This is a genomic window from Curvibacter fontanus, from assembly GCF_054780335.1.
Map to the genome: position 1 here is coordinate 1 of NZ_BAAGWN010000043.1, position 55,589 is coordinate 55,589.

Genomic DNA, 55,589 nt, shown 5'->3' on the forward strand with positions numbered 1-55,589 from the left:
ACTCGACGTGGGCGGTGTTGATGGTGATGCCGCGGGCCTTCTCTTCAGGCGCCGCATCGATCTGGTCGTAGGCCTTGGCCTGGCCGCCGAACTTGGCCGCCAGCACGGTGGTGATGGCCGCCGTCAGCGTGGTCTTGCCGTGGTCCACGTGACCGATCGTGCCCACGTTGACGTGCGGCTTGGTCCGCTCAAATTTCTCTTTTGCCATTTTTCAAATCTCCAGAAAGGATGCGAAAAGCAATTACGAATCAAACACCAAGACACGCCGGCACAAACCGCGCACCTGAAAGTGGTGCCCATGGCGGGAATCGGACCCGCGACCTCTCCCTTACCAAGGGAGTGCTCTACCACTGAGCCACATGGGCGATATTCTTGTCACCACCTAGGCGCAAAAGACACATGGAGCGGGAGACGGGAATCGAACCCGCGTCATCAGCTTGGAAGGCTGGGGTTCTACCATTGAACTACTCCCGCATCGCCCAAAACGCTCGCTCTACGCATCTTTCACTGGTGGAGAGGGCTGGATTCGAACCAGCGTACTCGTAAGAGGGCAGATTTACAGTCTGCTGCCATTAACCACTCGGCCACCTCTCCATAGGTGAACCACGGATTATGCCATGAAATTTTGACGCTGCCGGGGTCCGAACAGCTCCGGACTCACCAGACCAGCTCGCCCAGCCCCCGCTCTCGCAAGAATGCCTGCGCCCGGCCGAAGTGCCCGCAGCCCAGGAAGGGCACCGGAGGGCGCCGCGCCGAGAGCGGCGAAGGGTGGTTGGCCGACAGTACCAGATGATGCGAGCCCTGTGCCGCCAAGCCGGCGGCTGCCGCCACTTTCTGGGCGTGCGCGCCCCAGAGCATGAAAACTGCCGGCTCGGCCCGCTGGACCACGGCGCGGACAATTTTGTCAGTGAGCACTTCCCACCCGCATCCAGAGTGACTGGCGGGCTCCCCGTCTTCCACGGTCAGGCAGGTGTTGAGCAGCAGCACCCCCTGGCGGGCCCAGGCCAGCAGGGAGCCATCAGCCGGCGGCGTCCAGGGCGCCAGGTCACGGGTCAGTTCCTGATAGATGTTGCGCAGCGAAGGTGGCAACTTCACCCCGGGCGCCACGGAAAAGGCCAGGCCTTCGGCCTGTCCGGGCCCGTGGTACGGGTCCTGCCCCAGGATCACGACCCGCACCTGCGCCAGCGGCGTGAGTTCCAGGGCACGCAAAGGCTGCGGCGGGTAGACCACCGCGCCGGCTGCCAGCCGCTGCGTCAGGTGCAGGCCCAAGGCCTGCCCCTCAGGGCTGCCGAAAAACCCCGACACCAAGACCTGCCAGTCTGGTGCCACCGGCCACTGCGCCGGCGCCCAGGCCGTCAGACGATCGGCCGCGGTCGGCACGTCGAAAAGACCGGCCTGAGTCATCCGGCGAACAGCTCGGCCAGGGCCAGGCCTGGATCGGGTGCGCGCATGAAAGCCTCGCCCACCAGAAAAGAGTTGACACCTGCCGCGCGCATGCGCTGCACGTCGGCGCGATCCAGGATGCCCGATTCCGTCACCAGCAGGCGATCCGCCGGCACGCGCTCGCGCAGGGCCAGCGTGGTGTCCAGCGTGACCTCGAAGGTGCGCAGGTTGCGGTTGTTGATACCGACCAGCGGGGTCTTGAGCTTGAGCGCGCGGTCCAGCTCGGCGCCGTCGTGGACCTCGACCAGCACGGCCATGTCCAGGCCCAGGGCGATGGCCTCCAGATCGCGCATCAACGCGTCGTCCAGGCAGGCGGCGATCAGCAGGATGCAGTCCGCCCCCATGACGCGCGATTCGTAGATCTGGTAGGGGTCGACCATGAAGTCCTTGCGCAGCACGGGCAGCTCGCAGGAGGCGCGCGCCTGCTTCAGGTAGTCGGGCTGGCCCTGGAAGAACTGGCGGTCGGTCAGCACCGAGAGGCAGGCCGCACTCACCTGGCCGTCGCCCTCGGCATAACTCTGGGCGATGTCGGCCGGGATGAAGTCCTCGCGCAGCACACCCTTGCTCGGGCTGGCCTTCTTGATCTCGGCGATCACCGCGGCCTGACCGGCCGCGATCTTGGCGCGCAGGGCGCCGACGAAGTCCCGCGTGAGCACGCGGGACTCGGCGTCGGCGCGCATGGCCACCAGCGACTTCCTCTTGATCGCCGCAGCGATTTCCTCGCGCTTGACGGCGATGATCTTGTTCAGGATGTCGCTCATGCCGTCTGCCCCAGACGGTGCGCCACCGAGACCAGTTGTTCCAGCTTGGCCTTGGCGGCGCCGGAATCGATGGCCTCGCGCGCCCGCGCGATGCCCGCCGCCATGCTGTCCACCACATTGGCCGCATACAGCGCCGCGCCGGCGTTGAGCAGGACGATGTCACGCGCGGCGCCGGGCTGCTGGTCCAGCACCCCCATGAGCATGGCGCGCGAAGCCTCGGGCGTGTCCACCTTGATGGCACGCGTGCTGGCCATGGTCAGGCCGAAATCCTCGGGATGGATTTCATACTCCCTGATCTCGCCGTTCTTGAGTTCGCCCACCAGGGTGGCGGCCCCCAGGCTGATCTCGTCCATGCCGTCCCTGCCGTAGACCACCACAGCATGCTCGGCGCCCAGGCGCTGCAGCGCGCGCACCTGGATACCCACGAGGTCCGCATGGAACACGCCCATGAGGATGTTGGGCGCGCCGGCCGGATTGGTCAGCGGGCCCAGGATGTTGAAGAGGGTCTTGATGCCGAGTTCGCGGCGTACGGGCGCCACGTTTTTCATGGCCGGGTGGTGATTGGGCGCGAACATGAAACCCACGCCGGTCTCGGCCACGCACTGCGCGATGGCCTCGGGCTTGAGGTTGATGTTGATGCCCAGCGACTCCATCACGTCGGCGCTGCCGCTCTTGCTGCTCACACTGCGCCCGCCATGCTTGCTGACCTTGGCGCCGGCCGCCGCGGTCACGAACATGGCGCAGGTGGAGATGTTGAAGGTGTGGGCGCCGTCACCACCGGTGCCCACGATGTCGACCAGGTGTTTCATGTCAGCAATAGCCACCTTGGTCGAGAACTCGCGCATCACCTGGGCGGCGGCCGTGATCTCGCCGATGGTTTCCTTCTTCACACGCAGGCCGGTGATGAAAGCCGCCATGAGCACGGGCGACATCTCGCCGCTCATGATGAGCCGCATGATGTGCAGCATCTCGTCGTGGAAGATCTCGCGGTGCTCGATGACGCGCTGCAGCGCCTCCTGCGGGGTGATCTGATGAGCTTGAGGCATGTCTGGGTCCTTAGGCTTGCTGCAGGAAATTCTTCAGCATGGCGTGGCCATGCTCGGTCAGGATGGATTCGGGGTGGAACTGCACACCCTCGACGGCCAGGGTCTTGTGTTTCACGCCCATGATCTCGCCGTCCTCGGTCCAGGCCGTGACTTTCAGCTCCGGCGGGCAAGAGGTACGCTCGATGGCCAGCGAGTGGTAGCGGTTCACCGTGAACTGTTTAGGCAGGCCGGCGAACGCACCCTCCTGCGTGGTGGTGATGACGCTGGTCTTGCCGTGCATGAGCTGCTGCGCGCGGATGATCTTGCCGCCGAAGGCCGCACCGATGCTCTGGTGGCCCAGGCAGACACCCAGGATGGGCAGCTTGCCGGCAAAGTGGCGGATGGCCGCCACCGAAATACCGGCCTCGGCCGGCGAGCAGGGTCCGGGCGAGATGACCAGGCGGTCCAGTTGCCCGGCCCTCAGCTTAGTCTCGATCTCGGCGACCGTGATTTCGTCGTTGCGGTGCACCTCGACCTCGGCGCCGAGTTCGCCAAAGTACTGCACCAGGTTGTAGGTGAACGAGTCGTAGTTGTCCACCATGAGCAATTTGATGTTTTTCATGGCGTTCACTCCAGGCCCTGTTCCACGAGTTCGCTGGCCCGGACCAGGGCGCGCGCCTTGTGCTCGGTCTCGCGCCATTCCATCTCGGGCACCGAATCGGCCACCACGCCGGCCGCCGCCTGCACGTAGAGCGTGTCGTTCTTGATGATGCCGGTGCGGATGGCGATGGCCACGTCCATGTCGCCCGCATAACTCAGGTAGCCGCAGGCGCCGCCGTAGAGGCCGCGCTTGCTGGGTTCGAGCTGGTCGATCAGCTCCATGGCGTGCACCTTGGGGGCGCCGGTCAGCGTGCCGGCCGGGAAGGTAGCCTTGAGCACATCCATGGAGCTCATGCCGTCCTTCAGCAGCCCTTCGACGTTGCTCACGATGTGCATCACATGGCTGTAACGTTCGACCACAAAGGCTTCCGTCACCTGGACGCTGCCGGTCTTGGCGATGCGGCCGATGTCGTTGCGCGCCAGGTCAATCAGCATCACGTGCTCGGCGCGTTCCTTGGGGTCGCCCACCAGTTCCGTCTCGGCGGCCTTGTCCAGCTCCGGCGTGGCGCCGCGCGGGCGCGTGCCGGCCAGCGGGCGGATCGTCACCTTCTGTCCTTCGGGGGTCTGCTCCTGCCGCACCAGGATCTCCGGCGAAGCACCCACCACGTGGAAGTCGCCGAAGTGGTAGTAGTACATATAGGGCGAGGGGTTGAGCGAACGCAGCGCGCGGTAGAGCGAGAGCGGCGACTCGGTGTAGCGCTTGTGCAGACGCTGGCCCACCTGGACCTGCATGAAGTCGCCTGCGGCGATCAGCTCCTTGGCCCGCTCCACCGCGGCGATGTAGTCGGCCTTGTCGAACTCACGCCCGATCTCATGCGATGGGCTGGGCTTGATGGGTGGCGCCTGCACCGAGGTGTTCAGGCGCGCGCGCAGCTCGGCCAGCCGCGCCCGGGCCTTCGCATAAGCCTGGGGCTGGCCGGGGTCGGCATAGACGATCAGGTAGAGCTTGCCCGAGAGGTTGTCGATGACGGCCAGCTCCTCGCACTGCAGCAGCAGGATGTCGGGGCAGCCCAGGGTGTCGGGCGGGCAGCTGTGCACCAGCTTTTTCTCGATATGGCGCACGGTGTCGTAGCCGAAATAACCGGCCAGTCCGCCGCAGAAACGCGGCAGGCCGGGCTGCAAGGCCACTTTGAAGCGCTGGTGGTACCGGGCCACGAAATCCAGCGGGTTCAGGCGCGAGGTCTCGACCACCACGTCGTCGGTCACGACCTCGGTCACGGCCTGCTCGCCAAAACCTCGCGAGCGCACCAGGGTGCGCGCCGGCAGGCCGATGAAGCTGTAGCGGCCGAAACGTTCGCCGCCCACCACGGACTCCAGCAGGAAGGTGTTCTTGCCGCCGTCTTGCGCGTGGGCCAGCTTGAGGTAGAGCGAGAGCGGCGTTTCCAGATCGGCAAAGGCCTGGGCCAGCAGAGGGATGCGGTTGTAGCCCTGGCGGGCCAGTTCATTGAATTCGGATTCGGTCATCACGGGAAACTCCGGTTCGACGCCAGGGCGGTTGGCCCTGGCGCCAGGCACTTTGTGCCCTGTTCATTCATTCAGTTCGGGTAAACCCCAGGGATCGGGGCGGTGCAGGACCGGGCTGCAGGTCAGCCGGTCTCAGTCGCGCGACCGGGCGCGGGCGTCGTGGCAGGTACGCCAGGGCCAGGCTCCCCGGTCGCTGCAACCTGTGCTGATGAGGCGGTGAATGAACATGGGGCCAGTTTAGCAAAGGCGCCCACCCCCAGAAAAACCCTAAACCCCGGGAAAGGCCGGCCTGGGATAATTAGAACGAACGGTCGTACTATTTTGGAGGTCATCGATCATGTGGTTCCCCTTACGTCCCGCTCTGCTCATCCTGCTGCTCGCCCTGGGTCAGCAGGCATCCGCTTTGGAAGTGGGCGGTGTCAATTTCGCGCCGCAAATCGAAGTCAACGGCAGCAAGCTGGAGCTCAATGGCGCCGGCGTGCGTTACAAGGCCATCTTCAAGGTCTATGCCGCCGGCCTTTACGTGGGCCGCAAGGCCGGCTCGCTGGAGGAGATCCTCAAGGCACCCGGCCCCAAGCGCATGAGCATCACCATGCTGCGCGACATCGATGCCGCCGAACTGGGCAAGCTGTTCTCGCGCGGCATGGAAGACAATATGGACCGCGCCGCCTTCGTCCAGCTGATCCCCGGCATCATGCGCATGAGCCAGATCTTTTCCGATCACAAGAGACTCGTGGCCGGTGACAGTTTCAGCCTGGACTGGATCCCCGGTCAGGGCCTGTCCATCGCGGTCAAGGGCAAGGTCCAGGGCGCCCCCTTCAAGGAGCCCGAGTTCTTTGCAGCCCTGCTGGGCATCTGGCTGGGCAAGGCCCCGGCCGACTGGCAGCTCAAGAACGCCCTGCTGGACATCAAGTCCTGAGTGTGGGGGCGGGCAGGGCCAGCGCCCAGTGCTCCAGGTCCTGGGCGCCCAGCGGCCGGCTGTACAGATAACCCTGACCCTTGCCGCAGCCCAGCTCGGCCATGAGGGCGGCCTGCTCGGCCGTCTCGATCCCTTCGGCCACGGTCTGCAGGCCCAGCGTGCGCGCCATGCTGATGGTGGCGGCTATCATCACGCGGTGGTAGTCGCTGGTGAGCGCCTGACTCACGAAGGATCGGTCGATCTTGACCTGGTTCACCGGCAGTTCGTGCAGGCAGGAGAGCGAGGAATAACCGGTGCCGAAATCGTCCAGCGAAAGCGCGACGCCGAGCGTGCGGATCTCGCGCAGGATGGCCTGCATGGCCTCGTCCTGGGCCGCCAGGCTCTCGGTCACTTCCAGCATCAGCGCGTCCGGCGTCAGCCCGGCGCTGCAGAGCAGTTCCGACAGCTTGGCGGCAAAAGCAGCCTGGCGCAGCTGGGCGCGCGAGAGGTTGACCGACACGGTTTCCGGCGCGCGTTCGCCCAGCAGGGTGCGCAGGCGCACCAGCTCATGGCAGGCCGTCTTCAGGACGAATTCACCCAGGCGGCCGATCATGCCCGTGGCCTCGGCCACCGGGATGAAGGTCAGCGGCGACACCGGGCCGCGCTGCGGATGCAACCAGCGCGCCAAGGCTTCCATGCCGACCAGACGACCGCTGGCCAGGTCGATCATGGGCTGGTAGACCACATAGATCTCGTCCGTGCCGATGGCCTGGCGCAGGTCGTTCTCCAGCTCCGCGTCGTCATGCACGCGCTTGCGCATGGAAGGCTCGAACATCTCGTAACGCCCGCGGCCCTGGCGCTTGGCCTCGTACATCGCGATGTCAGCGTCGCGCAGCACGCTGTCGGGATCCTCGGTCATGTGGGCCGTGGTGACGATGCCGATGCTGGCCGTGGAACTGACGCGGTGCTGGCCGATCTGGTAGGGCTCGGCCAGCACCTCAAGCAGGCGCGCGGCCACCACCTGGGCGTCCAGGTCACCGCGGATGTTGTCCAGCAGCACCACGAACTCGTCGCCACCGATGCGCGCGGCCATCTGGCTGAAATCACTGGTCTGCACGAAGGCGTCGCCCGGGCGCAGGCTGTCTTCCAGGCGCTTGGCGATCTGGCGCAGCAGCTCGTCACCGACCGAATGGCCCAGCGTATCGTTGACCTGCTTGAAGCGGTCAAAGTCCATGAAGAGCACCGCGAAGCAGTAACTCGGCTGCTGCCGGGCGTGCTGGATCGAGGAATGGATGCGGCTGAGCAGTTCGACCCGGTTGGGCAGGCGCGTCAGGCTGTCGGTGCGGGCCGACTGACGCAGCTGCTCCTCGAGCTCCTTCTGGGCGTTGATGTCGTAACAGATGCCTGCCATGCGCAGGGCCCGGCCGCTGGCGTCACGCGCCACCACCGTGCCACTGAACAGCGTCCACATCCAGCGTCCGCTGCCGTGGTGGATGCGCACCTCCCAGTGCAGGGGCTGGTGCGAATCACGCAGATTGGTACGGATGGCCCAGCTCCAGCCTTCGCTGTCATCGGGATGGATCAGCTGGTAGAAGCCCTCTGACGTCAGATCCATCTCCCCCTGCCGATAACCGAACAGCGCCAGCAGGCGATCGTTGACGTCCATGCGGCCGCTCGGTATGTCCCACAGCCAGACGCCCAGCGATGCGCTTTCGATGGCCAGCGTGAGCAGTTGCTGCTGCTCGCGCTGCTGCGTCACATCGACCAGGCAGGAGATCACGCCGGTCAGGTGTCCCGCCGCATCGTGCATGGGCTCGGTGTTGACCATGTGCCAGCGCAACTCACCCGCCGTGCGCATGTGGCCGACCAGTTCGCCGCGCAGCCCCTGGCCGCTGCGCAGGGTGCGCACGCTGGGGCGATCCGCCATCGCATAAGGCGTGAGGTCGGAGCGCACCACCATGTTGTCCTCGGCCAGCCGGTCACGGCCCAGCAGCTTCTGCTCCGGCAGCGCGAGCATCTCCTGCGCCTGGCGGTTGCACTCGATCACCACCCCTTGAGCCGACTGCAGCACCACACCGGCTGGCAGGGTGTCCAGCAGCGTCTGCATGCGCACGCGCTCGTTCACCGTGTCGGTGATGTCGCGGGCCACCAGCGTGAAGCCGGTGTGCAGGCCCTGCGCGTCATGGATGGGCTGGTAGTCGACATCGAGCCAGACCTCCGCGCCATGGCGCCCCCGGTGCATGACATCCACCCTGACCGCCAGCCCCATGTCCAGTTCGGCCAGCAGGCGCGTCATTTCCTCGGCGTCGTTGCAGGCATTGGTGGCCAGCAGGGCCGCATGCTGGCCCAGCACCTCGTCCAGCGTGCCGCCCTTGCCGCGCAGGAAAGCCTCGTTGCACCAGAGCACACGGCGTTCGCGGTCCACCACGGCCACCCAGTTCGAGGTGCGCTGCGCCACCAGGGCCAGGCGCTGGAGATCCGTCGATTGCTGCTGCAGATCCTCGCCCTGCCTGCGCACGAACAGCACCAGCGGCTCGGCCACCGCCAGGATCAGCAGCAAGAGCACGCCGAGCATGACGTTGCCAGAAAGTTCGATCCGCTCCAGGCTGGCGCGTGAGCGGCGCTGGGCGGCCAGTTGCAATTCGTCCACCAGGCTTTGTGTCGTCAGCCAGAAGGATTCCAGTTCGGTCAGCAGGAACTGGGCGGCGACCGGGCGCTTCCGCTGATTGTCCTGGTCAATCAGCCACAGCAGGGACTGGGCCCGGTACCAGACGCGTTCGCGCCGGTTCTGCCATTCGGAGATGGCGCTGCGCAGCTGGGAGCGGTCGTTCAGCTGCCAGACCCCCTGGCGCGTCAGCAGCTCGTCCAGCAGCGTGGCCTGGGTCTGCGCCTGGCTCAGGGTCTCGGCCAGTGCGTTGACGTGCTCCTCTTCGCTGCCCTCGTGGTACTGCAGCTGGGTCAGCAGCATGATCATGCGCTGGATCTGCGTGCTCTGGGCGGCGGCCACACGAATGATCTCCGCATCGGCTTGCCGGATTTCTTCGGCATGCTGCTGCTGGCGCATCTGCCACCAGGCCAGCGCGCCCACCACCACCAGCACCGTGTACAGGGCCAGCCGCACCCGGCGGTGCACATGGGTGCCGCCTTTGGGCCGGCTGCGCCCGGGCAGCCAGTCCAGCACGCGCCGCCATCCGGACCGGCGCTTGCTCTGCGGCTTGGATGCGATAGGCGTGGTGTCGCTGCTTTTCATGAACTGGCGTCGATGCTAGCCTTATAGCGTACACCCAGACCTCATGGCCGACACGCGGGGCGCGCCCGCCTGCCCCGCTCAGGCCAGCGCCTGGCGCATGGCGTGGATCACGGCACGGTAGTCCGGTTTGCCGAAGATGGCGCTGCCGGCCACGAAGGTGTCGGCCCCGGCATCGGCCACGCGGCGGATGTTGTCGGCCTTGATGCCGCCGTCGACCTCCAGGCGGATGTCCTTGCCCGAGGCCGTGATGCGCTGGCGCGCAGCTTCCACTTTGCGCAGGGCGGAGTCGATGAAGCTTTGCCCACCGAAACCCGGGTTCACGCTCATGATGAGGATGAGGTCGATGTCCTCGATCACCCAGTCCAGCACATCCAGCGGCTGCGCCGGGTTGAACACCAGACCGGCCTGGCAGCCCTTGCTCTTGATGGCCTGCACGCTGCGGTGCACATGGCCCGAGGCGTCGGGGTGGAAGCTGATCAGGTCGGCGCCCGCATCGGCAAAGGCCGCGGCCAGCGCGTCCACCGGCTGCACCATGAGGTGCACGTCGATCGGCACGGCCTTGCCCTCGGGGGTCTTCGCATGCGGCTTGAGGGCCTGGCACACCATGGGGCCGAAGGTCAGGTTGGGCACGTAATGGTTGTCCATCACGTCGAAATGGATCCAGTCGGCGCCGGCGGCGACCACGTTGCGCACCTCCTCGCCCAGACGGGCGAAATCGGCCGAGAGGATGGAGGGGGCGATGCGGTAAGTTTTACTCATACGGGTATTTTCGCAGGTACGATGCCGAACTATATATGGCCAAGTACCAGATTCTTGTCGAAGTCCAGCCCCGCCATCTGCCCGAGCAGTCGGCGCCGACGCAGGGGCTCTACGTTTTCGCCTACACCATCACCATCACCAACACCGGCGAGATCCCGGCGCAGTTGATCGCGCGCAGCTGGAACGTCAATGACGCCAGCGGCCACACCGAGAAGGTGCGCGGCCTGGGCGTGGTCGGCCAGCAACCCCTGCTGCAACCCGGCGCCACCTTCGAATACACCAGCGGCACCCGCCTGCGCACAGCCACCGGCACCATGCACGGCAGCTACTTCTTCGTGGCCGAGGATGGCGAGCGCTTCGACGTGGACATCCCCATGTTCGTGCTGGACGCGCTGAGCGCCGGCGGCGGCGCGCGTACTTTGCACTAGGGCCTGTTCATGGCGTCACCGCGCGATCTCGACACCCTGCTGGACGCACTGGACCCCGAAGCCACGCTGGTCGAACGCCACCTCTGGCTGGTCCGCCTGCTGGACTGGATGCGCGGCGACCGCAGTTCGGTCGGCACCACCCTGGAACGCCTGCAACTGCTGATCGAGCGGCTGGAGACCGGCGCGGAGCTGCGCACCCGCGCCCAGGCCTGGTGGCTGGCCCTGCTGGACGGCGTGGACGGCACCACCCTGCTGGCCGACCACGGCTTTGCTCAGCGCCCGGTTTTCCTGAGCGAATTCATCAATCGCCTGTTGCGCCACGTGCTGCCGGCCACACCGCAGACGCGCGACGCTTCCGAACTCCATACCCTGCTCTTCCCTCACGACTTCGACGCCGCCTGGCTGGGCCGCCTGGACGGGGAAACCGAAAAACGCCTGGCTGCGGTGCTGGGCCTGCCGGCTGCGGGCTCCCGGGCCTGGCTTGCGGCCCTGGAGGAATCCATCGCCTGCTGCGTGAGCCAGATCTGCGCCGTCGGCTACGCCCCCGAACTGCGCCTGCGCATGGACAACAGCGCGCAGCAGCAGTCCTACCGTGAGCTGCTGGTCGACTTCGAAACCCTGCGCCGCGCCCTGCAGCAGCGCCCCATCGACGCGGCCGCCCTGGACCAGGCCGTTCAGGCCTTCAAGGACCGGCTCGACGCGTGCCGCCAGGCCGCCGCCAGCGTCTACACCCACCTGGACGAACACGGCATCTCGGTCGACGTGGTGTTCCGCCTGCGCCAACTGCGCGAACGCGTGCTGCGCTGCCGCCTGCTGCTCGACGTCCTGCTGGCCCCCGACGCCGTCGGCACCGGCAAGCTGCTGGCCCAGCTCACCCTGGCCGGCCACAACAACCGCAGCCTGCGTGCGCTGATCGCGAGCAACTCCTCCCTGCTGGCGGCCAAGGTGGCCGAACGCAGCGCCGAAACCGGCGAACACTACATCACGCGCAACCGGGCCGAGTACGCCGACATGCTGCGCAAGGCCGCGGGCGGCGGCGCCCTGATCTCGGTGACCACCTTGTTGAAGTTCGCGCTGCTGGGCCTGGGCCTGTCAGCCTTCTGGGGCGGCTTTGCCGCCGGGCTCAACTACGCCCTGTGTTTCGTGCTGGTGCAGCTGCTGCACTGGACCGTCGCCACCAAACAGCCAGCGATGACTGCGCCGGCCATGGCCGCCAAACTCAGGGATCTGCAGGCGCCCGGCGCCGTCGAGGACTTCGTCGACGAGATCAGCCACCTCGTGCGCTCCCAGGTGGCCGCCGTGATCGGCAACCTGGCGCTGGTCGTGCCCGGCGTGCTGCTGCTGTGCGGCGCGTACTGGCTGGCTGTGGGCCACGCGCCGCTCAGCTTGGAAAAAGCCGAGTATGTGCTGCAGTCGCTGACACTTTTCGGCCCCACGCTCCTCTTCGCGGCCTTCACCGGCGTACTGCTCTTCGCCTCCAGCATCATCTCGGGCTGGACCGAGAACTGGTTCGTGCTGCAGCGCATGGACTCGGCCCTGCGCTACCACCCGCGCATCACCGCCGTGCTGGGCGAGGCGCGGGCCGACCGCTGGGCCACCTGGATGCGCCACAACATCTCGGGTCTGGCGGCCAATATCTCGCTGGGCTTCATGCTGGGCCTGGTGCCGGCCTTCGCGGCCTTCTTCGGCCTCGGGCTGGACGTGCGCCACGTCACGCTCTCGGCAGGCCAGCTGAGCGCGGCCGCTGTCACCCTGGGGCCGGACATCCTGAAACTGCCGCTGTTCTGGTGGTGCGTGGTCTCGATCGCGCTCGTGGGCGTGCTCAACGTCGCGGTGAGTTTCTTCTTCGCATTCCGCCTGGCCCTGCGCGCACACAGCGTCACAGGCCTGGACCGCACGCGCCTGTACCGGGCCATCCGCGCCCGCATGCGGCGCACGCCCCTGAGCTTCTTCTGGCCGCCGCGCGAAACGCCCGTCGCGGAGCCGCTGCGACATGGGTGAGTTCGAGCTGATCCGGCGCTACTTTCAGCGCCAGGGGAGCGCTCATCCTGCCGTGGCCCTGGGCATCGGCGACGACTGCGCCCTGCTGCAGCCGGCGCCCGGCATGCAGTTGGCCATCTCCAGCGACATGCTGGTCGAAGGTCGGCATTTTTTTGCCGACGTCGATCCCGCCACGCTGGGCCACAAGGCCCTGGCCGTGAACCTCAGCGACCTGGCCGCCTGCGGCGCCCGCCCGCTGGCCTTCACGCTGGCCCTGTCCCTGCCGCGCGCCGACGAAGCCTGGCTGGCCGCCTTCGCGCGCGGTCTTTTCACACTGGCCGACGCGCACGACTGCCAGCTCATCGGCGGTGACACCACACGCGGCCCACTGAATATCTGCATCACGGTCTTCGGTGAAGTGCCTGTGGTGAACGGCCGAAGTCTGGCCCTGCTGCGCTCAGGCGCGCAGGTCGGCGACGAACTCTGGGTCAGCGGCACGCTGGGCGATGCGCGCCTGGCCCTCGAGACCCTGCAGGACCGGCGCCAGTTGCCGCCCGCCGTGCTGCAGGCCGCGCGCGCGCGGCTGGAGCAACCCACCCCGCGCGTCGCGCTCGGCCTGGCTCTGCGCGGCATTGCCAGCGCAGCGCTCGATGTCAGCGACGGCCTGCTCGGCGACCTGGGCCACATCCTGCAGGCTTCGGGCTGCGGCGCCTGCATCGACACCTCACTCGCCGCCCCCCTGCTGGCAGCCCAGGGGGCGACGCTGGGTGAAGAGGAGCGCCTGGCCCTGGTGCTGGCCGGTGGCGACGACTACGAACTGCTGTTCACGGCCCCGGCCGCACAGGGCGAAGCCGTGTTGGCCGCCGCACGGGAAGCTGCCACGCCCGTCACGCGCATCGGCCGCATCGAAACCGGGCCAGGCCTGCGCCTGGTCGACGCGCAGGGCCGGCCGGTGTCCGGCCGCTACGCCTCCTTCGATCACTTCGCCTGAGCCGGCTGGTGCAGCTGCGCATGCCAGGTCAAGCGATAGGCCAGCGGCTGCGCCGCGCCCGGCGTTCCACCATAATCTGCGCATGAACCAGCCCCTGCGTCCGCCCATGGCCCGGCCCACCGGCCGCTTCATGCTGGCGCACCCGGCCCACGCCATCGCCCTGGGCTTTGGCTCGGGCCTGAGCCCCAAGGCCGCCGGCACCGTGGGCACGCTCTGGGCCTGGGTTGCCTTTCTCGCGCTGCAGCCCTGGATGAACGAGGCCCGCTGGGGCCTGCTGCTGCTGCTCGCCCTGCCGCTGGGCTGGTGGGCCTGCAGCGTGACCGCGCGCGACCTGCAGGCCGGTGACCCGGGCTGCATCGTCTGGGACGAGATCCTCGCCTTCTGGCTGGTGCTTTGGCTCATCACGCCCGCGGGCTGGCCCGAGCAACTGCTGGCCTTCGCCCTGTTTCGCTATTTCGACGCCGCCAAACCCGGCCCGGTGGGCTGGGCCGACCGGCTGTACCACGAGATGGACCCCAGCCGCACACGCCACGGCTGGGCCAAGGCCGGCTGGGGCATCATCCTGGACGACCTGGTGGCGGCCTTCTGCACCCTGCTGCTGATCGCGCTATGGCGAAGTCTATGAAACACCCCCAGGCTCCGCTCCCTTCGTTCGCTACGCCACCCCTCTCAAGGGGGCAACGCCAGCGGCCCGGCCCAGCCGGTTCCGCGGCGTTCCACGGATAAATCCCTGCTGGTCAAATTCGCCATGGCCGCACCCATCCCTACAGACTCTCTCGCCCTGGTCGAGCGCCTCGCCGCGCAGTTGCAGCAGCGCCAGTGGATGCTGGCCACGGCCGAGAGCTGCACGGGCGGCCTGATCGCCGGCGCCTGCACCGACCTCAGCGGCTCGAGCAACTGGTTCGAACGCGGTGTCGTGAGCTACTCCAATACCGCCAAGATCGAACTGCTGGGGGTGGACGCCACCCTCATCAAGAAACACGGCGCCGTGAGCGAGGAGGTGGCGCGCGCCATGGCCGCCGGCGCGCTGGCGCATTCCCGGGCCCAGGTGACGGTGGCCGTCACGGGCGTGGCCGGCCCCACGGGCGGCACGCCCGACAAGCCCGTGGGCCTGGTCTGGTTCGGCTTTGCGCTGCCAGGCCAGGTGTTGACGGAAAAGATGAACTTCCCCGGCGACCGCGCCGCCGTGCGCAGGGCCACGGTGCAGCATGCGCTGCGCCGCCTCACCGAGTTGTCGGTATGAGCTGGTTCACCGGCTTCGAACCGCGCCGTTTCGAGGCCAACGGTGTGTCGATCCATGCGCGCGTGCCCACGGCCCCACGCGGCGACAAACCCGCCCTGCTGCTGGTGCACGGCTTCCCTCAGACGCACGTACTCTGGCACCGCGTGGTGCAGCTGCTGCTGGATACGTACTGGATCGTGCTGCCCGACCTGCGCGGTTATGGCGACTCGGCCCAGCCCGCCGGCCTGCCCGACCACGGCAACTACAGCAAGCGCAGCATGGCGCAGGACCTCGTGGATGTGATGGACCAGCTGGGCTGCCCGCAGTTTTTCCTCGCCGGCCACGACCGCGGCGGCCGCGTCTCGGCCCGGCTCGCGCTCGATCATGCGGAGAAGGTCCGCAAGCTCTGCGTGATCGACATCGCGCCCACGCTGGACATGTACGCCGCCACCGACATGGACTTCGCGCGGGCCTATTACCACTGGTTCCACCTGATCCAGCCCTGGCCCCTGCCCGAACGCATGATCGGAGCCGATGCAAAAACCTATCTGCACGCCAAGCTCGGCGGCTGGGGATCCCAGGGGCTGGCCTACATCGAGCCGCAGGCGCTGGCCGAGTACGAGCGCTGCTTCTGCAGACCCGAGGCCATCCACAGCGCCTGCGAGGACTACCGGGCCAGCGCCGGCATCGACCTGGAGCACGACCGTGCCAGCCGTGCGCGGGGCGAGAAGATCGCCTGCGACACCCTGGTGCTGTGGGGCGAGCGCGGCGTGGTGCACCGGCTCTTCAAACCACTGGAACTCTGGCAGGCGCAGTGCCGCGCCACGGTCAGCGGCCAGTTGCTGCCGGCCGGGCACTTCATCCCCGAGGAACTGCCGGCCGAGACGGCGGCTGCGCTGAGGACGTTCTTCGCTTAAGCCTGACGTCGCGGAACTTGTGAAGAAATCGTAGCGAGCGGCCCGAGCGCAAGGCGGACGGAGCGCAGCCACCGGAACGTACTTCCTGTACGTGAGGATGGTGACAACGAAGTTGCGGCGTAGGCTCACTTTCGCTTGCGAAAGTTAAGCGCAGCGGTCGTAGCCAACACCGCCCAACGCGGCGATCGGGTTGCGCAGTAGATTTATTCGCAAGTTCTCAGGTCGCGCCGTGGCACTTCTTGTACTTCTTGCCGCTGCCGCAGTGACAAAGGTCATTGCGGCCGGGCTCGGCCTGTTTGCGCACCGTCTCCACCCGCGGACCGATGCTGCGCCAGAGTTCGCGCAGGTCGTAGACGGCCCAGATGGCGTCACCGAAGGCGTTGAGCCGCGCCATGCTGACCGAAGGCGGCGTGTCGTCGCCGAAAGGTGAAATCTCGGCTACGCCGGTGTCGTCCTCGGTCATGGCCACGATAGTCTCCAGCGCATCGTCCAGCCACTGCGCGGCGTCCTTGTCGCGCGGCGCGGCCCAGTCCTCGGGCCAGTTCTCCACGGCGAACATGAAGCCCAGGGCCCAGACCTGGGCAAAAGCCGGCACCTCCTCACCAAACGCGGCCTGCTCCTCGGCGGGCAAGGCGGCCAGGGCGCCGCGCACGTCCATCACCTCGGGCTGGTAGGCCGCCTCGTCCTCCAGGTTTTCGACCTCGGCGTCCAACGCCGTCACCACCTCTTGCCAGCGCCGTGTCCACAGCGCCAGGAAACGCTCGCGCTGCGCCGCATCGGCAAACGGGGCCAGCTCACCCTCGACCGTGCCCAGCAGCAGCGGCAGGTATTCCTCGGGCGGGATGGGCCGGCGGTTGCAGACCAGGGCCGCGAGCACGCCTTCGCAGAACTCCCATTGCGGCACCTCGTCGTCGCGCCTGCGCAGATCGTCGAGGATGGCGTCGAGTTCGTCGAAATCTTCGGGAGCCAGCGCGGACTGCGGCTGGGTGGGGGCGGTCGTGTTCATGGTCGCTATAGCTATCGGTATCAAATCAGTTCAGCCGGAGCTTCCAGGGCGCGGGCGGTGTGCACGCCCAGGGGCAGCAGGCGCTTGCGCAGGCGCAGCACCGCGTGGTCCTTGCTCAGCAGGCGGGCGCGGTGCGCCACCGCCAGGTCGATGAACTTCTGGTCGTCCGGGTCCTTGCAGATGCATGACACCCGTGGGGCTGTGTCGACGATCTGCACCTGCCGGTCGAAAGCGGCCAGCACCTCGTCGGCCCCGAGCTGGTACCAGGCCAGGCGGGCGGCGATGTGCGGATAGGCCAGCACGCGCGCCAGCTCCTCGCGCATGGCCGGCGTGGCGATCCACTGCAGCTCGCGCCTGGCCAGCGCGGCTTTGAGCGCCGGCGTTGCCGGGTCGTCGAAGACCAGCAGGTCCAGCACGATGTTGGTGTCCAGCACGATCATGGCGCCGCCGGCTTCTCGCGCGCCGAACCCTTGATCATCTCGAACTTGAAGAGCCGGCATTCCAGCGGGCCGTTCCACATGGGCACCCGGCGCGACTCCTTCAGGCGCATCTTGCCCGGCAGCTTGAGGTCGGGCGTGAGCAGCCAGGCGGTCCAGCCGCTGTAGTTCTTCTTCCAGTGCGTGGCCAGTTTGCTGAAGAATTCCTGGTCATCACCCGCGCTCTCGGTCTCCGGCAATTCACGCGCGCCGAAACGCGGGGTGCCGGCGCGGGCGGCCGCGCCAGCCCCCGCGAAACCGCCGGTCTCGATGCGCTCGCCATAAGGCGGGTTGATCAACATCACACCCGGTGTTTCGCAGGGGGGCATGCGCTGCAGGGCGTCGCCGCCACGGAACTCGATCACGTCGGCCACCCCGGCCCGCTCGGCATTGCGCTGGGCGAAGTCCACCATGCGGTGCGACACGTCACTGCCGTAGATCAGCTTGGCCTGGCCCGGCTCGGGCTTGACCACCGCCTGCGCGGCCTCGGCCTTCATGGCGGCCCATTCGGGGGCGCGGAAGGGGCGGTATTTCTCGAAGGCAAAACGGCGCAGGGAGCCGGCCGCGATGTTGCAGGCGATCTGCGCCGCCTCGATGACCACGGTGCCACTGCCGCAACAGGGGTCGTACAGCGGTGCCAGGTCACCATCGCCCTCGGCCCAGCCACTGGCGGCGATCATGGCGGCGGCCAGGGTTTCTTTCAGCGGCGCATCGCCCTTGTCCTCGCGCCAGCCGCGCTTGAACAGCGGCTCGCCCGAGGTGTCGATGTAGAGCGAGCAGCTGTCGGTGGTCAGGTGGGCGTAGATGCGCACGTCGGGCCACTGGGTGTCCACATCGGGGCGCACGCCACCCGAGGTTTCGCGGAAACGGTCACACACCGCGTCTTTCACCTTCAGCGCCGCAAAATTCAGCGACGTCAGCGGGCTGTGCTGGGCCGTGACCTCGACCTTGATGCTTTCCCTGGGCGTGAACCACTGCTCCCAGGGCACTTGCATGGCGGCGCGGTACAGGTCCTGCTCGTTGCGGTACTCGGTGTACGACACCAGCACCAGCACACGCTGGGCCAGGCGGCTGTAGAGATTGAGCAGCATGGCCTGCGCAAACGAGGTGCGCACCGCCACCCCACCGCGTTGTTTGGTGACACAGCCCGGCGGCAGACCCGTGATCCGCAGGATCTCTGGCGCCAGGTAGTCCTCCACGCCGGCAGCGCAGGGGAGGAAGAGGGTCAGCTGGTTCACAAGGACTTTCTGAGATTCGCGGGCGCAATCTTGAGCGCCTCGCGGTATTTGGCCACGGTACGGCGTGCGCACTCGATGCCCTGCTCCTTGAGCATCTCGGAGAGCTGGCTGTCGGACAGGGGTTTCTTCTCGTTTTCAGCGCTGACAAACTGCTTGATCAGTGCGCGCACCGCCGTGCTGGAGGCGTTGCCGCCGGATTCGGTGCCCAGGCCCGAGCCGAAGAAGTACTTGAGCTCGTAGGTACCAAAAGGCGTGGCCATGTACTTGGCCGTGGTCACACGGCTGATGGTGGACTCGTGCAGGCCCAGCTCGTCGGCAATCTCGCGCAGCACCAGAGGGCGCATGGCCAGTTCGCCATGCATGAAGAAGTTCTTCTGCCGCTCGACGATGGCGCTGCTCACACGCAGGATGGTGTCGAAACGCTGCTGGATGTTCTTGATGAACCAGCGCGCCTCCTGCAGGCGCTGCTGCAGCGCGGCGTAGTTGTCGCCCTCACGGCCGCCGGCCTTGTGGCCCTTGAGCGCGTTGGCGTAAATGTCGTGCACACGCAGGCGCGGCATGATGTCCGGGTTGAGTTGCACGCGAAAACGGGTCTGCGCCCCGCTGCCGACGCGCAGCACCAGCACGTCGGGCACGATCACATTGCGCTCGACGTTGACAAAACGCCGGCCCGGCTTGGGCTCCAGCCGCGCCACCAGGCCCAGGGCCTCGCGTGTCAGGGCCTCGTTGCTGCCGCAGAGCTGGGTCAGCTTCTTGAGGTCGCGCCGCGCCAGCAGCTCGGGCGGTTGTTCGATCATGCGCAGGGCCTGCGCCATCACCGCCGGCTCCGGCAAGGCCGCCGCACCCCGCATCGTTTCGGCCTGCAGGGCGTGCAGCTGCAGGCGCAGGCACTCGGCCATGGTGCGCGCGCCCACGCCCGTGGGCTCCAGGCTTTGCAGCAGGCGCAGCGCCAGCTCGAAGTGCGCGACCATCGCTTCTTCGTGCTCCGGATCCTCCCTGGTCAGGCTGCGCGCCAGCTCCTCGATCGGGTCCTCCAGATAACCGTCTTCGTTGAGTGACTCGATCAGGAACAGCAGCGCCGCGCGGTCTTCCGGGCTCAGGCGCAGGGACAGGGCCTGGCGCTTGAGGAAATCCGGCAGCGATTCCTGGCTGCGTGCGAGTTCGGTGGCGTCGGCCTCGTCGTCCTCACGCGCGCCGTTGCGCGCCGGCGCATCGCCGCCCCACTCGCTGTCGTCGGGTGACATGTCCACGCTGCCGTCGCCATCCCAGCTGCCATCGCTCTCCAGGCTGGTCACCGCGGCGTCAGCGTCCGGACCGTCACTGGACGGCGCACTGCTGCTGTAGTCGTACTCCGCCTCGTCCTGCGCCGCCGGCGTGTCGGCACGCTCCAGGCCGTGGGCCTCGCGTTCGACGCTATCGTCGGCGCGTTCCAGAAAAGGGTTTTCGTCGAGCAGTTGCTCGACCTCCTGGTTCAGCTCCAGTGTCGAGAGCTGCAGGAGACGGATGGACTGCTGCAGCTGGGGCGTGAGCGCCAGGTGCTGGGAGACGCGTAGCGACAGTCCCTGTTTCATGTGTACTTAATTCGATCAACCAGAGAGTTCGGCGTGAGCGCCGCCGGGCCGCCCCAAGGCGCGAGACATGACGGCACGAGACGTGCGCGTCTCTTCAGCCCGTCCAAGCCTGCGCAGGCAGGCCTGGAGCCGCGGGCTTCAGCCCCCTCGGGGGGCAGCGAGGACACGCCAGTGCCGAGCGTGGGGGCCATAGTCACATCTTGAAGTGCTCGCCGAGGTAGACCCGGCGCACGTCGGCGTTGTTGACAATGTCGGCCGGTGTGCCCTGGGCCAGCACGCGGCCCTCGCTGATGATGTAGGCGTGGTCGCAGATGCCCAGCGTCTCGCGCACGTTGTGGTCGGTGATCAGCACGCCGATGCCGCGCGCCTTGAGGAAGCTGATGATGCGCTGGATCTCGATCACCGCGATCGGGTCGATGCCGGCGAAAGGTTCGTCCAGCAGGATGAAACGCGGTTGCGTGGCCAGGGCGCGCGCGATTTCCACCCGGCGGCGCTCGCCGCCCGACAGGGCCAGCGCGGGCGAAGCGCGCAGCGTCTCCACGCGCAGGTCCTGCAGCAGGGCGGTGAGACGGTGCTCGATCTCGTCCTTGCGCAGCGGCCGGCCGGCCTCGTCGCGCTGCAGCTCCAGCACGGCGCGCACATTGTCCTCGACGTTGAGCTTGCGGAAGATCGATGCCTCCTGTGGCAGATAGCTCAGGCCCATGCGCGCGCGCTGGTGGATGGGCATGTGTTCCACCGCCTCGTCGTCGATGCGGATCTCGCCGGCGCTGGCGCGCACCAGGCCCACGATCATGTAGAAGGAGGTGGTCTTGCCCGCGCCGTTGGGGCCCAGCAGGCCCACCACCTCGCCCTTGCGCACGGTCAGCGAGACGTCCTTGACGACCTCGCGGCTGCCGTAGAACTTCTTGAGGTGGCGCGCCTCCAGGCGGCTGGTGTCGGCGCCGGGCTGCGTGTCCTGGGCGACGGCTGAATCGGGCGGGATGGTGCCGGCCAACTGCTGGCTGTCGCTCACTTGCGCCCTCCGCTCAGGCTGTCGTCGTTGCGCAGGGGCAGGGCCGGCCGCGGCGCGGCGGGCTGCGGCGCCTCGCTGCGCGGCGTCAGCGTGGCGCGCACGCGCTCGCCGCCCTTTTGCGGACTGCCGTCCACCGTGAACACATCGGTCAGGCTGTTGTACTGGATGACGTTGCCGGTCACCACATCGGCCACCTGGGCGCCGCGCAGGCGGCGCAGGCGGGCGTCCTTGATCAGCTTGAACACGTCGGCGCGGCCGTCGTATTCGATGGTCTCGCTCTCACCCTCGATGTATTCGTCCTCGCCGTCGCGCTTCTGGCGGAAGAAGGCGCGCTGGCCGGCTTCGGCCGTCACCACGCCGAACTGGTAACCCTGCGGGTCCTGGCGCACCTCGATGCGCGCGCCCTTGATGATGATGGAGCCCCGGGTCAGCACCACATTGCCGCTGAAGACACTGGTCTGCTTGAGGTCGTCGTACCTCAGGGCATCGGCCTCGATGTTCATCGGTTTCTTGGCATCGGCCTTCTCGGCACCGACCACGCCCGCGTTCAGTGCACAGGCCGCGCACAGCAGAAGGCGGAGGAGTGGGAATTTCATAAAGGCACGAATCTTGCTCTTTGGAGGTCTGGGGCATTGTAATCGGGTCGGACGACTGGTCCAGTCCTTGCTTTTGCCCCTGGGCGGTGCGTGTGCTTGCCGGGCCCCTGCTGCGTGTCTTCCGGTGTTTCGTGAGAGACTTCCAGCCACCCCAAGCCCTGCCGCGCCACTCATGAACCTGCTCTTCGTCGCCGACCCGCTGGAATCGTTCAAGACCTACAAGGACAGCACCTTTGCCATGATGCGCGAGGCGCAGCGCCGCAATCACACGCTGGCGGTCTGCGAACCGCAGCACCTGAGCTGGCTGGCCAGCACCGGCGTGCAGGCCCATGTGCGCCGCATCCGCCTGACCGGCCACGAGGAGCAGTGGTTCCACGAGTCGCCGCTGCCGCCGGCCCAGCGCCAGTCCGCGCTGCGCGACTTCGACGCCATCATCATGCGCAAGGACCCGCCTTTCGACAGCGAGTTCTTCTACGCCACCCACCTGCTGGAGCAGGCCGAGCGCGAGGGCGCCCGGGTCTTCAACAAGCCGCGCGCGCTGCGTGACCACCCGGAAAAGCTGGCCATCCTGGAATTCCCGCAATTCACCACGCCGACCCTGGTCACGCGCGAGGCGCAGGCCGTGCGCGACTTCCACGCGCAACACCGCGACATCATCCTGAAGCCCCTGGACGGCATGGGCGGCATGGGCATCTTCCGGGTGCGCGAGGACGGCATGAACCTGGGCAGCATCATCGAGACGCTGAACCGCGACGGCGCGCAGTCCCTGATGGTGCAGAAATTCCTGCCCGCCATCGCCCAGGGCGACAAGCGCATCCTGGTCATCGGCGGCCAGCCCGTGCCTTACGCGCTGGCGCGCATCCCGCAAGGCGGCGAGGTGCGCGGCAATCTGGCGGCCGGCGGCAAGGGCGTGGCCCAGCCGCTCTCCGCCCGCGACCGCGAGATCGCCGAGGCCATCGGCCCGGTGCTCAGCCGCCGCGGCCTGCTGCTGGTGGGCCTGGACGTGATCGGCGACTGCCTGACCGAGATCAACGTCACCAGCCCCACCTGCTTCCAGGAAATCACCGACCAGAGCGGCTTCGACGTGGCCGCCATGTTCATCGACGCCCTGGAGGCCGCGCGCATGACCTCGCCGCTGAGCGGCCTCGACGACGAGATGACTTGAGTCATGCGGGCGCAAGCCCGCGTCATCGATGCGCCGCAGGCGCAAGATCATGCCCGCGCAGCGGGCGTCATGCGAGCACCGCGCCATTCACAAAAACCTTGAGCTCGCCCGGCACCAGCGGCGTCCAGGCTTCATCGCTTGTGAGCGGCGTGGTCACCACCACGGCCACGCGGTCGCCCGGCGCGGCGTGCTGGGCGAAATCGATGCTCAGGTCCTCGTCACGCAGGGTGGCGCTGCCGAAAGGGTGCTGGCGCACCACGTGGTACAGGCTCGTGGAGGCGTGGGCCCACAGCGCCTCGCCGTTGCTCAGCAGGAAATTGAAGGTGCCGTGTTGCGCGATCTGCGGCGCCAGCTCGCGCAGCGTCAGGGTCAGCTCGGCCACGCTGGGCACATCGGCGTGCGACTTGGCCAGCTCCTGCATCAGCCAGCAGAAGGCGCGCTCGCTGTCGGTGTGACCCACGGGGTGAAAACTGCCGTGCAGGCGCGGCGCGTAGTCCCTGAGGTCGCCGTTGTGCGCGAACACCCAGTAACGCCCCCATAGCTCGCGCACGAAGGGGTGGCAGTTCTCCAGCGTCACCGCGCCCTGCGTGGCCTTGCGGATGTGCGAGATCACGTTGCGGCTCTTGATCGGGTAGTGGCGGATCAGCTCGGCCACGGGTGACTCGGCCGCCGACTGGTGGTCGACAAAATGGCGCAGGCCCTTGTCCTCGAAGAAGGCAATGCCCCAGCCGTCGCCATGGTGGTCGGTGCGCCCGCCGCGCTCGGCAAAACCCGCGAAGCTGAACAGCACGTCGGTCGGCACATTGCAGTTCATGCCCAGCAGCTGGCACATGGTTTCAGGCTCCTCCGGGAGTTTGCTGCCCGCGCGGCGATGCGCGCATGCGCCAGGCCGCCAGCATGGCCAGGGCGCAGACCCCGGCCAGCATCACGAAGGTCTCGTCGAAGGCGGCCAGCCGCGCGGGGCTGGTTTCGCTGCGGGCCAGGCTGTCGCCATGCGCGGCGATGCGCCACTCCAGCACGATGCCGCACAGGCTCACACCGACCGCGCCGCCCAGCATGCGCAGGAAGTTGATGGCGCTCGATGCCTGCGAGATCAGCCGCGGCTCCAGGCCGGCCATGGCGCCGTTGTTCAGCGAGGGCAGGATGAAACCCAGGCCGATGCGGCCCAGGATCGCCCAGGCGACCAGCAGCGCCAGCACGGTCTGGCGCGCCATGCCCGGCATCAGGGTCAGCATGAGGGCAAATGAGGCGGCCAGCAGGCCCAGCCCCATGCAGATCAGCACGCGGATGGGCCAGTGGTCCGACAGGCGGCCCGCCAGCGGTATGGTCACCGCCAGCACCAGGCCGGCCGGCAGCATGATGGTGCCCACGTGCGAGGCCGAGAGCTGCTGCGCCATCTGGATGTACAGCGGCAGCAGGTAGGTGGAGCCGAACAGGGCCGTGCCGTAGATGAAGGCCACCAGGCTGCCCATGGCGAAGGAGCGGAAGGCGAACAGGTCCGGGTGCATGAGCGGCATGTCGCCGCGCCGGGCCTGGCGCCGCTGCCAGAGGATGAACACCACCGCGCAGGCCAGCGCCAGGCCCAGCAGGCTCCAGGCCCGCGCGGACGCCGCGCCGTGCAGCTCGACCATGCCGTTGAGCAGGCACAGGGTGCCCGCCGTGGCCAGCAGCAGGCCCTTCCAGTCCAGGCGGTTGCCCCGGCGGTCCGGCGCGCCGCCGCCGGGCGAGGTGGTGGGCACATAACGAAAGGCCAGCCACAGGGAGGCCAGGCAGAAGGGCACGACCATGAAGAAGATGGAACGCCAGCCGAACCAGTCCACCAGCAGGCCGCCGATACTGGGCCCCAGCGCGGGGGCCAGCACCACCCCCATGCCGAAGATGCCGCCGGCGCGCCCGCGCTCGTGCGCCGCGAAGGCCCGCATGATGATGATGACCGGAATGGGCTGCACCACGCCCGCGGCCAGGCCCTCCACCACACGCGCGACCAGCACCACCTCGAAACTGCCCGCCAGGCCGCCGCCCACGCCGCCGCCCAGCAGCATGAGCATGGCCACCACATAGGTGCGGCGGTAACCGAAGCTCGCCAGCAGCCAGGGCGTGCACAGCATGGCCACGGTGGTCGCCACCATGAAGCTGGAAGTGGCCCATTGCGCGCGCTCCTGGCCCAGCACGAACTGGTGGCTCATGTCCGGAATGGCCACGTTGATGATGGTCGAGGACATGATGGAGGCCATGGTGCCGACCATCACGGCCAGCAGCAGCAGCCAGCGGTAGCGCTCGCCGTAACGGGCCTGCATTTCGGGCAGGGTGGCGGGGTGTTTCATGCCGGGGACCTCGTGCCGGGGCCGGCCACCGTGACACGGGCCAGGGGCGACAGGCCGGCCAGGGCCGCCTGCAATTCGCGCTGCAGGCGCGACAGCTCGTCCGGCGTGCGGGGCTGGGCCAGTTCGACCTCCACTTCCAGTCCGCCTTCCAGATAGTGCAGGCGCAGCGCGGCCGGCGTCTCGCGCAGCAGCTCCTGCACCCGGGCCTGCACCCGGTCCCGTGGCGGCAGCGCCAGCACACGGGCCAGGTGGCGCACCGTGCCGGGATCGATGTGCACCGTGCACTCGGCCACGCGGTGCGCGGACTTGACCTGCGCGCTGACCTGCTCGGCGATGTAATGCCCTTCGGAGACCGTGAGGTGCGGGCCCACCGCCACGTGCATGTCGATCACGGCCCAGTCCCCCATGCGGCGCGTGCGCAGGTTGTGCAAATCCAGCACGCCGTCCACGGCCTGCACCGTGCGGCGGATGCGCTCGATCTCCTCGGGATCGAGCGCGTGGTCGGTCAGGCTGTGGAAGGCGTCGACCGAAAATTCCCAGCCCGCCTTGACGATCATGAAACCCACGATGACGGCCGCCACCGCGTCCATGCTGTGGTAACCCAGCAGGTTGGCCGCGATGCCCAGGGCCACCACCAGCGAGGAGGCCGCGTCGGCGCGCGCATGCCAGGCGTTGGCGATCAGCATGGCGCTCTTGAGCCGGTCGCCAACGCGTCGCATGTAGCGGAACAGCCCCTCCTTGGCGACCAGCGTGAGCAGCGCAGCCACCAGGGCCAGGGGGTGCACGGCGCCCAGGTTCTGGCCCTCGTGCAGCTTGACGCCCGCTGTCCACACCATGCCCACCCCCGTGGCCAGCAGGATCAGGCCGATGAGCAGCGATGCAGCCGTCTCGAAGCGCGCATGTCCGTAAGGATGCTCTGCGTCGGCTTCGGCATGCGAATGGCGCGCCGCGAACAGCACCACGCCATCGGCCACCAGATCGGACAGCGAGTGCAGGCCGTCGGCGATCAGGGCCTGCGAACGCGCGTACAGGCCGATCAGCACCTGCGCGCTGGCCAGGAACAGGTTGACCCAGACGCTGATCCAGGTCGAGCGCAGGGCCTGGCGCTGTTCCTCCTGGGTGCGGGTCATGGTTGGGGACCGGGCTGGGCCGCGCGGGCACAGGCCGCGCAGATGCAGGCTTTGCGCTGCGCCTGGACCGGCACGCGCGCCAGCAGTTCGGGCGTGAAGGTGGCCGTGGTGCACCAGCAGGGCGGCGGGGCCTGGCCGGTGGCCTGCGCCATCTGGTTGGCGCAGGCATTGGGCTGGCCGCACAGGGGGCAGCGGCGGGGGTCGATGGCGGACAGGGCGCTGTCCACGGCTTTTGCTTCCATGGCTTGCAGTTTAGCGCCGCCCCTCGTTTAGACTTCACGGTCCTGCCCCGAGATCCGCCGTGTTCACCGCCCCCCGCCCTGCCACCGTGCTGGCCCTGCTCCTGCTGGGCCACAGCCTGCTGCACTTCGTGCTGGGCTGGGTGCTGGGCCTGTCGGGTGACGAGGCGCACTACGCGCTCTACGGTGCCCGGCTGGCGCTCAGTTATTACGACCACCCGCCCCTGGTCGGCTGGATACAGTGGCCGCTGGTGGCGCTGGATGCGCCCGAGGGTTTTCTGCGCCTGGTCCCCGAGGCGCTGTGGGTGCTGACCGCGCTGTTCATCCACGCCACCGCGCGCCGCCTGCACACCCTGCTGGTGCCGGCTGCGGGCAGCATCGACGCCGCCGGCCTGTGGGCCGTGCTGGCCTACAGCCTGGCCCCGGTGCTGCACATCCTGGGCATCGGCCTGCTGCCCGACACCCTGCTCATGCTCTTCACCGCGGCCATCCTGTGGCAGACCCTGCGCCTGCTGGACGACACCGTCGCGCAGGGCCTGCCCGAATGGCTGCTGCTGGGCGCTTTGCTGGGCCTGGCCGGCCTCTCCAAATACACCGCCATCTTCGCCGCGCTGCCGGTGCTGGCCTGCCTGCTGGCCGCCCACGGCCCGCGCCTGCTCAGGCAAGCCGGCCCCTGGATCGCCCTGCTGCTGGCGGTGCTGCTGGTGCTGCCGGTGTTCGTGTGGAACGCGCAGCACGAGTGGATCTCCTTTGCCTACCAGCTCAAGCACGGCCAGGGCGGCCACTGGCAACCCGGCCAGCTGATGGTCTTCCTGCTGGTCCAGGCCCTGCTCTACCCGCTGCTGGTCTGGGGCATCTTCGGGCTGCGCCACAAGGTGCTGGGCGGCTTCGAGCTGGACCGTGCCCAGTCCTGGCTGCTGGCCTTCTTCGCCCTGCCCTTCGCCGTGCTGGCCTATCTCTCGGGCGGCGGCTCCAGCCTGCCGCACTGGACGGCGCCCGCCTGGGTGGCCCTGGCACCTTTTGCCGGCGTGGGCCTGGCCGCCCTGTGGGCCGGCCGGCGACGCCAGCTGATCTGCTGGCTGGGCGGCCTGCAGGCCCTGTTCACCCTGGGCATGTACGTGCTCATGCTGCTGGCCGGCCCGCCCTGGATCGCCAGCGAGGCGCCCGGCAGCAAGGAGCCGGAGATGCTCAACCCCTTCGCCGACTTCTACGGCTGGGACGAGGCCGGCGCGCGCGCGCAGCAACTCGCGCGCGAGAACAACATCTACCACCTGGCCGTGCAGAACTGGACCCTGGCCAGCCGCTTCGCCTGGTACGCCCGCCCCCTGCCCGTGCACGTGCTGGCGCCGGACTTCGACCAGTTCACCTTGTGGACCGGGCCCCTGCCGCTGGGCGCCAGCGCCGTGCTGCTGGACTGGTCGCAGATGGCCCACGAGCTGCCCGTGGGCGAAGGCCTGTTCGAACGCTGCGAACCCGGTGACAGCTTTGCCGTGCAACGCGCCGGACGCCCCATCTCGCGCTTCCGCCTCTCCCTGTGCCACGGCTGGGGCGGCAAGCCCGCGCCGCGCCGCCAGGACGCCTCCTGAGTTTTCATGAACGACACCGTAGCCGCCCGCCGCATCGCCCCCTGGCACTGGACCCTGCCCTTCATCGTGGCCGCACTGACCGCGCCCCTGTGGCTGGGCTGGTACGAACCCGCCGTGTTCCGCGCGCTGAATCGCGCCTTCATGGTCTTGCCCGACGGCATCTGGGCCCTGTTCTCGCTCTTCGGCACGGGCTGGGCCATCTACGCGGCCACCGCGCCCGCGCTGTGGCGCGCGCCGCGCATCGTCCTGGCCTGGCTGTGCGCCGCACCCCTGGCCGGTGTGCTCACACGGGTGGGCAAGAACGTGGCCGACAACCCGCGCCCCCTCGAAGTGCTCGGCATGGAAGGCATCCACGTCATCGGCGAACCGCTGTTCATCGCCTCCATGCCTTCAGGCCACAGCATCACGGCCTTCGCCGGCGCCGCCGCCATCTATTTCGCCATGGCGCCCCGGCAACGCCTGCGCTGGCTCTGGATCTTTGTCTTTGCTTTCGGCGTGGCCTGCTCGCGCATCGCCGTCGGCGCGCACTGGCCGGCGGATGCCGCGGTCGGCGCGGCCATCGGCCTGCTCAGCGGCCTGAGCGGCGCCTGGCTGGCCGCGCGCATCCCCGAGCGTCATCTGCGCCCCCAGGCCTGGCTGATGCGCGGCGTGGCCCTGTTCGGCCTGTACTGCCTCTATGTGCTGTGGACCGACGAGATGGGCTTTGCCATCAACCTGCCCTGGCAGTACGCGCTGGGCGCCTTCCTGGCCGCCTGCCTGCTGGTGTTTGCGACGCGCAGCCTGCGCACGAACTGAAACCTGAGGGAAACACGCCCATGCTGCTGTATGACCTGGTAAATGCAAAACGCGCCCACTTCAGCCCCAACAGCTGGCGTGCGCGTTTGGCCCTGCTGCACAAGGGCCTGGCCTTTGAAGTGCGCGACGTGCTCTTCGGCGACATCCCCAGCATCCACAGCGGCGGCGACAAGCTGACCATCCCCACCCTGGGCCATGCCGGCCAGCTCGTCACCGACAGCTGGGCCATCGTGCAGCACCTGGACACAGCCTTTCCCGACACACCGCGCCTGATCCCCGCCGGCGCCGAGGGGCATGTACTCAGGTTCTTCCAGTACTGGGCGCAGACCACGGTCCACGGCGGCATCGCGCGCCTGATCCTCAAGGACCTGCACGACAGCCTGGACCCGGCCGACCAGGCCTACTTCCGCGCTTCGCGCGAGAAGATGTACAAGACCACACTGGAAGACCTGCAGGCCGGCCGCGAGGACCGCGTCGATGCCTTCCGCAAATCGCTGCAGCCCCTGCGCCTGGCCCTGGGCCACGGCCCCTTCATTTCCGGCGAGCAGCCCGGGTATGCCGACTACTTGGCCTTCGGCGGTTTCATGTGGGCACGCGTGAGCAGCCCTTTTGCGCTGCTGCTGGTGGACGATCCGGTGCACGCCTGGCGCGAGCGCTGCCTGGATCTGTACGGCGGCGCGGCCCGCCAGGAAACCGCAGCCTAGGGCCTGTTCGCACTTGAGAAATGAAGGTGTACAGGCCCTAGATCGAGTAGGTCTCGTAGGTGGCGGGGTGGAACAGCTCCTCCACCGCCATCAGGCGCCTGGACAGGCCCTGCGCGTGGTGATGCCGCACAAAGGTCTCCAGCGTCTTGCGCGCCGCCTGCACGCCGTAAGACCAGTAGTCCTCGCCCAGGGATTCGCGTGCCGCCTTCAGTTGCTCTTCCACAAAAGGCAGGGTCACCTTGGTGGCCGAGGTGTCCGACAGTAATTCCAGCGCCTGCGCCTTCGACGCCGTGAAGGCCTTCACCACTGCTGCCGGCAGCCAGGGATGGGCCTGCGCCAGTTCCTTGCGGATGCCCACCACATGCATGATGGGAAACACCTGGGTGCGCCGGTAGTAGTCCTTGGCCTCGGCCGTGGGATCGTCGAACAGCCAGCCGATGTTGGGATTGCGCAGGGCCACGCGGTTGGGCGGGCGCGGGCCGATGAAGCCGTCGATCTCGCCGCGGTCCAACAGCTCGGAGATGGTGGTGCCTTCGGGCGCGGCCTCCACCTTCACGCCTGGCGGCAGCTGCAACGCAATCTTCTCGGGCCGCCCCGGCGTGTCGATGCCGCCGCGCACCCAGGTGATGTCCTCGGGCCGCACGCCGTAGTCGTCCTGCAGGATGGCGCGCGCCCACACATTGGCCGTGAGCTGGTACTCGGGCAGGCCCACGCGCCGGCCCTTGAGATCGGCCGGGCGCTTGATGCGGTCGCGGCGGACATAGATGGAGGTGTGGCGAAAGGCGCGCGAGAGGAACACCGGCACCGCGATGTACGGGCAGTCGCCCTGCGCGTGCCTCACCAGATAGCTGGAGAAGGACAGCTCGGCAATATCAAAGTCGCGGCTGCGCATGGCCCGGAAAAACATTTCCTCCGGGTTGAGCAGCATGTAGACCGGGTCGACCCCGTCAATCTGAACACGGCCGTCGTAGAGCGCGCGGGTGCGGTCGTAGTCGCCCATGGCGACCGAGAGCTGGAGTTTGGCCATGACAGCGTGGGGCTCAGGGCTTCTTGATGGACTGCGCCAGCGGCGTCCAGCGCTCGATCTCGCCGGCCACATAACGCGTGAAGGTGGCGGCGTCCCAGTCCTGCGTTTCCATGCTCTCGAAAGCCAGCTGCTTCTGCGCCGCCTCGGCCTGCAGGCCACGGCGCACCTCTTCGTTGATGCGCGCCACCAGCGCCGGCGGCATGCCGGGCGGGCCCGAAAGGGCGAACCAGGTGATGGAAGTCAGGCCGGGGTAGCCGAGCTCGGCGAAGGTCGGCACGTTCGGAATATCCACCAGGCGTTTGGAGGCCGTGGTCGCCAGCGCCTTGAGGCGCCCGGCCTTGACGAAGGCGTTGGCCGAGGAATAGGTCATCACGGCGGCCTGGATCTGCCCGCTCACCAGATCGGTGACAGCCGGCCCTGCGCCCTTGTAGCTGATGTGGGTCTGGGGGTACTGGGCCTGCTTGGCCAGCAGCTCGCCGATCAGGTGGCCGTGCGTGCCCTGGCCGGGCGAGCCCCAGCTCAGCCCGTCCTTGAGCTGCCTGGCGTAGGCGATGAACTCCGGCACCGTGTTGGCCGGCACGGAAGGGTGCACCACCAGCACCAGCGGCGGGCCGCCCAGCAGCGCCACATGGGTGAAGTCGCTCATGGGGTTGAAGGCCTTGATCTCCACCGGCGCGATGACGTGCGAGCCGATGCCCGAGACCACCAGGTTGTAGCCGTCAGGCGCCATCTTGGCGACCTGGGCCGAACCGAGCGTGCCACCGCCGCCGGCCCGGTTCTCCACCACGAAGGTCTGCTTCAGGTTGTTCTGCAGCTGCTGCGCGATCATGCGCCCCAGCGTGTCGGACGAGCCGCCCGGGGCGTAGGGCACGACGATGCGCACCGGCTTGGCGGGCCAGTCGGTGGCCGCCGGGGCCTGCGCCAGGGCGCTGCTTGAGAGGCCGAGCAGGGCGGCCAGGGTCCAGAGGGTGCGGGTCATGAAAGTCTCCTAGGGTCGCTTTTTTTAGGTTGCCGAAGCATTCGGGCTCATGCTATCTTCGTTCCTCCAAAAGGAAAACTATTCCTCTATGCGGAACAGGAGAACGCGATGCTGAACAAAGAACAAAACGAGCTGGTCACCCGCACCAACGCCGGCACCCCCATGGGCAACCTCTTTCGGCGCTACTGGCAGCCGGCGCTGTTGTCAGAGGAGCTGCCCGCGCCCGACTGCCCGCCGGTGCGCCTGAAGCTGCTGGGTGAGCGGCTCATCGCCATCCGCGACACCCAGGGCCGGCTCGGCGTGATGGACGAGTTCTGCGCGCACCGCGGCGTCTCGCTCTGGTTCGGCCGCAACGAGGAGAACGGCCTGCGCTGCCCCTACCACGGCTGGAAGTACGACATCCACGGCAACTGCACCGAGGTCCCCTCCGAGCCCGAGGGCAGCCGCTACTGCGAGAAGATCAAGCTCAAGTCCTATCCGCTGATCGAGCGCGGCGGCGTGATCTGGATCTACATGGGTCCGCCCGAACTGCAGCCACCGCCGCCCGAATGGGAATTCGCCACGGTGCCCCTCAGCCACAGCTTCACGTCCAAGCGCCTGCAGGAATGCAACTGGCTGCAGGCGCTGGAAGGTGGCATCGACTCCAGCCACGTGTCCTTCCTGCACCGCGGCGGTCTCAGCAACGATCCCCTGTTCAAGGGCGCCAAAGGCAACGAGTACAACATGAAGGACCTCAAGCCGCAGTTCGAGGTGGTGGACACCGAAGGCGGCCTGCTCATCGGCGTGCGCCGTAAGGCGGAACCCGGCCAGCTCTACTGGCGCATCACGCCGTGGATCATGCCTTCCTTCACCATGATCGCGCCGCGCGGTGACCATCCGGTGCACGGCCATTTCTGGGTGCCGATCGACGACGAGACCTGCTGGGCCTGGAGCTTTGATTACCACGCCACGCGCCCGCTGACCGACGCCGAGCGCCAGGCCATGCAGGCCGGCCACGGCATCCACTGCAAGTACGAGCCCGGCAGCTACATCCCGCTGGCCAACCAGCGCAACGATTACCTGATGGACCGCGAGAAGCAGCGCCGTGGCGAGCTCTACAGCGGGGTCGAGGGCATCGCCATCCAGGACGCCTCGCTGCAGGAGAGCATGGGGCCGATCGCCGACCGCACGCGCGAGCACCTCACCGGCACCGACCGCGGTATCGTGCAGGCGCGCCGCCGCCTGATGGCCGCCGCCACTGCCCTGGCCGAGAAGGGCACGCCCCCGCCCGGCACCGAGCCGCATGTGCAGAAAATCCGCTCGGCCGCCATCGTGCTGCCCGAGGGTCAGGCCTTCCGCGAGGCCGCCAGGGACGCGCTGCGGGCCGCGCCCAACACGCCGCACGCCTCGGTATGAAGCACAACGCGCCCAGGCACAGCGGGAGCACCGCATGAAGGCGGCGGTCGCTGTCGCCGCCGGCGTCACCGAGATCCGTGAGCTGGCCCTGCCCGCGCCGGATGCGGCCAGCGGCCTGCTGCGCGTGGTCTGCACCGGTGTCTGCGGCAGCGACTGGGGCTATTACCAGAACCTACCCACCGCGCGCGGCCCGCTGATCCTGGGCCACGAGACCGTGGGCCATGTCGAGCAGATCGGCGCGCTGGCCGCACGCCACTGGAACGTCAAAGAAGGCGATCTGGTCGCCCTGGAGGAGTACCTTCCCTGCGGCCATTGCGAGTACTGCCGCTCGGGCGAATTCCGCCTGTGCAACGCCACCGACTGGCGTCTGGGCGGCATCCGCTACGGCGCCACCGCGCTATCGGTCGCGCCCGGTCTGTGGGGCGGCTTTGCGCAGCAGCAGCATCTGCATCTCAACACCGTCTTCCACCATGTGCCCCAGGGCGTCTCGGCGCGCCATGCGGCCCTGGCCCTGCCCCTGTCCAACGGCATCGAGTGGACTTATCTGCAAGGCGGCGCCGGACCGGGGCAGACGGTGCTGATCCAGGGGCCCGGCCAGCAGGGCCTGGCCTGCGTGGTGGCTGCGCGTGAAGCGGGGGCCGAGCAGATCATCATCACCGGCCTGGGCAGCGAGACCGACCGCCAGCGTCTGGCGCTGGCCCGCGAGCTGGGCGCGCACCACAGCATCGACATCGAGGCGCAGGATCTGCTGGAGACCGTGGCCGATCTCACCGGCGGGCGCATGGCCGATCTGGTGATCGACTGCGCGGCCGGCGGACCGGCGTCAGTGGTGAGCGCCATCGAGCTGGCGCGCAAGCGCGGCCGCGTGATCCTGGGCGGGCAGAAACGGCAGAAGGTCCCGGCCTTCGACAGCGACCGCATCATCGCCAACTTCCTCACCGTCAAGGGCATGCGCGGGCATTCCTACGAGTCGGTGGAGCTGGCGCTGCAGCTGATCGCGGGCAACCGCCACAACGTGACGGCCATGAGCACCCACAGCTTCGGGCTGGCGCAGACCGATCTGGCCCTGCGCTCCCTGCTGGGCGAGGGCGTGGCGAACCCCATCCACATGACGATCGAGCCCGACCGTTGAACACCCCGGCCGCCGCCTCGCCCACGCGCCGCCTGTCCTCGGTGGGTGGCGCGCTGCGCCTGCTCAAGACCTTCACGGTGGAGGAGCCGGAGTTGGGCATCACGGTGCTGGCCAGGCGCCTGGGTGTGGCCAAGAGCACGGCGCACCGGCTGGCCAGCACCCTGGTGGCCGAGGGTTTTCTGGAGCAGAACCCGGTCGACGGGCGCTACCGCCTGGGCCTGCTGCTGTTTTCCCTGGGCACGCAGGTGCGCCGGCGCATGGACGTGTCCGAGCTGGCGGTGCCGCATCTGCACGCGCTGCGCGACCAGAGCGGCGAGACCGTGCACCTGGCCGTGCTGCACGACACCGAAATCCTCTACCTGCGCAATCTCGACAGCCCGCACGCCATCCGCACGCGCTCCTACCTGGGCGTGCGCATGCCGGCCTACTGCACCAGCGAGGGCCGGGCCCTGCTCGCCTACAGCGCGCCACTGGTGGTGGCGCATGTGCTGCGCGTCAAGCTGCAGCCTCGCACTGCGCGCACCTTGACCGACAAGGCACAGCTCACCCAGCTGCTGGCCCAGGTGCGCCAGAGCGGCTACGCCCTGGACGACGAGGAATCCGAGGACGGCATGCGCGGTGTGGCGGCCCCCATCTTCGATGCCAGTGGCGCGGTGGTGGCCGCCGTGGGCCTGGCCGGGCCGGCGCAGCGCGTCTCCAAGACCAGCCTGCGCAAATTTGCCACGCTGGTGGCGCAGGCCGGCCAGGCCATCTCGGCGCGCCTGGGCCATCAGCCGTCGCGCCCATGAGCCCACGCCGCATCCCCGTCTGGCTGCTCACCGGCTACCTGGGCAGCGGCAAGACCACGCTGCTGCAACAGTGGCTGCGCGATCCGGCGCTGGCCGACGCGGCCCTGGTGGTCAACGAGATCGGCGAGGTGGGCTTTGACGACCGCCAGCTGGCCAGCGCGGTGGACAGCACCCGCCTGCTGTCCAACAGCTGCATCTGCTGCAGCGGCCTGCCCGGCCTGGAAGAGGCGCTCACCGAACTCTGGTGGGACCGCCTGCAGCGCCGGCGCCCCGCGTTTTCCAGCGTGGTGATCGAGACCACGGGCCTGGCCGATCCGCGCCCCATCATCGCGGCCTTCGACACCACGCCTTTCCTGCGCGAGCGTTACCAACTGGCGGCCGTGCTGGCCTGCGCCAGCGCCCCGGCCGGTGCGGCCCTGCTCGCGGCCCAGGCCGAGGCGCGTGCGCAGATCGAGGCGGCCGATGCGGTCATCCTCACCAAGACCGACCAGGCTCCGCCCGAGACTTTGCAGGCCGAGGTGCAAGGCCTGAACCCGCGCGCACGCGTGGCGCCGTCGGCCCGAGCCTCGCTGTCCTGGCCGCAGCTGCTGGCCCTGCTGCTGGGCGACGGCCGCGCGGCAACCGTGTCCACGCCAGCCGCGCACGCGCATCACCACGCCGCAACAGCGGCCTTCATCGCGCTGCCCGCGCCCCTTTCGGTCACGGCCCTGCAAGCCCGCTTCAATGACTTGCGCGGCCACGGGCTGCTGCGCCTCAAGGGCGTGGTGGCGCTGGAGAGTGGCACGCTGCACACGGTGCAATGGACCCTGGGCGACCCGGACTTGACTCTTGCGCCCTTCGCGGGCGAGGCGCCGGCCCTGGGCCTGACCTGCATCCGCGCGCACGGCGCGGCGGCGGCCTGAGCCGCTTGCAGGAGAATGCGGCCCATGCGATTCATCTTCCGCCTCCGCCCTCCCGCCGAGGCGGCTGCGCCCGGCAGCACGCCACCACCGTCGGCGCTGGCCCCGCTGCGCCTGCCGGTGTTCCGCATGCTCTGGGGCACCTGGCTGGTGGCCAACGTCTGCATGTGGATGAACGATGTCGCGGCCGCGTGGATGATGACCTCGCTCACCACCACGCCCATCTGGGTGGCCCTGGTGCAGACCGCCTCGACCCTGCCCGTGTTCCTGCTGGGCCTGCCCAGCGGCGCCATGGCCGACATCCTGGACCGTCGGCGCTATTTCATCCTGACCCAGTTCTGGGTGGCCGGCGTGGCCCTGCTGATGTGCGTGACCATCCTGGCGGGCTGGATGTCGCCGACCCTGTTGTTGCTGCTGACCTTTGCCAATGGCATCGGCCTGGCCATGCGCTGGCCGGTGTTCGCCGCCATCGTGCCCGAGCTGGTGCCGCGCACGCAGCTGCCGGCGGCCCTGGCCCTCAATGGCGCGGCCATGAACGGCTCGCGCATCATCGGGCCGCTGGTGGCCGGCGCCCTGATCGCCAGCGCCGGCACCCTCTACGTCTTCCTGCTCAATGCCGCGCTTTCCGTGATCGCCGGTTTCATCATCATGCGCTGGCGCCGCGAGCACAAGCCCAACCCGCTGGGCCGCGAGCGCTTCTTCAGCGCCATGCGCGTGGGCCTGCAGTTTGTCACGCACTCGGCGCGCCTGCGTGTCGTGCTGCTGCGCATCGCCCTGTTCTACAGCCACTGCACCGCCGTGCTGGCCCTGCTGCCGCTGATCGCCAAAGGCCTGCCCGACGGCGGCGCCGGCACCTTCACCCTGCTGCTGGCCGCCATGGGCCTGGGCGCCGTGCTCGCCGTGCTCTTCCTGCCGCGCCTGCGCCAGGCCATGAACCTGAACCAGCGCGTGGCCTTCGGCACCACACTGCAGGCCGCGTCCATGGCCGTGATGGCCTTTGCGCCCAACGTCTACGTGGCAGTCCCCACCATGTTCCTGGGCGGCGTGGCCTGGATCACGGTGGCCAATTCCCTGAGTGTGTCGGCGCAGATGGCGCTGCCCAACTGGGTGCGCGCCCGGGGCATGTCCATGTACCAGATGGCGCTCATGGGCTCCGGCGCCATCGGCGCCGCCGTCTGGGGCCAGGTGGCCACCTGGAGCAGCGTGCAGACCAGCCTGCTGGTGGCGGCCATTTCCGCCATGCTGACCCTGTTCCTGGCCCGCCGCTACTGGGCCGGCCACCACGAGGAGGAAGACCTGACACCGGCAAGCGAGTACACCCAGCCGGTTCTCAGCACACCCCCGCCCTCCGGCCACATCCTGGTCACGATCGAGTACCGCATCGATCCGGCGCAGGCCGAAGCGTTCAAGGCCGTGCTGGAGGACAACCGGCACAGCCGTCTGCGCCGCGGCGCGCTCCACTGGGAACTGCTGCACGATCTGAGCCAGCCGGGGGTCTACGTCGAGCACATCGTCGACGAATCCTGGACCGATCACCTGCGCCGTTTCGAGCGCATGACCGCCGACGACGTTGCGCTGCGTGAACGGGCGCGCGCCTTCCACATCGGCGACGCCACGCCGGTCGTGAAGCGTTTCGTGATCGAGGGCACGGTGCGCCACACATGAATGAATTTCTTCCCATGCTGCTGGTCTGCGCCGTGGGCCTGGGCGCCGGCGTGCTCGGCGGCGTGATCGGCTTCGGCACCACCATCCTGCTGATGCCGCCGCTTGTGCACTTCTACGGCCCCATGCAGGCCGTGCCCGTGATCGCCCTGGTGGCCATCGTGGCCAATCTGGCGCGCGTGGGCCTGTGGTGGCGCAGCATCGACTGGCGCGTCTGCGGCGTCTACAGCGCCACCGCCGTGCCCGCCGTGGTGCTGGGCGCCAACACCCTGGTGCAGTTCAACCCGCGCCTGATCGAACTCATCCTGGGCAGCTTCCTGCTGCTCATGATCCCCGCGCGGCGCTGGCTGCGCCGCCAGCAGTTCAAGCTGCGCCTGTGGCACATGGCTCTGGTGGGCGCGGTCATCGGCTACCTCACGGGCATCGTGGCCTCCACCGGCGCCATCAACACGCCCTTCTTCCTCTCCTACGGCCTGCTCAAGGGCGCCTACATCGGCACCGAGGCCGCCAGCTCCCTGACCGTCTTCCTGGCCAAGGGCGCGACCTTTCACCAACTCGGCGTGATCGACGCGCGCGCCATCGCCCAGGGCCTGGTCATCGGCGTCTTTGTGTTTGCAGGCTCCACCCTGTCCAAGCGCCTGGTGCTGCACCTGCCCGAGCACCGTTTCCTGCAACTGATGGAGGCGGTGATGGGGGTCTCGGGCCTGTCCATCCTGTGGATGGCGTGGCCGGACCGCTGAAAACAGGCGCGCCCAGCCCCCGGGCGCTCCTTCCATCGCTTGTCAGCGCCCGGCGTGTCGCCGCATACTGGCGCACCTCAACCGAAGGAACGCCATGGCCCTCCTCGCCTCCATCGTCATCGTCCTCGTCGCCCTGCTGCACATCTATTTCCTCGTGCTGGAAATGTTCCTCTGGGACAAGCCGGCCGGCCTGAAGGCCTTCGGCCAGACGCTGGAGAAGGCCCAGGCCTCCAAGGTGCTGGCCGCCAACCAGGGCCTGTACAACGGCTTTCTGGCCGCGGGCCTGCTCTGGGGCCTGAGCCTGGGCGCGGCGGGCACGCACATCCAGGTCTTCTTCCTGCTCTGCGTGCTGGTGGCCGGCCTCTACGGCGCGGCCACCGCCAGCCGCAAGATCCTCTTCGTGCAGGCCCTGCCGGCCGCACTGGGCCTGCTGCTGCGCCTGCTCGCCTGAGCGCCTCCGGGGCGGGGCCCCCTGGTACTGGTTACCACAACTTACAGACGGCCGGAGCGGCTTCATCAAGAATGATCCTCCCGCCCCCACGCCCCGTCCCCCATGAGCAAGCCCAGCAAGAAAGCCCCGCCGGCACCCGCCCCCGAGCAGCCTGGTTCGCTCAAGCTCGCCTTCCTGGGCTGGTACGGGGTGGTCGGCACGGGCCTGGGTTATGTGCTGCCCTTCAAGCCACCTTTTGCCGAAGGCTATGCCAAGGAGTACTGGCGCCACGCCCTGGGCAGCCTGCTGCTGGTGCTGACGCTCCTCGGCGGCATCATCAGCCTGGGCTTCTACCTGCTCGACGCCAATGACTTCAAGACGCAGATCGTCGACTACGTCAAGACGCACAAACAACGCGACCTGGTGCTCGAAGGGGACATCCACATCACCTGGTTCCCCCAGCTCGGTCTGGAGACCGGCAAGCTCAGCCTGAGCGAGCGCCGCGGCGACGGCCAGTTCGCATCGGTCGAGAACGCGCGGCTTTATGTGGCCTGGTGGCCCCTGCTGCGCAAGCAGGTGCAGGTGGAGCGCGTCGTGCTCGACGGCCTGCAGGCGCGGCTGCTGCGCCACCCCGACGGCAGCACCAATTTCGACGACCTGCTGGAGCCGGCCGACTGGATGGGCGAACTGCAGTTCGCCGTGGAGAAGGTGCGCGTGCTCGATGCCACGCTGCACTTCCACGACGAGGCCTCGGGCCAGGCCTTTTCCCTGCGCGAACTCAAGCTGGAAACCGGCCGCCTGGCCGACGCCACGGCCGGCCAGGTGCAGGCCAGCGGGCGCCTGTTATCGGCACAGCCCCAGGCCGACCTGCAAGTGCGCCTGAACGCGCAGCTGCTCTACGACCACGCCAGCCAGCGCTATGAACTCTCGCAGATGGAAGGCCATGCCCAGGGCGAGGCCCTGGGCGCCAAGGACCTGGCGCTGGACTGGCGCGGCAAGTTCAGCGCCTGGCCGGCCCAGCACAAGCTGCTGCTGGAGCCCTTCAGCGCCACGACGCGCGGCAAGCTGGGCGCAGACCAGCTCGAAGGCAAACTCAGCACGGCACGCGCGCAGCTGGCGCAGGGCCTGTGGCAGATCAACACCCTCCAGCTCGAAGGCAGCGCCCAACGCGAGCAGACCCTGCTGGCCACCACGCTGCAGACCGCGGCGCTGGAGGCCGGCCCCAAGGCCTGGCGCAGCGCCGACGTGCAGGCCAGCCTGGAGTTCAAGAACGCGAGCAGCCAGCTGCAAGGGCGCGGCAACAGCCCCCTGCTCTACGAGCCTGAGAAACGCCAGTTGCAACTTGAAGCCCTCAACAGCAGCTGGAACGCCAGCCATCCCCTGTTGGCCGCACGCCTGCAGGCCACGGCCAGCGGCAAACTGCAGGCCGCGCTGACCCCACAGGAAGTGACACTGGACCTCAAGGCCGGCGTGGACGACAACCAGCTCAGCGGCCGTGTGCAGCTGCAGGATTTCAAGTCACCGGCCTGGACCTTTGACCTCACAGCCACCGCGCTGGACCTGGACCGTTACCTCGCCAGCGACTGGACACGCCGCCTGCAGGAGAGCACCCAGGCCCAGGACTTGGTCCGGCTCAAGACCCTGAACCTGCGCGGCAGGCTGCGCAGCGAAAACTTGCGCGTGGCGCGCCTGCAGGCCAGCCAGTTCAGCGCCGAACTGCGCGCGGCTTCCGGCACGCTGAGCGTGGAGCCCCTCGTGGCCAGGCTCTACGGCGGCAGCCTGTCAGGCGGCCTGAGCCTCACGGCGGGCGAAACACCCCAGCTCAGCCTGCGCCAGAAACTCACGGGCGTGCAGTTCGATGCCCTGCTGGCCGATCTGCTGCCCGGCGGCGAGGCCACGCTCAGCGGCAAGGGCCAGCTGGTCCTGGACCTGAATGCGCGGGGCGCCACCCTGGCGGCGCTGCGCCAATCGCTCTCGGGCACGGCCAGCCTGGCGCTCACGCGCGGCACACTGGCCGGCCTGGACCTGCCCGAGGCCCTGCTCGCGGGCAAGGACCAGCTGGGCCTGAGCGGCGCCGAACGCCGCGACAGCGTGCGCCTGACCGAAACCACCGCCTACAACGAACTCAAGGCCAGTGTGACCCTGGCGCAGGGCAAGGCGCGCAGCGAAGACCTGCTGTTCAAATCCCCACTCTTCACCAGCAAGGGCGAAGTGGACCTGGACCTCGACAGCCTGCAGGTCGACGCCTGGCTCGACACCACGGTGGCGCCCGGCCTCAAGCGCGCCAGCGCGGGTGAGCTGGCCGAACTCTCGGGCATCAACATCCCCATGCGCATCAACGGCCCCATGAACGCGGCCACCCTCAGCTACAGCCTGGGCGAGGCCAGCGGCGACGGCCTGACCCGGCTGGCCCGGATCAACCAGGCCCGCGTGACCGCGGCCCTGGCGCTGGTTCCGGCGGCGCCGGCCAGCACGACGACCGCCGCAAGCACGGCCAGCGCCCGCAAGCCTGCAGGCAAATAAACGTCGCAGCCGCGACTAGGGCAGCGCTGGCTCTCCAGGGCCTGCAAGCTGTACGCGAGCCAGAACGGCGAGGAAAACTCGTGCCCACGGGCGCACCTCTGCTCACGCCGGTGGGTGAAGGCGGCTGATACAGACCTCGATTTGCCGCCAGACACGAAATGTTTTACCGTTCGTCTCACACGGAGGCGCTATGAGCATCACCACTCTTTCCAGCAAGGGACGGCTGGTCATCCCCAAGGTCATACGACAGACCGCGCGGTTGGTACCGGGCGCCCAGCTCAGCGTCACCTATGAGGATGGCGAAATCCGTTTGCGGCCTCTATCCACCCAATCGACCACCTCCCTCAATGAAGTGGCCGGCTGCTTAGCTCGCCCCAGACGAAAACGCCTGAACGAGCAAGAAACGCGGACTGCCATCAAAACCCGACAAGCTGGCAAACAGGATGCACGGCCACCAACGGTGATCGTTTAGATCAACGCCGCGATCAGAACTTGCACTTCAAAAACGGACCATGCAGACCAAGACCTTCACGATCGGACGCATCCGCCGCGCGGACTATGACGCTGCCACCCAGCAGCTGGACCTGCATCGGGATGACAAGACCATCCTGGCCTACACCCACGTGCCGCAGGAAGTCTTTCGCCGCCTGTGCAGCGCACCCAACCCGACCACCTATTGGGAAGACCGGATTGCGGAGGAGTATCCGAATGGGGTGCCGATGAGCAAGGGCGCGGGGATGGACGATGCGGCGCAGAAGTTTCGGGATTTGTTTGGCGGCGGAGAGTAAGTGCGTCTGTTTGAACAGACACCAACAAACCTCTGACGTCACGTAGTTTTCTGCAGAATTAAGCCTACGTTATATTTGTTCGGCTTCCAAAACAAACACTTGGCTTGCAGCAGGGAGGCTCCATGACAAACACACTCGCAAAACTCGAACTACCCAAACGCTGGGAGTTGCTGGAACAAAGAGCCCAGGCAGCAGGACTTGATGCAGGCCTCTTTGTCGAACGAGTTGATAGTGCGGCAGATCGTATCGACTATCTTCTACAACGCGTGAAGACTGGTGGCGGGGGACTTTTTGAAGTGTTCTATGGCCTGTCTGGCAGCGGCAAGACAACCTTTCTCAAGACTCTTCCAAAACAGTTTCAGCAGATTCGAGTTTCATCGTTCCCGAAAGACCAACCGCTGAGCGGGCTTCCAACGTTCATTCATGACATGTACGTTCCTGGAGACACAAGTGCTCGGATAGTATTGATCGAGCGTCGAGACAACCCATCGCAGCAAGATCTGGACAATCTTCGCGAAACTCTCGCAGAATTACTTGAGGTATTTCGTGATCCCAAAGGTGCGGCACTAGTCCTCTGGCCTGTTACTCGCGAACCATCGGCGCATCAAATCGCAGATGAAGCTTGGCAGACCGGTCGCGACTCTATGACCGACACTCGTTCGAAGGGCTTCTATAACTTCACCGGCCTCCCTAAAGAGCGCTTTTACGCCGTCGCAGACACCACCACCCGAAATTTAACTGGCGATGGCCTTGAGACTTTTGGTATCACGCTTGCGGTGGCAAACAACCTGCTGATTGGAACCGAAACAATCGCGGACTTCTTCAACGCCATCGATCTCCACGCCGAAGCACAGCGCGAAAAAACGTGGTCGGTTCTTAAGACAAAGGTTAGGGCTCGCCTTTGGGTCGTGTTGCCGGGCGACATACCTTCTGCCATTCGCTCCACAGTTCTATCGCTTACCCAAGGCTCGCGAAACAGGGTAGACATAGAGTTGGTAGCTGAATTTATCGATCAGCCTGATGACAAGGCACCGCTGTATGTTTCTGACTGGAAAGCGAGGCGCTCTGCTATGGCGCACCTTCTCAGAGCGATCGATTTGCGATTGTTCGAGTTGCCACCGAACGTTTCTCTCGCTGCTATTCGCGCATATGGCGATCCTTCAGTTAAAGCAAAGCTAAAGCAACCTGCGATAAAACTCGAAGACGCAAAAGCAGCCATGCGCAATAGCAAGCTGTACAAGGAAATTGAAGTGGAGCTCGGCATTAACCAGACTCCGTTCGCTGGCGCCAGCCGCGACGTTGAAGAAACGTCAAACGAATATCGCCGAGTGCAGGCAATGGCTTCCAAGGGTGACAAATCGTTGAACAAAGCCATCGGGCTTCTGCTTACCGAATGTTTAAAGGAAGATGCCTCAAACGTCGCTATTGTGAGTGAAAAGCAGTCCCTGCCGAACTGTGACCTGAAGCCTGATGTTCGCCTGCACATTGGCGACTTGGACTACATCTGCATTGAACCAACATGGCGCTCCACAGATAAAGGTATACCCGACGAGCTTGACGGTGGACAGAACACCCTAGCTGCGTCACATATGAAGAAGTACCTTCTGGATAAAGCGATGCAATACATCAAGGCGCTTGACCTTTAACCGGGAGGGCAACCCTCATCCGCGCAAGCTAACTTAGCATTGAACTTATAGGCAATACCCAATCTACGCCGACCGCTCCAGCACTTTCATTTCTGCGGCTAGCACATTGATAGCACACCCAACCTCTGTTTCTACTTTCAGCATTAGTAATGAATCTGCCCGCGTGCGCCCTCTATTGATCGCCGCCACTGGCTTGCCCACCGCCACCGCCTCCTCCACAAAGCGGTAACCCGAATAGACCATCAGCGAGGAGCCGGCCACGAGCACGGCATCGGCCTGGGCCAGCGCGTCGCGCACCGTAGCCACACGATCCCGCGGCACGCTCTCCCCAAAAAACACCACGTCCGGCTTGAGCAAACCTCCGCAGGTCAGGCAATCGGGCACGTCGAAGGCAGCGAAGTCCCGCCCCTCCAGATCCGCATCCCCATCGGCCAGGCTGCGCGCGTCCAGCGCCAGCCAGTCCGGGTTGCGCGCCGTCAGCTCTTCTTGCAAGGCGCGACGCGGCGAACGCACACCGCAGCCCAGGCAACACACGGTGTCGATCCGGCCATGCAGGTCCACCACGTTCGTGCTGCCCGCGGCCTGGTGCAAGCCGTCGACGTTCTGTGTCACCAGCAAATTGATGCGCCCTGCGCGCTCCAGCTGCGCGAGCGCGTGGTGCGCGGCCGTGGGTAAAGCACTGGCCATGGTGCGCCAGCCCAGCATGCTGCGCGCCCAGTAGCGCTTGCGCGCCACCAGGTCGCCCGTGAAGACCTGATAACGCATGGGCTCGCGCTGTTTCCAGGCACCGTTTTCGTCGCGGTAGTCGGGGATGCCGGCGGCGGTGCTGCAGCCGGCGCCGGTGATGACCAGCAGACGCGGGTGCTTGGCAACGAAGTCGATCAGGGGCTGCAAACCATCCATGCGCGGATTGTGCGGACTTTCGTGGTGACATGCAGACGTCGGGGAATGGACACCCATCCGGCCACAAACTGTGACCGCCTCTAGGGGAGAGGAAGGCAACTCATCACAAACGGTGATGAGTTGCTGATCGGCTTTCTCTGAACGCCATTTGAATACCTGAAACAAAAATGGGGCCCGCAGGCGCCATTGTGCTGGAGCAGCCCCGACCTCTCTCCGATCACCCTGAGCTTGTCGAAGGGCCCTTCGACCCTGCTCAGGACAGGCTTCGACAGGCTCAGCCCGAACGGGGACCGGAGCGAGGGCTGGTGATCAGGCTGCGGCCTTGACCTTGAGGCGCCAGGCGTGCAGCAGCGGCTCGGTGTAGCCGCTGGGCTGCTCCAGGCCCTTGAAGACGAGGTCGGTGGCGGCCTTGTAGGCGGCGGAGGTGGCGAAGTTGCCGGCCATCTTCTGGTACAGCGGGTCGCCGGCGTTCTGCTGGTCCACCACGGCGGCCATGCGCTCGAAGGCGGCGCGCACCTGCTGTTCCGTCACGACACCGTGCAGCAGCCAGTTGGCGATGTGCTGGCTGCTGATGCGCAGCGTGGCACGGTCTTCCATGAGGCCGACGTTGTGGATGTCGGGCACCTTGGAGCAGCCCACGCCCTGGTCGATCCAGCGCACCACATAACCCAGGATGCCCTGGCAGTTGTTCTCGATCTCCTGCTGGATCTCTTCGGCGCTCCAGTTGGGCTTGGCGGCGACGGGGATGGTCAAGAGGCCGGTGAGCAGCTTGTCTTCCAGCGCCTTGAAGTTCTTCGCCGTGGCCTGCCGCTCCAGCTCGTCCTGGATGGCGGCCACGTTGACCTGGTGGTAGTGCAGGGCGTGCAGCGTGGCGGCGGTGGGCGAGGGCACCCAGGCGGTGTTGGCGCCGGCCTGCGGGTGCACGATCTTCTGCTTGAGCATGGCGGCCATGAGGTCGGGCATGGCCCACATGCCCTTGCCGATCTGCGCGCGGCCCTTGAGGCCGCAGGCCAGGCCTTCGAGCACGTTGCTCTTCTCATACGCATCGATCCACTCGGTGCCCTTCATGGCGGCCTTGCGGATCATGGGGCCGGCGTACATGGCGGTGTGCATCTCGTCGCCGGTGCGGTCCAGGAAGCCGGTGTTGATGAAGGCCACGCGGCTCTTGGCCACGGCGATGCAGGCCTTGAGGTTGACGCTGGTGCGCCGCTCTTCGTCCATGATGCCCAGCTTGACCGTGTTCTCGGCCAGGCCCAGCAGCTGCTCGACGCGCGCGAACAGCTCGGAGGCGAAGCCCACTTCGGCCGGACCGTGCATCTTGGGCTTGACGATGTAGATGGAGCCGGTGCGCGAGTTGCGCACGCCGTTCTGCGTCAGGCCCTTGAGGTCGTGCAGGGCGATGGTGGTGGTGATGACCGCGTCCATGATGCCCTCATGGATCTCGCTGCCGTCGCCGTAGAGGATGGCCGGGTTGGTCATCAGGTGGCCGACGTTGCGCACGAAGAGCAGCGAGCGGCCATGCAGCCTGATCTCTTCGCCGTTGGCGCCCTTGTAGATGCGGTCGGCGTTGAGGCGGCGCACGAAGGTCTTGCCGCCCTTGGCCACCTCTTCGGTCAGCGTGCCCTTGAGGATGCCCAGCCAGTTGTCATAGGCCAGCACCTTGTCGTCGGCGTCGACCACGGCCACGGAGTCTTCCAGGTCCAGGATGGTGGAGAGCGCGGCTTCGATCAGCAGGTCGCTCACGCCGGCGGCGTCGCTGCGGCCGATGGGGGTGCTGCGGTCGAACTGGATCTCGATGTGGATGCCGTTGTTGCGCAGCAGCACCGCCGAGGGCGCCACGGCACTGCCCTGGTAACCGACGAACTTGTGCGCGTCGGCCAGGCAGAATTTGCCGCCGTCTTTCAACGCGACCTTCAACTTGCCGCCTTCCACTGTGTAAGCGGTGGCGTCGACGTGCGAGCCTTGGGCCAGGGGGGCCACGCGGTCCAGCACATGGCGCGCGTACTCGATCACCTTGGCGCCGCGCACCGGGTTGTAGCCCTTGCCGTCCGGGCCGACCTTGCTGGCGCCCTTGTCTTCGGGCAGCGCGTCGGTGCCGTAGAGCGCGTCGTACAGCGAGCCCCAGCGCGCATTGGCGGCGTTGAGCGCGTAACGCGCGTTCAGGATGGGCACCACCAGCTGCGGGCCGGCCTGCACGGCGAGCTCGGCGTCCACATTGCTCGTGTCGCTGTGCACTTCGTCAGGCACGGGCACCAGGTAACCGGCCTTCTCCAGGAAGGCGCGGTAGGCCTTCATGTCGCGGATGGGGCCGGGGTGGGCCTTGTGCCAGGCGTCCATCTCCAGCTGCAGGCGGTCGCGCTCCTTGAGCAGGGCGGCGTTCTTGGGGCCCAGCTCGTGGGCGATGGCGTCGAAGCCCTTCCAGAAAGCCGCGCTGCCGATGCCGGTGCCCGGCAGCACCTTGTCTTCGATGAAGCGGTACAGCTTGGTGGCGACTTGCAGCCGGTGGGCAGGGGTGCGTAGTGTCATGGTGAGAACTCCTCGAACTTAAAAATCAGGGGCGGGCAGCGGTCGGGAAAAAATCCAGCACCGCGCTGAATGTGCTGCCGGTGCGCGTGGGCAAAGTGCCCAGCTCCTCGAAAGGCTGCGCATAACGGTTGACCCACAGGGTCTGGTAGCCGTACCAGGTGGCGGCCAGGGCGTCCCAGCTGTTGCTGCTGACGAAGACGATTTGCGCAGCGCGCAGGCCGGTCGCCTGCTCGCCCAGCGCGTACGCCTCGGGGTGGGTCTTGTACTTGCGCACGGCGTCCACGCTGATCACGTGGTCCAGCAGGCCGTCCAGACCCGCGCTGCGCACGGCGATGCCCAGCATCTCGGGGTCGCCGTTGGAAAGGATGCCGGTGACGATGCCACGCGCCTTCAGGGCCTGCAGCACCTCGCGGTTCTCGGGGAAGGCGCTCAGGTGGCGGTACTGGTTCATGAGCTGCAGCTCGGCCTCGGGCGTGAGCGTGAGCTTGAGGCGCCTGGCCGCGTAGCGCAGGCCGGCCTGCGTGAGCTGCCAGAAGGGCTGGTAGTGCGCGCCGTCGTTGCTGGTGGTGACCAGGCGTGTGTATTCGATCTGCTTCTCGCGCCAGAGCAGGCCCAGGGCCTCGCCCTGGCCTGGGAAGAGCTGCTCCGCCACCAGGCCGACGCTGTAGACGTCGAACAGGGTGCCATAGGCGTCGAACAGCACGGCTTGCGGCGGCTTCGACGGCTGTGAGGCGTGGGCACGGATTTTGTCCATGCCTGAACTCTATTTGATACTTTGCAAACCATTAATACAAAAATAATTCATAAATTGAGAACAAAAAGTATCGAATCGATTTTTGGAGCCAGAAATGCCGGAAACGGCATAATCAAGGCGCTCGATGGCATCAGCCCATCAATCGACGCCTTCTTTCATGATCTGTCGTGTTTTGACAGCAAATTTTGATGAACATGCCTTTTGATCTGGTCGACCTGCGCCTCATGGTGCGGATCGCCGAAGCCGACAGCCTGACCAAAGGGGCCGAGGCGGCCCATATGTCGGCCCCGGCCGCCAGCACCCGGATCAAGAACCTGGAGGAAAGCCTGGGCGTCAAGCTGCTGCACCGCAGCTCCCAGGGCGTGACGCTGACGCCGCCGGGCCAGGCCCTGGTGCACCACGCGCGCCTGGTGCTGGGCCAGCTGGAGCACCTGCGGACCGACCTGCAGGAGTACGCGCGGGGCATCCGCGGCCATCTGCGGGTGCATGCCAACACCACGGCCCTGGGCGAGTTTTTGCCGCCCGTGCTGCGCCGCTACCTGCTGGCCCACCCGGACGTGAACGTGGACCTGCAGGAGCGCCTGAGCCATGACATCGTGCGCGCGGTGTCCGAGGGCCAGACCGACATCGGCATCGTGGCCGGCCTGGTGCGCACCGAGAACCTGCAGGTGCTGCCCTACCGGCGCGACCGCCTGGTGCTGGTCGTGCCGCGCGGCCACGCGCTGGCCGGCGCCAGCGCCGTGAGCTTTGCCGACACGCTGGACTTCGACCACATCGGCCTGGCCGAGAGCAGCGCCATCCGCGCCTTTTTGCAGCAGATCTGCGAGGGCCTGCACCGCCCCATGCAGCAGCGCATCCAGGTCAGCAACTTCGAGGCCGCCTGCCGCATGGTGGAGGCCGCCGTGGGCGTGGCCATCCTGCCGGGTTCGGCCGCGCACCGGCATGCGCAGACCATGGCCATCAGCATCGTGCCCCTGGCCGATCCCTGGGCCGAACGCGTCCTGCAGATCGTGGTGCGCAGTCTGGACGCGCTGCCGGCCTATGCAAGGGAGTTGGTGGATCTGCTGGTGGAGGATGCGCGGCCAACGGCGCCTTGAGACCCAGCAGCAGCACCCTGCCGGGGCCCCTACGCTTGGTTACGCTTGATACGGGATATGCATTGTCGGCCGAAGGCCATCTCAAGACAATGGACAAACGTCAGCGGCAAAAGCTGTCTTTGCCCTGACGCCTTACCCACCCCGCACCTCACATCATGCTGCTCCGATTCAAGATCACGCTCCTGGCCGCCTTTGTCCTGTTCACCCTGCTGGGCATGGCCGCGCCCAATATGAAGGCACTGCTCATCGGCATCGTTGCACTGCTCGTGTCGCTCGCCATAGCCATCACCAACTTTGTGATCGCCGAGCACGAGGCCGAACGCGAACTGCATTCGTCCTTCTGAGGACGGCCCCGTACCGGCCAACTCAGGCCCCCACCACGGCGTAGGCGCCACGGTGGGCCTCCAGCCAGTCGCGTGAGGCCTGCGCATCATGCTGCGACGGATGGAAATCCGGGCGCCAGTAGTCGCGCCAGGGCCGGAAGGTGCCACGCACCAGGCCCTGTTTGCCCAGAAGAAAGCTGGCCGCGCTGGTCCAGGTGCGCCAGCGCCAGAGCGTGCCGTCGCGCCGCAGGTTCAGCGCCGTCTGGCGCAGCAGGTCGCTTATGAAAAACACCGTGACACGGCGAAACCAGGTGCGACGCCAGGCCTCGTTGCCCCCCAGCGCCCGGTAGAGATCGAAGGCCACATCGCGATGCTCTGACTCCTCGGCGCTGTGCCACAGCCACAGGGTGGCCAGCCGGAGGTCTTCGCCGCCGAGCCACTGCGGGTTCTTCAGCAGCCAGTCGGCAAAGATGGCGGTGAAATGCTCGTTGGCGGCCGTAATGCCCAGCGGATGCCGCGGGTCGATGTTCTCAAGCTGTCTGAGGCGTTCCTGCGCGCGCGGGCCCCAGCGGTTCTCCAGCCCCAGTTTTTCCAGGTGCTGGTTGTACAACGCGTGCAGGCGCCGATGGGTGGCCTCCTGCCCCACAAAACCCTGGACCTCCGCGTGGTACTGCGCCTGCAGGTCCGCCGGCAGGGCCTTGTAGCCCTGGCGCACGGCGTCGATGAAAAACTGCTCGCCCATGGGGAAACTCATGGACAGGGCGTTGAAGAAAGCGGTGCGGAACGGGTCGCCCGCGCACCAGTGGCGCGCCATGGGCGCGTCCATGTCCACAAGCAGGCGGCGTACAACAAGGTCGGTCATGGTCAGGGCGGCAGCGGCAGAGGGACGATGCTGGCGAAAACGGGGCGGGCCGTGAAGGCCGGGCTGCTGCGGTCGGCGCGCACCTGCGCAAGCTCGGGGCAGAAACGCCGGGCTGGCCCGGCGTTTGGATGGACGCTTATCGAGCTGGCCTATCAGAACTTGAAATTTCCGTTCGCCCCGAGCCTGTCGAAGCCTTCGGCAGGCTCGGAGCGAACGGGTTCAAGTTGAACAGTGCCGACTCGATAACGTGAAGTTCAGTCGGCGAACTGCCCCGCCGCGCGGATGGCCTTGCCCCACTTGTCCACCTCGGCGACCAGCCAGGCGCGCTGGCCTTCCGAGGTCTGACGCGCTGCGGGCGGGATCTCGCCGCCAAGGTCGGCCATGCGGCTGACGAAAACCGGGTCCTTGAGAGCGGTGCGCAGGGCGTCGCCGAACTTCTGCACCACGGCTGCCGGCGTGCCCTTGGGCGCGTAGACGCCGTGCCAGACGATGACCTCGAAGTCCTTGAGGCCGCCTTCATCCAGTGTGGGTGCGTCGGGCAGAGCCTTGATGCGCTGCTTGCTGGTCACGCCGTACATCTTGACGGTGCCGGCCTTGATGTGCGGCACGGTGTTGGTGGTCTGGTCGCAGAGCAGGTCGACCTGGCCGCCCAGCAGGGCATTGAGCGCGGGGCCCGTGCCCTGGAAAGGCACGGTGGTCACTGTCACCCCCAGGGCCTGCTGGAACAGCGTGCCGCACAGGTGCGAAACAGCCCCCAGGCCGGCGTTGGCCAGGTTGATCTTGCTGGCGTTGGCCTTGATGTAGCTCATCAGCTCGCCCAGGTTCGTGGCCGCCATGTCCTTGCGCGCGAGCAGGGTCATGGGCACATCCACCACATTGCCGACGTGTTCGAAATCGCTCACGGGGTTGTAGGCCAGCTTGCGGTACAGGGCCGGCGCGGTGGCCATGCCGTTGTGGTGGATCAGGAAGGTGTAGCCATCGGCCGGCGCCTTCATCACGTAACTGGCCGCGATGGTGCCACCCGCGCCGATCTTGTTCTCCACCACCACGCTCTGCCCCAGGGACTTGGTCATGGTGGCGGCCAGGGTGCGGGCCACGATGTCGGTGGGACCGCCCGCCGCAAAGGGCACGACCAGCGTGACCGGCCTGGTCGGATAGGCCTGGGCCAGGGCCAGGCCGCTGCCCAGCGCCAGGGTGGAAGCCACGGCGGCGGCGGTGAAGATTCTGCGTTTCAGGTTCATGGTGTGTCGTCCTCTTTCTTGGATGAATGGAGATCTCCCTTTTCTTTCTTATGGTGTCTATGCTCGTCCATATGCCGCAGAGGAACAAGCCGGGTCATCCCTAAGATTTGGGCTCATGGACCCAGGGAATTTGGAGCGCCCGCCCTCAACCCAGCAGGCGCCCCAACTTCGGTGCATCGGCGATGGCCCAGAGCCGGGCCATGGCGGCACGCATCTCGACCTCCGTGGCCCCGCCGTGGTACAGGGCCAGGCGCAGGGCCTTGTCTTCGAGCTCGGGGCGCGTGAGCGTGTTGCCCGGGTCGCCCTTGGGCTCGTCCACATGGCCCTGCAGCACACGGCCATCGTTGGTTTCCACGCGCACCTTGCCGATCCAGCGCGCGGGGTAGGCGCCGTCCACCTCGGGGTCCAGTTCCATGACGACCTTGTCATGGAAGGACTTCACCTCACCGGCCTTGAAGCTGGCATCGAATTCGCTCAGGCCCGCGCGGCCCAGCACGGCCACCAGACCCAGCACCGTGCCCATGCTGAACTTGCTCTGGTGCACGGTTTGCGGATCGGTCACGGGGCCGAGCACATCGATGGCGCCCTGGTGCACGAGGGCGGTGACACGCTTCACGTCAGCGGCCTTCAGCTTGTTTTGCTGCAGCACCTGCTGCAAGGCGTCAGCTGCCGGGTGCGTGTGGCGGCAGGAGGCGTGGAACTTGAACGAGGTCTCCGCAGTGGTCCAGCGCGTGCCCAGGCCGTCGCTCAACCTGCTCACGTCCGCATCGCTCGACATGCCGGCCGCCAGGCCCTGCGGGCCTTCGAGGATGCGGCGCGCGCCGGTGAAACCTTTTTGCGCCAGATAAGCCGCTGTCAGACCCGCCCCGGCCGCGTGCGCCGTGTGCAGTTGCTTGGAGTCGGCCGCATCGCGCAGGAATTCCCACAGGCCCGCGGACTGCGTGCCGGCTGAGCCGAAGGCATGGAGCATCTGCTCGGGTGTGAGCTTGAGCAGATGGCCCACGGCCGCGGCGGCGGCCAGGGTGCCGGCCGTGCCCGTGGTGTGAAAGACCTTGTAGTGCGAACGGCCGAGGAATTCGCCCACGCGGATGCCGACCTCGTAACCCGCGACGCAGGCCGTGAGCAACTCTTTGCCGCTGCGGCCCAGGGCCTGCGCCACGGCCAGGGCCGGCGGGAAGACCACGGTGGCCGGGTGGAAGACCGAGCCGTTGTGCACATCGTCCTGCTCGGCCACGTGCGAAGCCGCGGCATTGGCCATGGCGGCCAGCAAGGGGCTGCTGGTGCGGCGGTGGATCAGGACCTCGCTCGGGCCATCTGTGGGCCCCATGCTCTCGACGAAGGCGGCGAGGATTTCGACCGCGCGCGCGTTCTTGCCTGCGAGGCAGGAGCCGAACCAGTCGAGCAGCAGGTCTTCGGTGCGGCGGATGACGGGGACGGGGATGGACTCGAATGCCAGTGTGGCGGCGAATTCGGCAAGTGTGGCAGTGCTCGGGGTTGTCATGGTTCAGATGGCCTTGTCGTTCTTCAGTTGTGCGATCTCATCGGCGCTCAACCCCAACTCACGCAGGATGCCCTCGCTGTGCTGGCCCACGGCGGGGATGGCGTCCATGCGCACGTCGGCAGCGTCAGGCGCGCCCGGTGGCAGCAGCGCGGGCACGGGCCCCGCAGGCGTGTTCACCTGCACCCAGCGCTGGCGCGCGGCGAGCTGCGGATGGGCCCAGAGATCGGCCATGGTGTTGACCTGGGCGTTGGCGATGCCGGCTTCTTCCAGTCGCGCGATCACCCGGGCCGCGCTGAGCCTGCCGAAGGCGGCCTCGATCAGCGCCTTTACCTCGGCACGCGCAGCCGAGCGCTTGGCGTTGGCATCGAAGCGCGGATCGGTCGCCAACGCGGGCTGCTGCAAGACCTTGTCGCAGAACACGGCCCATTCACGCTCGTTCTGCAGGCCCAGCATCACGCTCTTGCCGTCACCGGCCACAAAGGGGCCGTAGGGGTAGATCGTGGCGTGCGAGGCGCCCGCGCGCGCAGGCGGCGTGGCGCCATCGAAGGCGTAGTACAGGGGGAAGCTCATCCACTCGGCCATGCTTTCGAGCATGGAAACGTCGATGCGCCGACCCAGGCCGGTGCGGCCGCGCTCGATCAGGGCCGTGAGGATGTTGCTGTAGGCGTACATGCCGGCGGCGATGTCGGCAATCGAGCAACCGGCCTTGGCGGCTTCGTCGGGCGTGCCGGTGACGGAAAGAAAACCGGCCTCGCTCTGTATCAGCAGGTCGTAGGCTTTTTTGTCACGGTAGGGGCCGCTGTCGCCGTAGCCCGAGATGTCGCAGACGATGAGCCCGGGATATTTCGCGTGCAGGGCCTCGAAGGACAGGCCCATGCGCACAGCCGCGCCAGGTGCGAGGTTCTGCACCAGCACATCAGCCTGCGCGAGCAGCTTGTCCATGATCTCGCCAGCCCGGGCATGCTTGAGGTCGAGCGAGAGACTTTCCTTGGAGCGGTTGGTCCAGGTGAAGTGCGAGGACAGGCCCTTGACGCGGCTGTCGTAGCCCCGCGCGAAGTCGCCCACCTCGGGCCGTTCGACCTTGATGACACGCGCGCCCTGGTCGGCGAGCTGGCGCGAACAGAAGGGCGCGGCGATCGCGTGCTCCAGCGCAACGACGGTGATGCCTTCGAGTGGTTTCATCGTCATCGCCTCAGAAGCTGCGCGGCAGGCCCAGCAGATGCTCGGCCACGTAGGAAAAGATCAGGTTCGTGGAGATCGGCGCCACCTGGTACAGGCGCGTCTCGCGGAACTTGCGCTCGATGTCGTATTCGCAGGCGAAGCCGAAGCCGCCGTGCATCTGCAGGCAGACATTGGCCGCCTCCCACGAGGCCTTGGCCGCCAGGTACTTGGCCATATTGGCCTCGGCGCCGCAGGGCTGGTGCGCGTCGAACAGCTCGCAGGCCTTCCAGCGCATGAGGTTGGCGGCTTCCACCTCGATATAGCTCTCGGCGATGGGGAACTGCACGCCCTGGTTCTGGCCCGTGGGACGGCCGAAGACCACGCGGTCTTTCACATACCTGGTGACACGGTCCACGAACCAGTAGCCGTCGCCGATGCACTCGGCGGCGATCAGGGTGCGCTCGGCGTTCAGGCCGTCGAGGATGTACCTGAAGCCCTGGCCTTCCTGGCCGATCAGGTTCTCGGCCGGGATTTCCAGGTTCTCGAAGAAGAGTTCGTTGGTCTCGTGGTTGACCATGTTGGGGATGGGCCGCACGGTCAGGCCGGACTTCTCGGCCTGGCGCAGGTCCACCATGAAGATGGACATGCCTTCGCTTTTTTTCTTCACCTCGGCCAGCGGCGTGGTGCGTGCGAGCAGGATCATGAAGTCCGAGTGCTGCACGCGCGAGATCCAGACCTTCTGGCCGTTGACCACGTAACGGTCGCCTTTTTTCACGGCCGTGGTCTTGATCTTGGTGGTGTCGGTGCCCGTGGTGGGCTCGGTCACGCCCATGGACTGCAGGCGCCATTCACCCGAAGCGATCTTGGGCAGGTAAAGCTCCTTCTGCGCTTTGGAGCCGTGGCGCAGCAAGGTGCCCATGTTGTACATCTGGCCGTGGCAGGCGCCGGCGTTGCCGCCGCTGCGGTTGATCTCTTCCATGACCACCGAGGCCTCGGTCAGACCCAGGCCCGAACCGCCGTACTCCTGGGGAATCAGCGCGGCCAGCCAGCCGGCCTTTGTCAAGGCGTCGACGAAGGCCTCGGGGTAGGCGCGCGCGGCGTCGATCTTGCGGTGGTATTCGTCGGGGAATTCGGCGCAGAGGGCGCGCACCGCGTCGCGGATGTCCTGGTATTGGTCGGTCTTGGTCATGTCTCGGTCGCTAGCTGTTTGAAAATACCGTTCGCGTTGAGCCTGTCGAAACGCTGCGGGCCTTCGACGGGCCTGTCCTGAGCTGAGTCGAAGGGCTCAGGCCGAACGGGGTGCGTTATTCGATTTCGGCCGTGCCTTGCATGGTCAGCCAGCCCTCGTGGTCGCGGCCCCAGAGCGTAACGGTGTTGCCATCGCGCTTGCCGCAGACCGTGAACGGGTGGATGTCGAAGGTGGGGCGCACGGCCTTGAAGCTGAAGCGCTGCACCCTGGCATCCGGAAGCTGGCGGCGCAGCAGGTCCAGCAGCAGCGTGGCGATCAGCGGACCGTGCACGATGAGGCCGGGGTAGCCCTCCACTCCCGTGACGTAGCTGCGGTCGTAGTGG

The 55,589-nt window shown here is 67.2% G+C and carries 53 protein-coding genes and 3 tRNA genes (1 of these 56 running past the window's edge); 24 read left to right on the top strand and 32 right to left on the bottom strand.

Annotation, left to right across the window (positions count from 1 at the left end):
• From ACYVH8_RS14665 to trpE, 9 genes are all read right to left on the bottom strand, one after another.
• Nucleotides 1-208 (bottom strand): GTP-binding protein (locus ACYVH8_RS14665; RefSeq protein WP_460487755.1); only part of this gene is annotated, 208 nt, incomplete at its 3' end.
• 82 nt (nt 209-290) lie between these two features.
• A tRNA-Thr gene (locus ACYVH8_RS14670) sits at nt 291-365 on the bottom strand.
• A gap of 35 nt (nt 366-400) precedes the next feature.
• Nucleotides 401-474, bottom strand: a tRNA-Gly gene (locus ACYVH8_RS14675).
• Between the two features lie 34 nt (nt 475-508).
• A tRNA-Tyr gene (locus tag ACYVH8_RS14680) sits at nt 509-594 on the bottom strand.
• Nucleotides 595-657: 63 nt separating this feature from the next.
• Nucleotides 658-1,404 carry a uracil-DNA glycosylase gene (locus ACYVH8_RS14685; protein ID WP_460489552.1) on the bottom strand — a complete coding sequence of 249 codons (747 nt, stop codon included), beginning with the start codon at nt 1,402-1,404 and terminating at the stop codon, nt 658-660.
• A complete protein-coding gene (gene trpC / locus ACYVH8_RS14690; RefSeq protein ID WP_460489553.1) occupies nt 1,401-2,204 on the bottom strand; it encodes an indole-3-glycerol phosphate synthase TrpC in 804 nt (267 codons plus the stop codon). Before trpC ends, ACYVH8_RS14685 begins: the two co-directional genes overlap by 4 nt.
• Complete coding sequence (gene trpD / locus ACYVH8_RS14695) at nt 2,201-3,250, bottom strand: anthranilate phosphoribosyltransferase (RefSeq protein WP_460489554.1); 1,050 nt, start codon at nt 3,248-3,250, stop codon at nt 2,201-2,203. The genes trpC and trpD overlap by 4 nt, the downstream gene beginning before the upstream one ends.
• Before the next feature lie 10 nt (nt 3,251-3,260).
• Complete coding sequence (locus ACYVH8_RS14700) at nt 3,261-3,851, bottom strand: anthranilate synthase component II (RefSeq protein ID WP_460489555.1); 591 nt, start codon at nt 3,849-3,851, stop codon at nt 3,261-3,263.
• A gap of 5 nt (nt 3,852-3,856) precedes the next feature.
• A complete protein-coding gene (gene trpE, locus ACYVH8_RS14705; RefSeq protein ID WP_460489556.1) occupies nt 3,857-5,356 on the bottom strand; it encodes an anthranilate synthase component I in 1,500 nt (499 codons plus the stop codon).
• A gap of 334 nt (nt 5,357-5,690) precedes the next feature.
• On the opposite strand from trpE, the gene ACYVH8_RS14710 reads away from it, so the two are divergent.
• The gene (locus ACYVH8_RS14710; protein ID WP_460489557.1) at nt 5,691-6,272 is read left to right on the top strand and encodes a chalcone isomerase family protein; all 582 of its coding nucleotides are present in this window, start codon (nt 5,691-5,693) and stop codon (nt 6,270-6,272) included.
• Here ACYVH8_RS14710 and ACYVH8_RS14715 read toward each other — a convergent pair.
• Together ACYVH8_RS14715 and rpe are read right to left on the bottom strand one after the other, a co-directional pair.
• The gene (locus tag ACYVH8_RS14715) at nt 6,262-9,501 is read right to left on the bottom strand and encodes a sensor domain-containing protein (protein ID WP_460489558.1); all 3,240 of its coding nucleotides are present in this window, start codon (nt 9,499-9,501) and stop codon (nt 6,262-6,264) included. The genes ACYVH8_RS14710 and ACYVH8_RS14715 overlap by 11 nt on opposite strands.
• A 78-nt stretch (nt 9,502-9,579) precedes the next feature.
• Entirely contained in the window at nt 9,580-10,260 is a 681-nt protein-coding gene (gene rpe, locus ACYVH8_RS14720; protein WP_460489559.1) for a ribulose-phosphate 3-epimerase, read from the bottom strand.
• A gap of 35 nt (nt 10,261-10,295) precedes the next feature.
• Between rpe and apaG the strand changes: the two genes are divergently transcribed.
• From apaG to ACYVH8_RS14750, 6 genes are all read left to right on the top strand, one after another.
• On the top strand, nt 10,296-10,688 hold the full coding sequence (apaG, locus tag ACYVH8_RS14725; protein WP_460489560.1) for a Co2+/Mg2+ efflux protein ApaG: 393 nt from the start codon (nt 10,296-10,298) through the stop codon (nt 10,686-10,688).
• 9 nt (nt 10,689-10,697) lie between these two features.
• Nucleotides 10,698-12,689 (top strand): site-specific recombinase, encoded by a 1,992-nt coding sequence (locus ACYVH8_RS14730; protein WP_460489561.1) that lies wholly within the window; start codon nt 10,698-10,700, stop codon nt 12,687-12,689.
• Nucleotides 12,682-13,659 carry a thiamine-phosphate kinase gene (thiL, locus tag ACYVH8_RS14735; RefSeq protein WP_460489562.1) on the top strand — a complete coding sequence of 326 codons (978 nt, stop codon included), beginning with the start codon at nt 12,682-12,684 and terminating at the stop codon, nt 13,657-13,659. Before ACYVH8_RS14730 ends, thiL begins: the two co-directional genes overlap by 8 nt.
• Before the next feature lie 82 nt (nt 13,660-13,741).
• Nucleotides 13,742-14,284, top strand: a complete 543-nt coding sequence (locus ACYVH8_RS14740; protein ID WP_460489563.1) for a phosphatidylglycerophosphatase A family protein — start codon at nt 13,742-13,744, stop codon at nt 14,282-14,284.
• Between the two features lie 123 nt (nt 14,285-14,407).
• Nucleotides 14,408-14,902, top strand: a complete 495-nt coding sequence (locus ACYVH8_RS14745) for a CinA family protein (RefSeq protein WP_460489564.1) — start codon at nt 14,408-14,410, stop codon at nt 14,900-14,902.
• Nucleotides 14,899-15,798: an alpha/beta fold hydrolase gene (locus tag ACYVH8_RS14750; RefSeq protein ID WP_460489565.1), complete on the top strand. Its 900-nt coding sequence runs from the start codon at nt 14,899-14,901 to the stop codon at nt 15,796-15,798. The genes ACYVH8_RS14745 and ACYVH8_RS14750 overlap by 4 nt, the downstream gene beginning before the upstream one ends.
• Nucleotides 15,799-16,015: 217 nt before the next feature.
• Here the strand turns inward: ACYVH8_RS14750 and ACYVH8_RS14755 are convergent, their stop codons facing one another.
• From ACYVH8_RS14755 to lptA, 6 genes are all read right to left on the bottom strand, one after another.
• The gene (locus ACYVH8_RS14755) at nt 16,016-16,804 is read right to left on the bottom strand and encodes a UPF0149 family protein (RefSeq protein WP_460489566.1); all 789 of its coding nucleotides are present in this window, start codon (nt 16,802-16,804) and stop codon (nt 16,016-16,018) included.
• A gap of 20 nt (nt 16,805-16,824) precedes the next feature.
• Entirely contained in the window at nt 16,825-17,244 is a 420-nt protein-coding gene (locus ACYVH8_RS14760) for a putative toxin-antitoxin system toxin component, PIN family (protein WP_460489567.1), read from the bottom strand.
• Entirely contained in the window at nt 17,241-18,518 is a 1,278-nt protein-coding gene (locus ACYVH8_RS14765; RefSeq protein WP_460489568.1) for a THUMP domain-containing class I SAM-dependent RNA methyltransferase, read from the bottom strand. Before ACYVH8_RS14765 ends, ACYVH8_RS14760 begins: the two co-directional genes overlap by 4 nt.
• Nucleotides 18,515-20,089 (bottom strand): RNA polymerase factor sigma-54, encoded by a 1,575-nt coding sequence (locus ACYVH8_RS14770; RefSeq protein WP_460489569.1) that lies wholly within the window; start codon nt 20,087-20,089, stop codon nt 18,515-18,517. Before ACYVH8_RS14770 ends, ACYVH8_RS14765 begins: the two co-directional genes overlap by 4 nt.
• Before the next feature lie 193 nt (nt 20,090-20,282).
• Nucleotides 20,283-21,071, bottom strand: a complete 789-nt coding sequence (lptB, locus tag ACYVH8_RS14775) for an LPS export ABC transporter ATP-binding protein (RefSeq protein WP_460489637.1) — start codon at nt 21,069-21,071, stop codon at nt 20,283-20,285.
• A 26-nt stretch (nt 21,072-21,097) separates the two neighbouring features.
• Nucleotides 21,098-21,697 carry a lipopolysaccharide transport periplasmic protein LptA gene (lptA, locus tag ACYVH8_RS14780; protein WP_460489570.1) on the bottom strand — a complete coding sequence of 200 codons (600 nt, stop codon included), beginning with the start codon at nt 21,695-21,697 and terminating at the stop codon, nt 21,098-21,100.
• A gap of 172 nt (nt 21,698-21,869) precedes the next feature.
• Between lptA and gshB the strand changes: the two genes are divergently transcribed.
• The gene (gene gshB / locus ACYVH8_RS14785) at nt 21,870-22,862 is read left to right on the top strand and encodes a glutathione synthase (RefSeq protein ID WP_460489571.1); all 993 of its coding nucleotides are present in this window, start codon (nt 21,870-21,872) and stop codon (nt 22,860-22,862) included.
• A gap of 67 nt (nt 22,863-22,929) precedes the next feature.
• Here the strand turns inward: gshB and ACYVH8_RS14790 are convergent, their stop codons facing one another.
• From ACYVH8_RS14790 to ACYVH8_RS14805, 4 genes are read right to left on the bottom strand one after another with little or no spacing between them, the layout of a single operon-like run.
• Nucleotides 22,930-23,694: a class II glutamine amidotransferase gene (locus ACYVH8_RS14790; RefSeq protein ID WP_460489572.1), complete on the bottom strand. Its 765-nt coding sequence runs from the start codon at nt 23,692-23,694 to the stop codon at nt 22,930-22,932.
• Nucleotides 23,695-23,698: 4 nt separating this feature from the next.
• A complete protein-coding gene (locus tag ACYVH8_RS14795) occupies nt 23,699-25,186 on the bottom strand; it encodes a DHA2 family efflux MFS transporter permease subunit (RefSeq protein ID WP_460489573.1) in 1,488 nt (495 codons plus the stop codon).
• Complete coding sequence (locus ACYVH8_RS14800; protein ID WP_460489574.1) at nt 25,183-26,316, bottom strand: cation diffusion facilitator family transporter; 1,134 nt, start codon at nt 26,314-26,316, stop codon at nt 25,183-25,185. Before ACYVH8_RS14800 ends, ACYVH8_RS14795 begins: the two co-directional genes overlap by 4 nt.
• The gene (locus ACYVH8_RS14805; protein ID WP_460489575.1) at nt 26,313-26,558 is read right to left on the bottom strand and encodes a cysteine-rich CWC family protein; all 246 of its coding nucleotides are present in this window, start codon (nt 26,556-26,558) and stop codon (nt 26,313-26,315) included. The genes ACYVH8_RS14800 and ACYVH8_RS14805 overlap by 4 nt, the downstream gene beginning before the upstream one ends.
• A 59-nt stretch (nt 26,559-26,617) precedes the next feature.
• On the opposite strand from ACYVH8_RS14805, the gene ACYVH8_RS14810 reads away from it, so the two are divergent.
• The 3 genes from ACYVH8_RS14810 to ACYVH8_RS14820 are packed head-to-tail and all read left to right on the top strand — an operon-like array spanning nt 26,618 to nt 29,640.
• Entirely contained in the window at nt 26,618-28,141 is a 1,524-nt protein-coding gene (locus ACYVH8_RS14810; RefSeq protein WP_460489576.1) for a glycosyltransferase family 39 protein, read from the top strand.
• Nucleotides 28,142-28,147: 6 nt separating this feature from the next.
• Entirely contained in the window at nt 28,148-28,936 is a 789-nt protein-coding gene (locus ACYVH8_RS14815; RefSeq protein WP_460489577.1) for a phosphatase PAP2 family protein, read from the top strand.
• A 20-nt stretch (nt 28,937-28,956) separates the two neighbouring features.
• Nucleotides 28,957-29,640 (top strand): glutathione S-transferase family protein, encoded by a 684-nt coding sequence (locus ACYVH8_RS14820; protein WP_460489578.1) that lies wholly within the window; start codon nt 28,957-28,959, stop codon nt 29,638-29,640.
• A gap of 37 nt (nt 29,641-29,677) precedes the next feature.
• Here the strand turns inward: ACYVH8_RS14820 and ACYVH8_RS14825 are convergent, their stop codons facing one another.
• The gene (locus tag ACYVH8_RS14825; RefSeq protein ID WP_460489579.1) at nt 29,678-30,667 is read right to left on the bottom strand and encodes a PhnD/SsuA/transferrin family substrate-binding protein; all 990 of its coding nucleotides are present in this window, start codon (nt 30,665-30,667) and stop codon (nt 29,678-29,680) included.
• Between the two features lie 13 nt (nt 30,668-30,680).
• A complete protein-coding gene (locus ACYVH8_RS14830) occupies nt 30,681-31,646 on the bottom strand; it encodes a Bug family tripartite tricarboxylate transporter substrate binding protein (RefSeq protein ID WP_460489580.1) in 966 nt (321 codons plus the stop codon).
• Nucleotides 31,647-31,754: 108 nt separating this feature from the next.
• On the opposite strand from ACYVH8_RS14830, the gene ACYVH8_RS14835 reads away from it, so the two are divergent.
• The 11 genes from ACYVH8_RS14835 to ACYVH8_RS14885 all read left to right on the top strand — a co-directional run bounded on the left by ACYVH8_RS14835 (nt 31,755) and on the right by ACYVH8_RS14885 (nt 43,649).
• Nucleotides 31,755-33,041, top strand: a complete 1,287-nt coding sequence (locus ACYVH8_RS14835; protein WP_460489581.1) for an aromatic ring-hydroxylating dioxygenase subunit alpha — start codon at nt 31,755-31,757, stop codon at nt 33,039-33,041.
• Nucleotides 33,042-33,075: 34 nt separating this feature from the next.
• A complete protein-coding gene (locus tag ACYVH8_RS14840; RefSeq protein ID WP_460489582.1) occupies nt 33,076-34,173 on the top strand; it encodes a zinc-dependent alcohol dehydrogenase in 1,098 nt (365 codons plus the stop codon).
• Nucleotides 34,170-34,961: an IclR family transcriptional regulator gene (locus ACYVH8_RS14845; protein ID WP_460489583.1), complete on the top strand. Its 792-nt coding sequence runs from the start codon at nt 34,170-34,172 to the stop codon at nt 34,959-34,961. The genes ACYVH8_RS14840 and ACYVH8_RS14845 overlap by 4 nt, the downstream gene beginning before the upstream one ends.
• On the top strand, nt 34,958-35,863 hold the full coding sequence (locus ACYVH8_RS14850; RefSeq protein ID WP_460489584.1) for a CobW family GTP-binding protein: 906 nt from the start codon (nt 34,958-34,960) through the stop codon (nt 35,861-35,863). The genes ACYVH8_RS14845 and ACYVH8_RS14850 overlap by 4 nt, the downstream gene beginning before the upstream one ends.
• 24 nt (nt 35,864-35,887) lie before the next feature.
• Nucleotides 35,888-37,525, top strand: coding sequence for an MFS transporter (locus tag ACYVH8_RS14855; protein ID WP_460489585.1), 1,638 nt, complete (start codon nt 35,888-35,890; stop codon nt 37,523-37,525).
• Nucleotides 37,522-38,262 (top strand): sulfite exporter TauE/SafE family protein, encoded by a 741-nt coding sequence (locus ACYVH8_RS14860; RefSeq protein ID WP_460489586.1) that lies wholly within the window; start codon nt 37,522-37,524, stop codon nt 38,260-38,262. Before ACYVH8_RS14855 ends, ACYVH8_RS14860 begins: the two co-directional genes overlap by 4 nt.
• 94 nt (nt 38,263-38,356) lie before the next feature.
• Nucleotides 38,357-38,713, top strand: a complete 357-nt coding sequence (locus ACYVH8_RS14865; RefSeq protein WP_460489587.1) for a DUF1304 domain-containing protein — start codon at nt 38,357-38,359, stop codon at nt 38,711-38,713.
• A gap of 102 nt (nt 38,714-38,815) precedes the next feature.
• On the top strand, nt 38,816-41,215 hold the full coding sequence (locus ACYVH8_RS14870; protein ID WP_460489588.1) for an AsmA family protein: 2,400 nt from the start codon (nt 38,816-38,818) through the stop codon (nt 41,213-41,215).
• 190 nt (nt 41,216-41,405) lie between these two features.
• Nucleotides 41,406-41,687: an AbrB/MazE/SpoVT family DNA-binding domain-containing protein gene (locus ACYVH8_RS14875; protein ID WP_460489589.1), complete on the top strand. Its 282-nt coding sequence runs from the start codon at nt 41,406-41,408 to the stop codon at nt 41,685-41,687.
• 40 nt (nt 41,688-41,727) lie between these two features.
• Nucleotides 41,728-42,003, top strand: coding sequence for a KTSC domain-containing protein (locus ACYVH8_RS14880; RefSeq protein WP_460489590.1), 276 nt, complete (start codon nt 41,728-41,730; stop codon nt 42,001-42,003).
• A gap of 122 nt (nt 42,004-42,125) precedes the next feature.
• Nucleotides 42,126-43,649 carry a hypothetical protein gene (locus ACYVH8_RS14885; protein ID WP_460489591.1) on the top strand — a complete coding sequence of 508 codons (1,524 nt, stop codon included), beginning with the start codon at nt 42,126-42,128 and terminating at the stop codon, nt 43,647-43,649.
• A 63-nt stretch (nt 43,650-43,712) separates the two neighbouring features.
• Here the strand turns inward: ACYVH8_RS14885 and ACYVH8_RS14890 are convergent, their stop codons facing one another.
• From ACYVH8_RS14890 to ACYVH8_RS14900, 3 genes are all read right to left on the bottom strand, one after another.
• Nucleotides 43,713-44,609: an NAD-dependent protein deacetylase gene (locus ACYVH8_RS14890; protein WP_460489592.1), complete on the bottom strand. Its 897-nt coding sequence runs from the start codon at nt 44,607-44,609 to the stop codon at nt 43,713-43,715.
• A 252-nt stretch (nt 44,610-44,861) separates the two neighbouring features.
• A complete protein-coding gene (locus ACYVH8_RS14895) occupies nt 44,862-47,078 on the bottom strand; it encodes a malate synthase G (protein ID WP_460489593.1) in 2,217 nt (738 codons plus the stop codon).
• 25 nt (nt 47,079-47,103) lie between these two features.
• Nucleotides 47,104-47,832, bottom strand: coding sequence for a haloacid dehalogenase type II (locus tag ACYVH8_RS14900; RefSeq protein WP_460489594.1), 729 nt, complete (start codon nt 47,830-47,832; stop codon nt 47,104-47,106).
• A gap of 188 nt (nt 47,833-48,020) precedes the next feature.
• Between ACYVH8_RS14900 and ACYVH8_RS14905 the strand changes: the two genes are divergently transcribed.
• Entirely contained in the window at nt 48,021-48,929 is a 909-nt protein-coding gene (locus ACYVH8_RS14905) for a LysR substrate-binding domain-containing protein (RefSeq protein ID WP_460489595.1), read from the top strand.
• A 155-nt stretch (nt 48,930-49,084) separates the two neighbouring features.
• Complete coding sequence (locus ACYVH8_RS14910; RefSeq protein WP_460489596.1) at nt 49,085-49,273, top strand: hypothetical protein; 189 nt, start codon at nt 49,085-49,087, stop codon at nt 49,271-49,273.
• A 22-nt stretch (nt 49,274-49,295) separates the two neighbouring features.
• On the opposite strand, the gene ACYVH8_RS14915 is transcribed toward ACYVH8_RS14910, so the two are convergent.
• The 6 genes from ACYVH8_RS14915 to ACYVH8_RS14940 all read right to left on the bottom strand — a co-directional run.
• Nucleotides 49,296-50,114, bottom strand: coding sequence for a metal-dependent hydrolase (locus tag ACYVH8_RS14915; RefSeq protein WP_460489597.1), 819 nt, complete (start codon nt 50,112-50,114; stop codon nt 49,296-49,298).
• Between the two features lie 254 nt (nt 50,115-50,368).
• Nucleotides 50,369-51,355, bottom strand: a complete 987-nt coding sequence (locus ACYVH8_RS14920; RefSeq protein WP_460489598.1) for a tripartite tricarboxylate transporter substrate-binding protein — start codon at nt 51,353-51,355, stop codon at nt 50,369-50,371.
• 145 nt (nt 51,356-51,500) lie between these two features.
• Nucleotides 51,501-52,856: an MmgE/PrpD family protein gene (locus ACYVH8_RS14925; RefSeq protein ID WP_460489599.1), complete on the bottom strand. Its 1,356-nt coding sequence runs from the start codon at nt 52,854-52,856 to the stop codon at nt 51,501-51,503.
• Nucleotides 52,857-52,859: 3 nt separating this feature from the next.
• A complete protein-coding gene (locus ACYVH8_RS14930; protein WP_460489600.1) occupies nt 52,860-54,038 on the bottom strand; it encodes a CaiB/BaiF CoA transferase family protein in 1,179 nt (392 codons plus the stop codon).
• A 10-nt stretch (nt 54,039-54,048) separates the two neighbouring features.
• Nucleotides 54,049-55,206: an acyl-CoA dehydrogenase family protein gene (locus ACYVH8_RS14935; RefSeq protein ID WP_460489601.1), complete on the bottom strand. Its 1,158-nt coding sequence runs from the start codon at nt 55,204-55,206 to the stop codon at nt 54,049-54,051.
• A gap of 115 nt (nt 55,207-55,321) precedes the next feature.
• Nucleotides 55,322-55,589, bottom strand: partial view of an HTD2 family dehydratase gene (locus ACYVH8_RS14940; protein WP_460489602.1) — the 3' end only. It continues 584 nt past the right edge of the window; the window shows 268 of its 852 coding nt (coding positions 585-852); its start codon lies beyond the right edge, outside the window; its stop codon occupies nt 55,322-55,324.

Bases quoted from the DNA above. Each gene is read 5' to 3' on its own strand.
- ACYVH8_RS14685 (WP_460489552.1), bottom strand. From the start codon at position 1,404: ATGACTCAGGCCGGTCTTTTCGACGTGCCGACCGCGGCCGATCGTCTG.
- trpC (WP_460489553.1), bottom strand. From the start codon at position 2,204: ATGAGCGACATCCTGAACAAGATCATCGCCGTCAAGCGCGAGGAAATC.
- trpD (WP_460489554.1), bottom strand. From the start codon at position 3,250: ATGCCTCAAGCTCATCAGATCACCCCGCAGGAGGCGCTGCAGCGCGTC.
- ACYVH8_RS14700 (WP_460489555.1), bottom strand. From the start codon at position 3,851: ATGAAAAACATCAAATTGCTCATGGTGGACAACTACGACTCGTTCACC.
- ACYVH8_RS14710 (WP_460489557.1), top strand. From the start codon at position 5,691: ATGTGGTTCCCCTTACGTCCCGCTCTGCTCATCCTGCTGCTCGCCCTG.
- ACYVH8_RS14715 (WP_460489558.1), bottom strand. From the start codon at position 9,501: ATGAAAAGCAGCGACACCACGCCTATCGCATCCAAGCCGCAGAGCAAG.
- rpe (WP_460489559.1), bottom strand. From the start codon at position 10,260: ATGAGTAAAACTTACCGCATCGCCCCCTCCATCCTCTCGGCCGATTTC.
- apaG (WP_460489560.1), top strand. From the start codon at position 10,296: ATGGCCAAGTACCAGATTCTTGTCGAAGTCCAGCCCCGCCATCTGCCC.
- ACYVH8_RS14730 (WP_460489561.1), top strand. From the start codon at position 10,698: ATGGCGTCACCGCGCGATCTCGACACCCTGCTGGACGCACTGGACCCC.
- thiL (WP_460489562.1), top strand. From the start codon at position 12,682: ATGGGTGAGTTCGAGCTGATCCGGCGCTACTTTCAGCGCCAGGGGAGC.
- ACYVH8_RS14740 (WP_460489563.1), top strand. From the start codon at position 13,742: ATGAACCAGCCCCTGCGTCCGCCCATGGCCCGGCCCACCGGCCGCTTC.
- ACYVH8_RS14745 (WP_460489564.1), top strand. From the start codon at position 14,408: ATGGCCGCACCCATCCCTACAGACTCTCTCGCCCTGGTCGAGCGCCTC.
- ACYVH8_RS14750 (WP_460489565.1), top strand. From the start codon at position 14,899: ATGAGCTGGTTCACCGGCTTCGAACCGCGCCGTTTCGAGGCCAACGGT.
- ACYVH8_RS14755 (WP_460489566.1), bottom strand. From the start codon at position 16,804: ATGAACACGACCGCCCCCACCCAGCCGCAGTCCGCGCTGGCTCCCGAA.
- ACYVH8_RS14760 (WP_460489567.1), bottom strand. From the start codon at position 17,244: ATGATCGTGCTGGACACCAACATCGTGCTGGACCTGCTGGTCTTCGAC.
- ACYVH8_RS14770 (WP_460489569.1), bottom strand. From the start codon at position 20,089: ATGAAACAGGGACTGTCGCTACGCGTCTCCCAGCACCTGGCGCTCACG.
- lptA (WP_460489570.1), bottom strand. From the start codon at position 21,697: ATGAAATTCCCACTCCTCCGCCTTCTGCTGTGCGCGGCCTGTGCACTG.
- gshB (WP_460489571.1), top strand. From the start codon at position 21,870: ATGAACCTGCTCTTCGTCGCCGACCCGCTGGAATCGTTCAAGACCTAC.
- ACYVH8_RS14790 (WP_460489572.1), bottom strand. From the start codon at position 23,694: ATGTGCCAGCTGCTGGGCATGAACTGCAATGTGCCGACCGACGTGCTG.
- ACYVH8_RS14795 (WP_460489573.1), bottom strand. From the start codon at position 25,186: ATGAAACACCCCGCCACCCTGCCCGAAATGCAGGCCCGTTACGGCGAG.
- ACYVH8_RS14800 (WP_460489574.1), bottom strand. From the start codon at position 26,316: ATGACCCGCACCCAGGAGGAACAGCGCCAGGCCCTGCGCTCGACCTGG.
- ACYVH8_RS14805 (WP_460489575.1), bottom strand. From the start codon at position 26,558: ATGGAAGCAAAAGCCGTGGACAGCGCCCTGTCCGCCATCGACCCCCGC.
- ACYVH8_RS14815 (WP_460489577.1), top strand. From the start codon at position 28,148: ATGAACGACACCGTAGCCGCCCGCCGCATCGCCCCCTGGCACTGGACC.
- ACYVH8_RS14820 (WP_460489578.1), top strand. From the start codon at position 28,957: ATGCTGCTGTATGACCTGGTAAATGCAAAACGCGCCCACTTCAGCCCC.
- ACYVH8_RS14825 (WP_460489579.1), bottom strand. From the start codon at position 30,667: ATGGCCAAACTCCAGCTCTCGGTCGCCATGGGCGACTACGACCGCACC.
- ACYVH8_RS14830 (WP_460489580.1), bottom strand. From the start codon at position 31,646: ATGACCCGCACCCTCTGGACCCTGGCCGCCCTGCTCGGCCTCTCAAGC.
- ACYVH8_RS14835 (WP_460489581.1), top strand. From the start codon at position 31,755: ATGCTGAACAAAGAACAAAACGAGCTGGTCACCCGCACCAACGCCGGC.
- ACYVH8_RS14840 (WP_460489582.1), top strand. From the start codon at position 33,076: ATGAAGGCGGCGGTCGCTGTCGCCGCCGGCGTCACCGAGATCCGTGAG.
- ACYVH8_RS14850 (WP_460489584.1), top strand. From the start codon at position 34,958: ATGAGCCCACGCCGCATCCCCGTCTGGCTGCTCACCGGCTACCTGGGC.
- ACYVH8_RS14855 (WP_460489585.1), top strand. From the start codon at position 35,888: ATGCGATTCATCTTCCGCCTCCGCCCTCCCGCCGAGGCGGCTGCGCCC.
- ACYVH8_RS14860 (WP_460489586.1), top strand. From the start codon at position 37,522: ATGAATGAATTTCTTCCCATGCTGCTGGTCTGCGCCGTGGGCCTGGGC.
- ACYVH8_RS14865 (WP_460489587.1), top strand. From the start codon at position 38,357: ATGGCCCTCCTCGCCTCCATCGTCATCGTCCTCGTCGCCCTGCTGCAC.
- ACYVH8_RS14870 (WP_460489588.1), top strand. From the start codon at position 38,816: ATGAGCAAGCCCAGCAAGAAAGCCCCGCCGGCACCCGCCCCCGAGCAG.
- ACYVH8_RS14875 (WP_460489589.1), top strand. From the start codon at position 41,406: ATGAGCATCACCACTCTTTCCAGCAAGGGACGGCTGGTCATCCCCAAG.
- ACYVH8_RS14880 (WP_460489590.1), top strand. From the start codon at position 41,728: ATGCAGACCAAGACCTTCACGATCGGACGCATCCGCCGCGCGGACTAT.
- ACYVH8_RS14885 (WP_460489591.1), top strand. From the start codon at position 42,126: ATGACAAACACACTCGCAAAACTCGAACTACCCAAACGCTGGGAGTTG.
- ACYVH8_RS14890 (WP_460489592.1), bottom strand. From the start codon at position 44,609: ATGGGTGTCCATTCCCCGACGTCTGCATGTCACCACGAAAGTCCGCAC.
- ACYVH8_RS14895 (WP_460489593.1), bottom strand. From the start codon at position 47,078: ATGACACTACGCACCCCTGCCCACCGGCTGCAAGTCGCCACCAAGCTG.
- ACYVH8_RS14900 (WP_460489594.1), bottom strand. From the start codon at position 47,832: ATGGACAAAATCCGTGCCCACGCCTCACAGCCGTCGAAGCCGCCGCAA.
- ACYVH8_RS14905 (WP_460489595.1), top strand. From the start codon at position 48,021: ATGAACATGCCTTTTGATCTGGTCGACCTGCGCCTCATGGTGCGGATC.
- ACYVH8_RS14910 (WP_460489596.1), top strand. From the start codon at position 49,085: ATGCTGCTCCGATTCAAGATCACGCTCCTGGCCGCCTTTGTCCTGTTC.
- ACYVH8_RS14915 (WP_460489597.1), bottom strand. From the start codon at position 50,114: ATGACCGACCTTGTTGTACGCCGCCTGCTTGTGGACATGGACGCGCCC.
- ACYVH8_RS14920 (WP_460489598.1), bottom strand. From the start codon at position 51,355: ATGAACCTGAAACGCAGAATCTTCACCGCCGCCGCCGTGGCTTCCACC.
- ACYVH8_RS14925 (WP_460489599.1), bottom strand. From the start codon at position 52,856: ATGACAACCCCGAGCACTGCCACACTTGCCGAATTCGCCGCCACACTG.
- ACYVH8_RS14930 (WP_460489600.1), bottom strand. From the start codon at position 54,038: ATGAAACCACTCGAAGGCATCACCGTCGTTGCGCTGGAGCACGCGATC.
- ACYVH8_RS14935 (WP_460489601.1), bottom strand. From the start codon at position 55,206: ATGACCAAGACCGACCAATACCAGGACATCCGCGACGCGGTGCGCGCC.